This window comes from Stenotrophomonas sp. YJH_SMC_40 (assembly GCF_059368615.1).
Window position 1 is genome coordinate 1 of the sequence record NZ_JCAFRX010000004.1, and the last position, 57,671, is coordinate 57,671.

General features: G+C 67.4%; 48 protein-coding genes and 1 tRNA gene (1 of these 49 running past the window's edge). 23 read left to right on the forward strand and 26 right to left on the reverse strand.

The genetic code is table 11. The features are described 5' to 3' along the window. Nucleotides 1-368 precede the first annotated feature (368 nt). The 5 genes from gloA2 to AC5P6X_RS08375 all read right to left on the reverse strand — a co-directional run bounded on the left by gloA2 (nt 369) and on the right by AC5P6X_RS08375 (nt 5,370). Nucleotides 369-773, reverse strand: coding sequence for an SMU1112c/YaeR family gloxylase I-like metalloprotein (gloA2, locus tag AC5P6X_RS08355; protein WP_108270644.1), 405 nt, complete (start codon nt 771-773; stop codon nt 369-371). Continuing rightward, nucleotides 770-1,840: a serine hydrolase domain-containing protein gene (locus AC5P6X_RS08360; RefSeq protein WP_088436153.1), complete on the reverse strand. Its 1,071-nt coding sequence runs from the start codon at nt 1,838-1,840 to the stop codon at nt 770-772. The genes gloA2 and AC5P6X_RS08360 overlap by 4 nt, the downstream gene beginning before the upstream one ends. Before the next feature lie 16 nt (nt 1,841-1,856). Further along, the gene (locus AC5P6X_RS08365; protein ID WP_099605238.1) at nt 1,857-3,797 is read right to left on the reverse strand and encodes a DUF885 domain-containing protein; all 1,941 of its coding nucleotides are present in this window, start codon (nt 3,795-3,797) and stop codon (nt 1,857-1,859) included. Between the two features lie 95 nt (nt 3,798-3,892). Beyond that, the gene (locus AC5P6X_RS08370; protein WP_012480937.1) at nt 3,893-4,678 is read right to left on the reverse strand and encodes a queuosine precursor transporter; all 786 of its coding nucleotides are present in this window, start codon (nt 4,676-4,678) and stop codon (nt 3,893-3,895) included. Then, nucleotides 4,675-5,370 carry a DUF502 domain-containing protein gene (locus tag AC5P6X_RS08375; protein ID WP_005414135.1) on the reverse strand — a complete coding sequence of 232 codons (696 nt, stop codon included), beginning with the start codon at nt 5,368-5,370 and terminating at the stop codon, nt 4,675-4,677. Before AC5P6X_RS08375 ends, AC5P6X_RS08370 begins: the two co-directional genes overlap by 4 nt. A gap of 76 nt (nt 5,371-5,446) precedes the next feature. Between AC5P6X_RS08375 and AC5P6X_RS08380 the strand changes: the two genes are divergently transcribed. Beyond that, complete coding sequence (locus tag AC5P6X_RS08380; protein ID WP_108270645.1) at nt 5,447-6,763, forward strand: hypothetical protein; 1,317 nt, start codon at nt 5,447-5,449, stop codon at nt 6,761-6,763. 7 nt (nt 6,764-6,770) lie between these two features. Here the strand turns inward: AC5P6X_RS08380 and AC5P6X_RS08385 are convergent, their stop codons facing one another. The 4 genes from AC5P6X_RS08385 to trxA all read right to left on the reverse strand — a co-directional run bounded on the left by AC5P6X_RS08385 (nt 6,771) and on the right by trxA (nt 11,585). Then, on the reverse strand, nt 6,771-7,223 hold the full coding sequence (locus tag AC5P6X_RS08385; protein WP_010482929.1) for a DUF4442 domain-containing protein: 453 nt from the start codon (nt 7,221-7,223) through the stop codon (nt 6,771-6,773). Between the two features lie 73 nt (nt 7,224-7,296). Further along, nucleotides 7,297-8,922: a CHASE2 domain-containing protein gene (locus AC5P6X_RS08390; protein WP_108270646.1), complete on the reverse strand. Its 1,626-nt coding sequence runs from the start codon at nt 8,920-8,922 to the stop codon at nt 7,297-7,299. Then, complete coding sequence (locus AC5P6X_RS08395; RefSeq protein ID WP_108270647.1) at nt 8,919-10,574, reverse strand: FecR family protein; 1,656 nt, start codon at nt 10,572-10,574, stop codon at nt 8,919-8,921. Before AC5P6X_RS08395 ends, AC5P6X_RS08390 begins: the two co-directional genes overlap by 4 nt. 153 nt (nt 10,575-10,727) lie before the next feature. Then, nucleotides 10,728-11,585, reverse strand: a complete 858-nt coding sequence (gene trxA / locus AC5P6X_RS08400; protein WP_005410542.1) for a thioredoxin — start codon at nt 11,583-11,585, stop codon at nt 10,728-10,730. Nucleotides 11,586-11,709: 124 nt separating this feature from the next. Here trxA and AC5P6X_RS08405 point away from each other — a divergent pair, with 124 nt between their 5' ends. The 8 genes from AC5P6X_RS08405 to AC5P6X_RS08440 all read left to right on the forward strand — a co-directional run bounded on the left by AC5P6X_RS08405 (nt 11,710) and on the right by AC5P6X_RS08440 (nt 18,600). Continuing rightward, nucleotides 11,710-12,312 carry a DUF998 domain-containing protein gene (locus AC5P6X_RS08405; RefSeq protein WP_049451959.1) on the forward strand — a complete coding sequence of 201 codons (603 nt, stop codon included), beginning with the start codon at nt 11,710-11,712 and terminating at the stop codon, nt 12,310-12,312. Nucleotides 12,313-12,417: 105 nt separating this feature from the next. Then, nucleotides 12,418-15,060 (forward strand): leucine--tRNA ligase, encoded by a 2,643-nt coding sequence (gene leuS, locus AC5P6X_RS08410; RefSeq protein WP_005410540.1) that lies wholly within the window; start codon nt 12,418-12,420, stop codon nt 15,058-15,060. Nucleotides 15,061-15,196: 136 nt separating this feature from the next. Then, nucleotides 15,197-15,781 (forward strand): LPS-assembly lipoprotein LptE, encoded by a 585-nt coding sequence (locus AC5P6X_RS08415; protein ID WP_005410539.1) that lies wholly within the window; start codon nt 15,197-15,199, stop codon nt 15,779-15,781. Nucleotides 15,782-15,790: 9 nt separating this feature from the next. Then, entirely contained in the window at nt 15,791-16,828 is a 1,038-nt protein-coding gene (gene holA, locus AC5P6X_RS08420) for a DNA polymerase III subunit delta (RefSeq protein ID WP_005410538.1), read from the forward strand. Then, nucleotides 16,829-17,497 carry a nicotinate-nucleotide adenylyltransferase gene (gene nadD, locus AC5P6X_RS08425; protein WP_169448285.1) on the forward strand — a complete coding sequence of 223 codons (669 nt, stop codon included), beginning with the start codon at nt 16,829-16,831 and terminating at the stop codon, nt 17,495-17,497. It begins immediately after the preceding gene. 58 nt (nt 17,498-17,555) lie between these two features. Beyond that, nucleotides 17,556-17,966 carry a ribosome silencing factor gene (rsfS, locus tag AC5P6X_RS08430; RefSeq protein WP_005410536.1) on the forward strand — a complete coding sequence of 137 codons (411 nt, stop codon included), beginning with the start codon at nt 17,556-17,558 and terminating at the stop codon, nt 17,964-17,966. A gap of 64 nt (nt 17,967-18,030) precedes the next feature. Then, entirely contained in the window at nt 18,031-18,501 is a 471-nt protein-coding gene (rlmH, locus tag AC5P6X_RS08435; RefSeq protein WP_049451961.1) for a 23S rRNA (pseudouridine(1915)-N(3))-methyltransferase RlmH, read from the forward strand. A 22-nt stretch (nt 18,502-18,523) separates the two neighbouring features. After that, nucleotides 18,524-18,600, forward strand: a tRNA-Asn gene (locus AC5P6X_RS08440). A gap of 73 nt (nt 18,601-18,673) precedes the next feature. Here the strand turns inward: AC5P6X_RS08440 and AC5P6X_RS08445 are convergent. The 4 genes from AC5P6X_RS08445 to AC5P6X_RS08460 all read right to left on the reverse strand — a co-directional run bounded on the left by AC5P6X_RS08445 (nt 18,674) and on the right by AC5P6X_RS08460 (nt 24,859). Next, nucleotides 18,674-20,095, reverse strand: a complete 1,422-nt coding sequence (locus tag AC5P6X_RS08445; RefSeq protein ID WP_049452000.1) for a basic amino acid/polyamine antiporter — start codon at nt 20,093-20,095, stop codon at nt 18,674-18,676. Nucleotides 20,096-20,224: 129 nt separating this feature from the next. Continuing rightward, complete coding sequence (locus AC5P6X_RS08450; protein WP_005410533.1) at nt 20,225-23,062, reverse strand: TonB-dependent receptor; 2,838 nt, start codon at nt 23,060-23,062, stop codon at nt 20,225-20,227. Nucleotides 23,063-23,258: 196 nt separating this feature from the next. After that, nucleotides 23,259-23,909 carry an energy transducer TonB gene (locus AC5P6X_RS08455; protein WP_049451962.1) on the reverse strand — a complete coding sequence of 217 codons (651 nt, stop codon included), beginning with the start codon at nt 23,907-23,909 and terminating at the stop codon, nt 23,259-23,261. Nucleotides 23,910-24,121: 212 nt separating this feature from the next. After that, the gene (locus AC5P6X_RS08460; RefSeq protein WP_049451963.1) at nt 24,122-24,859 is read right to left on the reverse strand and encodes an SIMPL domain-containing protein; all 738 of its coding nucleotides are present in this window, start codon (nt 24,857-24,859) and stop codon (nt 24,122-24,124) included. A gap of 131 nt (nt 24,860-24,990) precedes the next feature. Between AC5P6X_RS08460 and AC5P6X_RS08465 the strand changes: the two genes are divergently transcribed. From AC5P6X_RS08465 to tldD, 4 genes are read left to right on the forward strand one after another with little or no spacing between them, the layout of a single operon-like run. Further along, a complete protein-coding gene (locus tag AC5P6X_RS08465) occupies nt 24,991-25,599 on the forward strand; it encodes a Maf family nucleotide pyrophosphatase (RefSeq protein WP_049451964.1) in 609 nt (202 codons plus the stop codon). Continuing rightward, nucleotides 25,592-27,079 (forward strand): ribonuclease G, encoded by a 1,488-nt coding sequence (rng, locus tag AC5P6X_RS08470; RefSeq protein WP_005410529.1) that lies wholly within the window; start codon nt 25,592-25,594, stop codon nt 27,077-27,079. Before AC5P6X_RS08465 ends, rng begins: the two co-directional genes overlap by 8 nt. Nucleotides 27,080-27,109: 30 nt before the next feature. After that, on the forward strand, nt 27,110-30,964 hold the full coding sequence (locus tag AC5P6X_RS08475; protein WP_169448286.1) for a YhdP family protein: 3,855 nt from the start codon (nt 27,110-27,112) through the stop codon (nt 30,962-30,964). A gap of 60 nt (nt 30,965-31,024) precedes the next feature. Continuing rightward, nucleotides 31,025-32,470, forward strand: coding sequence for a metalloprotease TldD (gene tldD, locus AC5P6X_RS08480; RefSeq protein WP_005410527.1), 1,446 nt, complete (start codon nt 31,025-31,027; stop codon nt 32,468-32,470). 41 nt (nt 32,471-32,511) lie between these two features. Here tldD and yjgA read toward each other — a convergent pair whose 3' ends face one another. Beyond that, nucleotides 32,512-33,099, reverse strand: a complete 588-nt coding sequence (gene yjgA / locus AC5P6X_RS08485) for a ribosome biogenesis factor YjgA (protein ID WP_005414121.1) — start codon at nt 33,097-33,099, stop codon at nt 32,512-32,514. A 68-nt stretch (nt 33,100-33,167) separates the two neighbouring features. Here yjgA and pmbA point away from each other — a divergent pair, with 68 nt between their 5' ends. Beyond that, nucleotides 33,168-34,535, forward strand: coding sequence for a metalloprotease PmbA (pmbA, locus tag AC5P6X_RS08490; protein WP_049451966.1), 1,368 nt, complete (start codon nt 33,168-33,170; stop codon nt 34,533-34,535). An 86-nt stretch (nt 34,536-34,621) separates the two neighbouring features. Further along, nucleotides 34,622-34,996, forward strand: coding sequence for a DUF4870 domain-containing protein (locus AC5P6X_RS08495; RefSeq protein WP_005410524.1), 375 nt, complete (start codon nt 34,622-34,624; stop codon nt 34,994-34,996). A gap of 81 nt (nt 34,997-35,077) precedes the next feature. Here AC5P6X_RS08495 and AC5P6X_RS08500 read toward each other — a convergent pair whose 3' ends face one another. The 5 genes from AC5P6X_RS08500 to AC5P6X_RS08520 form a co-directional block, all read right to left on the reverse strand. Next, the gene (locus tag AC5P6X_RS08500; protein WP_049451967.1) at nt 35,078-35,956 is read right to left on the reverse strand and encodes a polyprenyl synthetase family protein; all 879 of its coding nucleotides are present in this window, start codon (nt 35,954-35,956) and stop codon (nt 35,078-35,080) included. Continuing rightward, nucleotides 35,946-36,206: an exodeoxyribonuclease VII small subunit gene (locus tag AC5P6X_RS08505; RefSeq protein ID WP_005410522.1), complete on the reverse strand. Its 261-nt coding sequence runs from the start codon at nt 36,204-36,206 to the stop codon at nt 35,946-35,948. Before AC5P6X_RS08505 ends, AC5P6X_RS08500 begins: the two co-directional genes overlap by 11 nt. A 36-nt stretch (nt 36,207-36,242) precedes the next feature. Next, nucleotides 36,243-37,529, reverse strand: a complete 1,287-nt coding sequence (tilS, locus tag AC5P6X_RS08510; RefSeq protein ID WP_193391326.1) for a tRNA lysidine(34) synthetase TilS — start codon at nt 37,527-37,529, stop codon at nt 36,243-36,245. 538 nt (nt 37,530-38,067) lie between these two features. Continuing rightward, a complete protein-coding gene (locus AC5P6X_RS08515) occupies nt 38,068-38,613 on the reverse strand; it encodes a WG repeat-containing protein (protein WP_049433610.1) in 546 nt (181 codons plus the stop codon). Then, complete coding sequence (locus AC5P6X_RS08520) at nt 38,610-40,316, reverse strand: alkaline phosphatase (RefSeq protein WP_329753702.1); 1,707 nt, start codon at nt 40,314-40,316, stop codon at nt 38,610-38,612. Before AC5P6X_RS08520 ends, AC5P6X_RS08515 begins: the two co-directional genes overlap by 4 nt. Nucleotides 40,317-40,469: 153 nt before the next feature. On the opposite strand from AC5P6X_RS08520, the gene AC5P6X_RS08525 reads away from it, so the two are divergent. After that, complete coding sequence (locus tag AC5P6X_RS08525; protein ID WP_005410518.1) at nt 40,470-41,804, forward strand: dicarboxylate/amino acid:cation symporter; 1,335 nt, start codon at nt 40,470-40,472, stop codon at nt 41,802-41,804. A gap of 324 nt (nt 41,805-42,128) precedes the next feature. On the opposite strand, the gene AC5P6X_RS08530 is transcribed toward AC5P6X_RS08525, so the two are convergent. Together AC5P6X_RS08530 and AC5P6X_RS08535 are read right to left on the reverse strand one after the other, a co-directional pair. After that, nucleotides 42,129-42,902 carry a C40 family peptidase gene (locus AC5P6X_RS08530; RefSeq protein ID WP_005410517.1) on the reverse strand — a complete coding sequence of 258 codons (774 nt, stop codon included), beginning with the start codon at nt 42,900-42,902 and terminating at the stop codon, nt 42,129-42,131. Nucleotides 42,903-43,033: 131 nt separating this feature from the next. Beyond that, entirely contained in the window at nt 43,034-43,612 is a 579-nt protein-coding gene (locus AC5P6X_RS08535; protein ID WP_005410516.1) for a C40 family peptidase, read from the reverse strand. 73 nt (nt 43,613-43,685) lie between these two features. Here AC5P6X_RS08535 and AC5P6X_RS08540 point away from each other — a divergent pair, with 73 nt between their 5' ends. The 7 genes from AC5P6X_RS08540 to AC5P6X_RS08570 all read left to right on the forward strand — a co-directional run bounded on the left by AC5P6X_RS08540 (nt 43,686) and on the right by AC5P6X_RS08570 (nt 50,263). Continuing rightward, nucleotides 43,686-44,168, forward strand: coding sequence for an FKBP-type peptidyl-prolyl cis-trans isomerase (locus AC5P6X_RS08540; protein WP_012480915.1), 483 nt, complete (start codon nt 43,686-43,688; stop codon nt 44,166-44,168). 99 nt (nt 44,169-44,267) lie between these two features. After that, on the forward strand, nt 44,268-45,512 hold the full coding sequence (locus tag AC5P6X_RS08545) for a DUF418 domain-containing protein (protein WP_049451971.1): 1,245 nt from the start codon (nt 44,268-44,270) through the stop codon (nt 45,510-45,512). Nucleotides 45,513-45,515: 3 nt separating this feature from the next. Beyond that, the gene (locus AC5P6X_RS08550; RefSeq protein WP_049451972.1) at nt 45,516-46,766 is read left to right on the forward strand and encodes an NAD(P)/FAD-dependent oxidoreductase; all 1,251 of its coding nucleotides are present in this window, start codon (nt 45,516-45,518) and stop codon (nt 46,764-46,766) included. After that, nucleotides 46,763-48,121, forward strand: a complete 1,359-nt coding sequence (gorA, locus tag AC5P6X_RS08555; protein ID WP_049451973.1) for a glutathione-disulfide reductase — start codon at nt 46,763-46,765, stop codon at nt 48,119-48,121. The genes AC5P6X_RS08550 and gorA overlap by 4 nt, the downstream gene beginning before the upstream one ends. Nucleotides 48,122-48,239: 118 nt before the next feature. Beyond that, nucleotides 48,240-49,160: a DMT family transporter gene (locus AC5P6X_RS08560; protein ID WP_329756993.1), complete on the forward strand. Its 921-nt coding sequence runs from the start codon at nt 48,240-48,242 to the stop codon at nt 49,158-49,160. After that, nucleotides 49,067-49,495 carry an MGMT family protein gene (locus AC5P6X_RS08565; RefSeq protein ID WP_407073026.1) on the forward strand — a complete coding sequence of 143 codons (429 nt, stop codon included), beginning with the start codon at nt 49,067-49,069 and terminating at the stop codon, nt 49,493-49,495. Before AC5P6X_RS08560 ends, AC5P6X_RS08565 begins: the two co-directional genes overlap by 94 nt. 93 nt (nt 49,496-49,588) lie before the next feature. Next, on the forward strand, nt 49,589-50,263 hold the full coding sequence (locus AC5P6X_RS08570; RefSeq protein WP_005410509.1) for a rhomboid family intramembrane serine protease: 675 nt from the start codon (nt 49,589-49,591) through the stop codon (nt 50,261-50,263). 50 nt (nt 50,264-50,313) lie between these two features. Here AC5P6X_RS08570 and AC5P6X_RS08575 read toward each other — a convergent pair whose 3' ends face one another. The 5 genes from AC5P6X_RS08575 to AC5P6X_RS08595 form a co-directional block, all read right to left on the reverse strand. Next, nucleotides 50,314-51,897: a phytoene desaturase family protein gene (locus tag AC5P6X_RS08575; protein WP_088435890.1), complete on the reverse strand. Its 1,584-nt coding sequence runs from the start codon at nt 51,895-51,897 to the stop codon at nt 50,314-50,316. 76 nt (nt 51,898-51,973) lie between these two features. Further along, a complete protein-coding gene (locus tag AC5P6X_RS08580) occupies nt 51,974-52,468 on the reverse strand; it encodes a VOC family protein (RefSeq protein ID WP_049451976.1) in 495 nt (164 codons plus the stop codon). Between the two features lie 126 nt (nt 52,469-52,594). Next, nucleotides 52,595-54,604 (reverse strand): M13 family metallopeptidase, encoded by a 2,010-nt coding sequence (locus AC5P6X_RS08585; RefSeq protein WP_049451977.1) that lies wholly within the window; start codon nt 54,602-54,604, stop codon nt 52,595-52,597. A 222-nt stretch (nt 54,605-54,826) separates the two neighbouring features. Next, on the reverse strand, nt 54,827-56,929 hold the full coding sequence (locus AC5P6X_RS08590; protein ID WP_049452002.1) for a M13 family metallopeptidase: 2,103 nt from the start codon (nt 56,927-56,929) through the stop codon (nt 54,827-54,829). A 170-nt stretch (nt 56,930-57,099) separates the two neighbouring features. After that, on the reverse strand, nt 57,100-57,671 hold the final stretch of the coding sequence (locus AC5P6X_RS08595; RefSeq protein WP_049451978.1) for an alpha/beta hydrolase family protein. The gene runs 1,456 nt beyond the window's last position; 572 of the gene's 2,028 nt are visible here — the last part of the coding sequence; its start codon lies beyond the right edge, outside the window; it ends in the stop codon at nt 57,100-57,102.

Sequence of the window (57,671 nt, forward strand, 5' to 3'; positions counted from 1 at the left end):
GGCGGGGTGGGTCCGGTTGCGGGGGGCGCTGCAAGTCCCCCTCCGGGGCCCGGCCCAGCCGCTGGCGGCTGTGCGTTCGGGCGCTTGCGAAGCAGTGCTTCGCAAGCAAAGCGCCCTCACCCATGTAAGCTCGGTCGCCGCTTGCTCGTGGGCGCAGTTCTGCGCACACGGCAAGACCGGGGTTGGGCGTCCTGCCCAACCCGCCCGAGGCATGCCTCGGGCCCATGCGGCTCACGCCCCCGCAACCGGACCCACCCCGCCTTCGACAGTTTCCGGAGATCTGTCGGTATCGGGTTGTGGGTAGGTGTCGACCTTGGTCGACACAGTAGATCCATGCCATGCATGGATGAATCACGATTGAAAAACGCTCAACCGACTTCGTACAGCTCCAGCGGCAGGTCGTCGGGGTCGGCGAAGAAGGTGAAGCGTCGGCCGGTGTATTCGTCCACGCGGATTGGTTCGCAGGCGACACCATGCGCGGCCAGGTGCTGGATGAAGGGTTCCAGTGCAGCGACCCGGAACGCGAGGTGGCGCAGACCCTGGGCCTCTGGGCGGCTGGGACGGGACGGCGGCGAGGGGAAGGAGAACAGTTCCAGCTGGCCGCCGTCGGGCAGGGCCAGATCGAGCTTCCAGGAATCGCGTGCGGCGCGGTGGTTCTCGGCCAGCACGCGCAGGCCGAGGATGCGCACGTAGAAGTCCTTCGAGCGTGCGTAGTCGCTGCAGATCAGTGCGGCGTGGTGGATGCCCAGCAGGGCGTCGGAACCGGGGGTCATTGCAGGGTGTCCAGCCAGCGCTGGGCGATCTTCTGCGCCAGCGGATAGGGTTCGGGGGCGTTGCGGTTGGTCAGCACGATCACGGTCAGGTGCTTCTCCGGGTGGCGCACGATCACGTTGCGGAAGCCGATGCTCTCGCCGCTGTGCCATTGCACCGGACCATTCAGCCGCCAGCCGAAGCCGTAGTGCGGCACATCCGGTTCGGGCGTCGATGTCGCGGGGCTGAACATCGCCCAGCGCGAGGCCTTCGACAGCAGGCGGTCGTCGTACAGCGCGGCATCCCAGCGGGCGAGATCGTCCAGCGAGGAGTAGATCCCGCCGTCTCCCAGTACGGCGCTGGTAGTGCTCTGGTCGGTGCGCTGCCAGCGGCCATCGATCCGGCTGTAGCCATAGGCGCGTGCGGCGACCGTGTCCACGCCGTCCTGGTGGGCCACGGTATGCGTCATGCCCAGCGGGCGGAAGATGCGTTGTTGCAGGAAGGCGGCGAAATCCTGGCCGGATGCGCGGCCCACGATCAGTGCCAGCAGTGCATAGCCGCTGTTGCTGTAGCGGTACTGCGTGCCCGGCGCGAAGTTCAGCCGGTCCTGGCGCGACAGCAGGGCCAGCACATCGGCATCGTGTACCTGCCGCGTGTCTGCCGGGTCCATCAGGTCTTCGTAGTCGAGCAGGCCGCTGGTATGCGAGAGCAGGTGGCGGAGGGTGATGCCCGCTGCAGCCGGTGGCAGCTCGGGCAGCCACTGCCGCGCCGGCTGGTCCAGCCCGAGCCGGCCGTCTTCCACCAGCAGCAGCACCGTCGCAGCGGTGAACTGCTTGCTGACCGAGGCCAGCCGGAAGTTGCTGGCGGCTGTGACCGGGGTGCCGTCTTCGACCACCGCAAGGCCGTAGCCACGGCGGAACACCGGCTGCCCGTCATGCAGCACCAGCACTGCGGCGCCGGGCACCTGGCCATCGTAGGCCTGCATCAGGCCGTCGATACCGGCATCCGGTGGGGTCAGCACCGGTGCGGCGGCGCCCGCCAGAGGCAGCAGGCCCAGCACGGCGGCGAACAGGGCGACGGCAGGGCGCATGGTGGCTCCGGAAGCGTCAGGGCGAAGGTGTGGGCGCAGCGCTGGCCGGCTGTGCCATCCAGCGCTCCATCTTGCGGTCCAGCACGTCCAGAGGCATCGAGCCGTCTTTCAGCAGTTCTGCATGGAAGCGGCGCAGATCGAAGGCTGCGCCCTGGCGTGCCTTGGCCTTGTCGCGCAGGGCGACGATGGTGGTCAGGCCGGCGACGTTCGACAGTGCCTGGCCGGGCTGGGCCATGATCCGCTCGACTTCGGCGTTGGCGTCATCGCTGCTCATGTCCACCGTCTTCTGCAGGTAGGCCACGGCCTGCTGCTTGCTCCAGCCCTGTGCATTGACGCCGGTGTCGGCGACGACGCGCGCGGCGCGCAGCAGGCGTGAGTACAGGTAGCCGATACGGTCGTAGGGATCGGTGTAGACGCCGAGGTCTTCACCCAGCGTTTCGGCGTACAGGCCCCAGCCTTCGACGAACGCAAGATCGCCACCGAGGCGACGGAAGCGCGGCAGCTTGGCCAGCTCCTGCTGCAGGCCCAGTTGCACGTGATGGCCGGGAATCGCTTCATGCAGGTACTGCACCGGCACGCTCCAGCGCTTGCGGCTGGGCAGGTCGCGGGTGTTGATGTACAGCACGCCGGGCTGCCCGGGCGGCGACGGCTGGTAGGCGGCAGCGGCGGCGGTCAGCGCCCGTTCCGGTTCCACCGCGCGTACTTCCAGCGCGGACTTCGGCAGCGTATCGAGCACCTGCGGCAGGCGCGCGTTGACCTGCTGCTGCACCTGGCGGTAGCGGCTGATCAGTGCATTGGCATCGCTGTACTGGAACTGGCGATCGTTGCGCATGCTGCGCAGCAGCTTTGCCGGCGTGCCACGCAGCTTGGCGTCCTTCATCACCGTGGCGATCTGTGCCTGCAGTTCCTGCACGCGTTGCTCGCCCAGCGCGTGCAGCTGCGCGGCGGTCTGGTCGCTGGCGGTGGTCTGCACGATCAGGTTGGCGTACCAGGCCTGGCCGTCGGGCAGCGCGCCCATGCCGCTGCTGGCGCGTGTGGCCGGCAGGTACTCGGTGGCGATGAAGCCGCGCAGGGCGCGGTAGGCGGGCATGATGCGCAGTTCGATCATGCGCTTGTACTCGGCACTGATGCGCGCCTTGTCTTCGGCCGCAATCGTGTTCGGCATGGTGCGGATCGGCGACCAGAAGATGCTCTCTTCAGCGGTCGGCTTGATCACCGCATCCAGCTGCGGCAGCACCTTCTCCATCAGGTCGCGCGGCTGCACCACGCCGGCCTTCATGCCCTGGCGCATGTTGTCGATGGCCTGGTCGAACAGTTCGGGAATGCCGAGCGAGCGGCGCGACCAGGTGTCGTAGTCCTGCACGGTGTTGAACGGCTGCGCGCCGGCGCCGGAGCCGAGGATCGCCATGATGCTGCCAATGTTGTAGTACTGGCTGATCGGCATCATCCAGCTCGGGTAGCGCTCGGCAGCCAGCGAGGCGCGCGCGTCACGTACGAAGATCTCGTAACTGAGCAGGTCCTGGCCCTGCAGGCCATCGCTGCCGAGTTTTTCGACCTTGCCCAGCCACTGCGTGGTGAAGTCGTGCGACTGCTGGCGCCAGGCGGCGGACAGGATGTTGGGCAGCTGGTCGTTGTAGCGCGGTTCGCCCTGGAACGTGGCCTGCAGCGGGTTCAACCGCATCGAGGCATCCCAGTACTCGTCGTACAGCCGTTCCAGCTGCACCTGCTTGGGCACGGCACGGGCCGGTGCGACCGGACGCGGCGCAGCGCGGCGCGCCGAACTGCCACGGGCCGGTGCGGTGGCACGGGCGGGCCTGGCCTTGGGCTTGGCGGCCTGGCGGGTCTGCGCAGCGGCAGGGCGGCTGGCCTTCTTCTTCGCTGCTTCGGCCGACGGCATGGCACTGAACAGGAACAGCGCGGCAATGGCAGCGGCCAGGACGCGGGGGGAATACGGCATCAAGAAGCTTCCGTGGAACACAGATCGTGGAGCTTGCACGATCCTCGCGCGTACGGCCAGCGTGAAGACGCAGTCAGCTTGGCGGCGCTGGGGCTTCAGTCAGCCGCAGCGGCGGCACGCAGTGCCGCCGCGCGATCGGCGCCCAGATAGCGGGTGATGGCACGCCGCATCAGGTACAGCAACGGAATCAGGGCGACCGCAAAGCCCATCTTGTACACGTAGTTGACGCTGGCGACCGCAAGGAACAGCGAGGTCGGCCAGTGTTGCGGGCCCAGCACGAAGGCGATCCAGATCACCACGAAGCTGTCCACCACCTGCGAGATCGCGGTCGATCCGGTCGCACGCAGCCACACGTGGCGTTCGCCGGTGGCCTGGCGGATGCGGTGGAACACCGCCACGTCGATCAGCTGGCCGAGCAGGAAGGCCACCAGCGAACCGGCGATGGTCCACATGCCCTGGCCGAACACGGCTGCGAACGCGGCCTGGTAGTCGGGCACACCGTGGCCATCCATCGACGTGACCCACCAGCTGGCCGGCGCCAGCGAAATGGCCGCGAAGGCGAACAGGAAGCCGTAGCCGATCAGCACCACCGCCAGCCACGAGATGAAGCGCACGCCGCGCTTGCCGAAAAACTCGTTGATGGTGTCGGTCATGATGAACACCACCGGCCACAGCAGGGTACCGGCGGTGAAGCTGAGCGAGCCGGTCTGGCCGAACAGGTTCCAGTTCAGCGGGGCGATGCCCAGGGTGTCTTCCAGCGCGAAGATCTTCACCCCGATCAGCTCGGCCAGCACCGCATTGCCGCAGAAGAACGCGGCCAGCACGATGAACAGCAGGACCGCGCGGTCCTGCAGCGGGCGCTCGATCGGCGCCGGGGTCATTCGGTGCGTTCGCCGGTGCGTTCGCCGGCGCGGGTGAACGGCACGCTGGACGGTGCGACGGCGCCGCCGGAAATGATGAAGCTCATGGCCTGGTCGACGGTCCAGTCAGTCGGGGTCAGCAGTTCCACCGGCACGATTTCCAGGTAGCCCGAGGTCGGGTTCGGCGTGGTCGGTACATACACCGCGGCCAGCTCACGGTCGGTGCCGTGTTCCTTGATCACGCGGGTGACCAGTCCGACCGATTTCATGTCGCGGTGCGGGAAGTCGATCAGCACCACGCGCTGGGTGCTACCCGGTTCGGTCTGCAGCATGTCCAGCAGCTTCTTTGCGCTGTCGTAGATGATGCTGGCCAGCGGAATGCGCTTGATGACCGCGCCCACCCAGCGCAGCAGGCGCTGGCCGAGCACGCGGCGGCTGGCCACGCCCACCGCCAGGATCACCAGCAGGGTGGCCAGCAGGGCGATGGTGTCCTGGATCCATTCGGCGCGGACCCAGCCGAGGTAGTGCGGGAAGCTTGTCGCGATCTGCTCGGACAGCGGTACCACCAGCGGGCTGGAAATGCCCGACAGCAACACGAACACGAACTTGACCACGACCCAGGTCAGCCAGATCGGCAGCAGGGTCAGCAGGCCGGTCAGGAACAGGCGCTGCAGGGAGGGGCGGGGGACCAGGGCGGGGGCTTCGAGCGACATGTGCGCATTGTAGCGGTCACTGCCGGTCGATTACGCTGGTGGATCGACTGCGGCAACGAGCCATGGAAGGGAAGCTGTGTTGAAGATTCTGCGCGGACTGGGCTGGACCCTGGCGGGCCTGCTGCTGTTGACCATCGTGGTGTGGTGCGCCTCACGCATGTGGCCGGTGCCGGAATCGCGGTTGCAGGCGCAGCAACGGCTGGAAGCGCGGCTGCCGGCGAGCGGGCGCAACGGTTATGCCCTGTTGTGGACGCTGCCGTTCGACGATCTGGATGCCCGCCAGCGCGAGCAGGCGTTGGCCGAGGACGTGCGCCGTTGGGAGGCCGACCTGCGGGGCAGCAGCGGCGGCCAGACACACCTGGTGGCCAACCATGCCGAGCTGCGCTCGCGGCCCGGTGCCAGTTGTGGGCCGGCCGCCAGCGGCTGCCTCGCCCAGGTCCGCGCGGACCCGCAACGCTTCGTGGAGGCCCATGCCGGGCACCAGCAGTTGCACGCGCGGCTGGATCAGCTCGCCGAAGCAGACTACTTCGTATCGCCGTTCCAGCCGAAGGGCGAGGGCATCCTGGTGCCGATGCCGACCTACGGGCTGGTGGTCGATGCCACCAGCGCACGCGCGCTGGCGTTCGTACAGGGTGACATCGACGGTGCCCTGCGCGGCAGCTGCCGGGGAGTGCAGCTGGGCCGGCGGCTGGTGCCCGGTGGCAGCTATCTGGTCGAAAGCATCATCGGCGCCAGCCTGGTACAGGCCAACGCGCAGCTGCTGGCCGACATGCTGGTCGAACTGCCTGCCGATCACCCGCTGCCGGCCGAATGCGAACAGGCCATGCAGCCGATGCGGGCCGACGAGCAGAGCCTGTGCCGTGCGATGCAGGGCGAGTATGCGATGAACCGGGTGGCGATCGAGACCTCGGCGCGGGAATTCGGCGGCGCGCTGGTACTGGACCGCAGCAGCACCCTGGCCCGTGCGGCCGGCAATCTCGGTTGGGCCTGTGGCGCGACGGCGACCGCTGCGCTGGAGGCGGACCGTCCGTTGCCGGCACCGGCGCCGCCGCAGCGTGACTTTGGTTGCCTGTCGAACGTCATGGGCTGCCTGTTGACCGACATTGCGGGTCCGGTCTATCCGGCCTATTCGTCGCGCACCCAGGACGCCGCGGCGATGCTGCGCCTGCTGGGTGCACAGCGCTGGCTGCGGCAGCAGCCGGGGGATCCGGTGGATGCCCTGCAGCGGTTGCCGGCGCAGTTCGCCTCGCCGGTGCGGGTGCCGCGCTTGTCGGCGGATGGCCGCCATCTGCAGGTGCCGCGCCGCTCGCCGTCCCGCAGCAACGACGAAAGCCCGTGGCTGTCGGTGCCGCTGCAGGCGGAGCCAGCTTCGACTGCGTTGGCGCGCGATTGAGGCGCGCTCAGCGTGCGTGTGGCTTCAACCGCAGGTACACCTGCTTGCGGACTTGGGCGACCACTTCGCCGCTTTCATCGATCACGTCGTTGCTGAACCAGCGCAGCACCTTCTCGCCACTGGCCGCTTCGGCGCGCAGTTCGTCCAGCAGCGCGTCGTCGATGCGGAACGACGTCCGCACGATGCCACGGCCCGGCTTGAGGAAGTCGATGGCGCCGGCGCGGTCCCACACGTAGTAGTCGCGGCCGAGGATGTGCAGCAGGCCGAGCATCCAGAACGGATCGGTCATCGCGAACAGGCTGCCGCCGAAGTGGGTGCCGACGTAGTTGCGGTTCCATGGCCGCAGGCGCAGCTCGACATCAATCTGCCGGTAGTCGGGGGTGATGCGGGTGACGTGGATGCCGGTGAACAGGAAGGGCGGCCAGAGGTTGATGCCGAAGCGGAACAGACGGGCGTTCATGCGGATCCGGGGGCGCTGGGCGAGGTGTCCAGTCTAACCATTCGCATGCGTATGTTGCACCCGGTGGCACCGGTCACGCGCCGCCGTCGATCACATACCCGTCGCGCCCGTTGGCTTTGGCCTGGTACAGCGCGGTGTCGGCCCCTTCGACGAAATGATGCGGATGCAGCCCGCCTTCCGGTACCCGGGTGAACACGCCGATGGTGAGCGTCACCCGGTCGTCGCTGCCGTCACCGTGTACCGGCAATGCACGTACGCAGTCGATCAGGTCCTGGATGACAAGCCGCGCGCCTTCGGCCGGGGTATCGGGCAATACCAGCGCGAATTCATCGCCACCGTAACGCGCGGCCATGTCGCGCGGACGCCGCGCATGCGCGCCGATCAACCGGGCGACGTCCCGCAGCACGCGGTCGCCGACCTGGTGGCCATGGCGGTCGTTGTGGCGCTTGAAGTGGTCGACATCAATCAGCGCCAGGCTCAGTGGCTTGCCGTTGCGTCGTGCGGCGTCGCATTCCTGCTGCAGCGCCTGTTCGAAACGCAGGCGATTGCCAAGGCCGGTCAGTGCGTCGCGGTTGGCCTGCCGGTGCCAGGCCGAAATCCGCCAGATCGCCCAGGCCAGCAGTACCAGCAGGACGCCCAGCAGGGCGGTGGCTGGCGCCCACCAGAGGTTGCTGGTGCGCAACAGCAACCAGCTCAGCAGAGGGGCAAGCGGCAGCGAACTCAGCGCCGCCAGCCACGGCAGGCGCAGGCCGAGCAGGATCACGCACAGCGCCACCAGCACAGCGCTGATGGTGTGCTGCCAGAAGCGGGGCAGCACCTCGATCTGCTTGTGCTGCAGCAGCATCGAGGCGATGTTGGCCTGGTACTCGCTGCCGCTCATCCAGAACTCGCGGGTGGTCGGGGTCAGCAGGCGCGGCGCGATGCCGCTGGCGGTCATGCCGACGATGATGCGGCGGCCATGCAGCATCGCCATGTCCACGTGGCCATCGAGCACGTCTGCGTAGGAAACCTGCGGCAACTGCTCGGGAGGTCCGGCATAGCGCACCCGCACGTAGTCGTTGCGCCGCCATTGATAGGGCGAGCCCACCTCGGGATCAGGGTCGGGCAGTCCGCGCACCGCGCCCGCGGGCAGGCCGGTCAGGGCCAGCCCGAGCGCCGGCCAATGCGCCTTGCCGATGCCCGCATGCAGGTAGATGCCGCGGGCGACGCCGTCGCTGTCCACCTCAACGTCGGTGTGGCCGATGGCGGCGGCACTGGCCGCGATCTGCGGAACCGGCAGCATTTCCTCGGCCATGCGATCACCGGCTGCCGGTGCGGCCAGCACCGGCAGCACCACCCGGCCATTGCGACGGATGGCCGCGGCCAGCGCGTCGTCCTGGCGGCTGTCGCGGCGGTCCGGCTCGGACAGCATCAGATCCAGCGCGACCCGTTCGGCACCGGCATCGGTCAGGCGATCCAGCAACCGGGCGTGGACCGAGCGTGGCCACGGCCATTGGCCGATGCGTTGCAGGCTGCCTTCGTCGATGGCCACGATCAGCACGCTCGGGTCGGGTCGATAGTCCCAGTTGCCGACCATCGCGTCGTAGGTGGCCTCGTCCTGCCGCCACAGCCATTGGCCCTGGCTGGCGACGAGGGTCAGTATCCCGGCCAGCATGGCCAGCAGGACCCGCTTCGACCACGGCAGCGGCGAGCGCCTCACAACAGCAGCCACAGCAGCAGGGCACCGCCGCCGGTGCCATAGCAGAGGCGACACGGCAGGGCGATCTGCTGGGCAGGCGAGAACTCGCCGGCATGGCCGTCATCGTCGATGTACTGCACGCGCACGTGCAGGGTGCCGCGCCACGGGCGCTTGAAGCTGACCTGCGGTTCGGCCACGGTTTCGTCGACCAGGGGTGCCTTGAAGTCGCCGCGGCGGTCGACCTGCACGCGATAGCGCTGGCCGTCGCTGCCGGCCTGCCAACGCAGGGTCAGTTCACCGTGCGCGGCCTCGGGCGGTTGCAGCGCAGGATCGACCGGCTCGTTGCTCAGCTGCAGTGGCAGGGCCTGGCCATAGCGCCCCTGGTGCCCATCGGCACCGCGGGAGGCGATCCGCCAGAAGTAGTGACCCGGCGGCAATGGCTGCGCCAGGCGCAGGTCGGTGCCAGTGCTGGTCTGTTCCTGCAGTGGCTGTACGAAGGTGGAATCAGCCGCGATCTGCAGCACGCTGCTGCGCGCACCGGGGGCCTGGCTCCAGCGGAAACGCGGGCGGTCGCTGTTGATTGTCTGTCCATGCAGCGGGGCCAGGGTCAGCGGCGGTGGAGGCTGGTCGCTGAGTTCGAAGTCGGCACTGGCGTCGATGCCTTCCACACCCTGCGCATCGACCGCGCGCAGCAGGATGCGCAGCTGGCCCGGCGGCAGATTGCCGATGGCCAGGCGGGTATCGGGGGTGGTGGCAGCGAACAGCAGGATCTCCGGCGTGGCTGCCTCTACCACTTCAACGCGGTAATGCGCGGCGCCGGTGACCGGAGTCCATGCCAGCAGCGTCGGCAACGGGGCCAAGCGCAGTTCATCGTTGCGCAGCTGCGGTGCCGGCAGCAGTACGGAGACTGCGTCCGGAGCGGCGTCTGCGCTGGCGCTGCGGGTGGCCTGTCCGGGCTGGACCATGCGCTGGCCATGGGCGTTGCCGACCTGCACCTTGCCCTGCAGGACCTCGGTGGCCGCGACATCACGACCGTCGCCGGCACTGACCCGGAAGACGGTGCCGCGCACGCTGCTGGTGGCGGTGGGCGCGTCGATGATGTAGCGCGATGCCGGGCCGCGCGCGGGCGTCACCCGATTGCTGGCGCGGCCCTGCTGCAGGCGCAGGCGGGTGTCGACCATGCCGGTGTGGCCATAGCGGCTGAGCTGGTCCAGGCGCAGGCGCGAGTACTCACGCAGCTGCAGGCGCGACGCATCGGCAAATTCCAGCGTGACGCTGGATTCGCCCTCGGTCTGTACGGTGTCTCCGATATGCAGCTGCTCGCCGGCCTGGATGGCGCGGCTGGCGCTGCCGTCCCCACTGGACAGTTCGACCTTGCCGCGGACCGAGAGCACCCGCGCCGGTGCCGGTTCGATGCGCAGCCAGCTGATGGGGAAACGCAGCAGCTGGCCGGGCGGCAGCCGGTAGGGATTGTCGATTCGGTTGTGCTGCTGGAGCTGTTGCCAGCGCACCGAGGGTTTCAGATACACGCCACCCAGATCCCACAGGGTGTCGCCGGGGCGGACCCGGTAGTTCCAGTCCTGCGCGGCGGCGATGGCCGGCAGCAGAAGGAGGGCACAGAGCAGGGCGCCCTGGAAGCGCATGGCAAACAACAGCGAGCGGACGAAGGTCACAGTTTTGCAATCCCGGCAATGCGGGGGTGCAGCTGCAAGACCCCATGGCCCCGACCTCATCCCCCCGAACGGATCGTGGCGGCCCTACGGCCGCCATCGTGCGCATTATTGCCCGCGTCCAGTGCAGGGATTCTGAACGAACCCGGCTTCCGTTCAGAACAGCAGGGAGGCCATCCTGCGGCGGTACTGGCCGACCAGGTCCTCGTCCGAGATCACATTGAAGGCATCGATCAGCGCTTTGCGCGGCAGGCCTTCCTCGAAACTCCGGTCGATCCGCAGCATTTCCAGGAACTGCGCCAGCGCGGCTTCGTCATGGCCGCCGAGCAGCAGCTGCACGCCGCGCAGGTGGCGAGCCTTGAGGTCATTGCCGTTGGCGGCGATGCGCGCGTCCAGCACCTCGGCGGCCGGGGCGTCCTTCAGGGCGGCGGCAAAGGACAGCCGGGCGCGGGCGCGCACGGCGCGGTCGTCGGTGGCCAGGTTGGCGGGCAGGCCGTCGATCAGCGTACCGGCTTCGTCCACGCCGCCGATCTGCAGCAGGGCCAGGGCCAGGTCGAGCTTCAGCTCGTCCTTGTCCGGCTCGGCGGCGATCTGCGCACGCAGTACGTCCACCTGTGCCTGCGGATCCAACGGCGCTTCGTCCTCGGCGGCAGTGTCGCCGACGTCGGCCGGCACGATGCCGTGCTGGGCCAGGAACTCACGCAGCTGGCCTTCCGGGATGGCGCCGGGGAAGCCGTCCACCAGCTGGCCGCCCTTGACCAGGAACACGGTCGGCACCGAGCGGATCTGGAAGGCGGCGGCGATCTGCTGTTCCTTGTCGACATCGACCTTGGCCAGCTCGAAGGCACCGTTGTATTCGGCGGCCAGTTTTTCCAGCATCGGGCCCAGGGTCTTGCAGGGGCCGCACCACGTGGCCCAGAAGTCGACCAGCACCGGCGTCTGCAGCGACTTCTGCAGGACTTCGGCCTCGAAGGTCGCAGTGGTGGCGTCGAATACGTAGGTCGTCTCGGTCATGGGGGAGGCATCGATTGGCGTCTGGAGACCGATTCTATGGTGACGATCGATGCCAGTCTCAACCCGGACTGCGGCAAATGCCCGACAATGCGTCGTTCCCGCCGCCGTTGCTCCTGGAGCCTGCATGACCTCCCCGTCTTCCCTGTTGCGTCTGTCCGGCCCCGCCGCCGCACTGCTGTTCGTGCTGGCGGTGCTGGGCTTCGGCACCGGCCTGGAAGGTTATGCACAGGCGCGGCACCCGGTGGCCCTGCTGGGCGCACACGGCGTGCCGCACGCGTTGGCCTTCAATCTGCTTGGCTTCGTACTGCCGGGCCTGTTGGCGGTGGTAGTGGCCGAGTGCCTGCGCCGACAGCTGCCGGCCAGTGCTGGCTGGGCGCCGCGGGTGGGCAGCCAGATGCTGTTGCTGGGCGGACTGGCCTTCACCGCGATGGGCTTGATGCCGCTGGATGTGGACGATCTGCACGGGCCGGCCAGCCAGCTGCACGCCAGTGCCTGGATGATCTGGGTGCTGGGCTTCGTCGCCGGCACCCTGTTGCTGGGCATCTCGCAGCTGCGCCAGACGCACGGCCGCGCCCTGGGCGGGGTGGCGCTCGCCTGTGGCGTGCTGGCGGCGCTGGCTGCCTTTGCGCTGCAGGGCGTGCTGCCGGCGCCGCTGGCACAACGGCTTGCATTCGCCTGCTGGGCGGTCTGGCTGGCGCTGGCCCTGCCTCTGTCGCGACCGCGCTGAGATCGGCTCCGGGCGCTGGCGACGCCGGCGGTCGGCGGGCAGGATTGGAGACGTTTGCCGCACTGCGGTACGCTGTACCGCTTTGCCGCCGCATCCGCGTGTTCCATGACCAGCGCTGAAACCAACGCCTACGACCCGCAGCAGGTTGAATCCGCCGCCCAGAAGTACTGGGACGCCACCCGTGCCTTCGAAGTCGACGAGACTTCGGACAAGCCGAAGTACTACTGCCTGTCGATGCTTCCGTACCCGTCCGGTGCGCTGCACATGGGCCACGTGCGCAATTACACCATCGGCGACGTGATCAGCCGCTACAAGCGCATGACCGGCCACAACGTACTGCAGCCGATGGGCTGGGACGCGTTCGGCCTGCCTGCGGAGAACGCGGCAATCAAGAACAAGACCGCACCGGCGGCCTGGACCTACAAGAACATCGAGCACATGCGTGGCCAGTTCAAGGCCATGGGCTATGCGGTGGACTGGTCGCGCGAATTCGCCACCTGCCGCCCGGACTACTATGTCCACGAACAGCGCATGTTCACGCGCCTGATGCGCAAGGGCTTGGCCTACCGCCGCAATGCGGTGGTGAACTGGGATCCGGTCGACCAGACCGTGCTGGCCAACGAGCAGGTCATCGATGGCCGTGGTTGGCGTTCCGGCGCGCTGGTCGAGAAGCGCGAGATCCCGCAGTGGTTCCTGCGCATCACCGATTACGCCCAGGAACTGCTGGACGGCCTGGATGAACTGGACGGCTGGCCGGATTCGGTCAAGACCATGCAGCGCAACTGGATCGGCCGCTCCGAGGGCCTGGAAATCCAGTTCGACGTGCGTGATGTCGACGGCAGTGCGCTGGATCCGCTGCGCGTGTTCACCACCCGTCCGGATACCGTGATGGGCGTGACCTTCGTGTCGATCGCCGCCGAACATCCGCTGGCCCTGCATGCGGCGAAGAACAACCCGGAACTGGCTGCGCTGCTGTCGGAAATGAAGCAGGGTGGCGTGTCCGAGGCCGAGCTGGAAACCCAGGAAAAGCGCGGCATGGACACCGGCCTGCGTGCCATCCATCCGGTCACCGGCGAAAAGGTGCCGGTGTGGGTCGCCAACTTCGTGCTGATGGGCTACGGCACCGGTGCGGTGATGGCTGTTCCGGGCCACGACCAGCGCGACAATGAAGTGGCAAACAAGTACGGCCTGCCGATCAAGCAGGTGATCGCGCTGAAGGATCCGCGCAACGACGACGAGCGCACCTGGGATGGTGCCCGCTGGCAGGACTGGTACAGCGACAAGAACCGTGCCTTCGAGCTGGTCAACTCGGCCGAATTCGATGGGCTGGATTTCCAGGGCGCCTTCGAAGCCCTGGCCGAACGCTTCGAGCGCAAGGCCCAGGGCCAGCGCCGCGTCAACTATCGCCTGCGCGACTGGGGCGTGAGCCGCCAGCGCTACTGGGGTTGCCCGATTCCGGTGATCTACTGCGACAAGTGCGGTGCGGTGCCGGTGCCGGAAGAGCAGTTGCCGGTGGTGCTGCCGGAGGACGTGGCGTTCTCGGGGACTGGTTCGCCGATCAAGACCGATCCGGAATGGCGCAAGACCACCTGCCCGGAATGCGGCGGCGCGGCCGAGCGCGAGACCGACACCTTCGACACCTTCATGGAGTCGAGCTGGTACTACGCCCGCTACACCTCGCCGGGTGCCCGTGATGCGGTCGACAAGCGCGGCAATTACTGGTTGCCGGTCGACCAGTACATCGGCGGCATCGAGCACGCGATCCTGCACCTGATGTATTTCCGCTTCTACCACAAGCTGCTGCGCGACGCGCGGATGGTGGACAGCAACGAACCGGCACGCAACCTGCTGTGCCAGGGCATGGTGATCGCCGAGACCTACTACCGCCCGAACCCGGACGGCTCGAAGGACTGGATCAATCCGGCCGATGTGGAAGTGCAGCGCGACGAGCGCGGCCGCATCACTGGCGCCACGCTGATCGCCGACGGCCAGCCGGTGGTGGTCGGTGGCACTGAAAAGATGTCCAAGTCGAAGAACAACGGCGTGGACCCGCAGGCGATGGTCGACAAGTACGGTGCCGACACCGTGCGCCTGTTCTCGATGTTCGCCGCCCCGCCGGAACAGTCGCTGGAGTGGAACGAAGCCGGCGTGGACGGCATGGCGCGCTTCCTGCGCCGCCTGTGGGCCCAGGTGCAGAAGCACGCCGCCGACGGTGCCGCCCCGGCGCTGGACGTGGCCGCGCTGGACGCCAACCAGAAGGCACTGCGTCGCAAGACCCACGAGACCATCGGCAAGGTCGGTGACGACTATGGCCGTCGCCACAGCTTCAACACCGCCATCGCGGCGGTGATGGAACTGATGAACGCGCTGGCCAAGTTCGAGGACGGCAGCGAGCAGGGCCGTGCGGTGCGCCAGGAAGCGCTGCAGGCCATCGTGCTGCTGCTGAACCCGATCACCCCGCATGCCAGCCACGCCCTGTGGCAGGTGCTGGGCCATGGCGAGACGCTGCTGGAAGACCAGCCGTTCCCGCAGGCCGACGCCGGTGCGCTGGTGCGCGACGCGCTGACCCTGGCCGTGCAGGTCAACGGCAAGCTGCGTGGCACCATCGAGGTGGCCGCCGATGCTGCACGCGAGCAGGTCGAAGCACTGGCTCTGGCCGAGCCGAATGCGGCCAAGTTCATGGAAGGCCTGACCGTGCGCAAGATCATCATCGTGCCGGGCAAGATCGTGAACATCGTCGCTGCCTGATGCATCCTGGGCCGGTCACCCACGCGGTGGCCGGTACCTTCCCGGTGCGGGGCCATGCACTTGATGGCCCTGCATTCACGCGGCTTCGGGCAGGCTGTGTGTTGCCGTGATCGCCCGGCTCCGCCAGACTGTCTCCATGACCCGAATCCTGCTTGCCCTCGTTCTTGTCCTCGGCCTTGCCGGCTGCGGTTTCCATCTGCGCAACAAGCTGATGCTGCCGACCGACACGGCGCCGGTGAAGGTGGTCTCCACCGCGCCTTACAGCGAACTGGTCAAGCTGCTCAATCGCAGCCTGCTGGCATCCGGTGCCAAGCTGGCCGACGAGGACAGCAAGGGGCCCAGTACCCAGCTCCAGGTGCTGTCCGAACGCTGGGGCGACCTGCCGATCGCCATCGACTCGCAGGGCCGTGCGCAGGAGTACAGCCTGCGCTATGCGGTGATCTTCATCTTCCGTCGCGAGGATGGCAGCGAGCTGGTGCCGCAGCAGGTGATCGAACTGTCGCGTGACTACGTGTCGCCGCCGACCGACGCCACCGGTACCACCACCGAACGCGAAATCCTGGCCGATGAGCTGCGACGGGAAATGTCCGCGTCGATCATCCGCCGCATCGACAGCGTAGTGCGCGCCGAGATCGAGAAGGGCGGCAGCCTGACGGCGCCGAAGGCCAAGCCGATCGAAGGGGCGGAGCCGGCCGAGCCGGTTCCCGCAGCCAAGCACTGAGTCGCGACGATGGAACTGCGTCCGGAGCAGCTGGCCAGCCAGGGCGCTGACACCCCGCTGGCGCCGGTCTACCTGATTGCCGGCCCGGAAACCCTGCGCGTGCTTGAGGCGGCCGACGCCATCCGTGCACGCGCACGCGCCGCCGGCATCGCCGAGCGGGAAGTGTTCGACGCCGATGGGCGTGATTTCGACTGGAACCAGCTCGACGCCAGCTTCAACGCGCCCAGCCTGTTCAGTGCCCGCCGCCTGGTCGAGGTGCGCCTGCCCAGCGGCAAGCCGGGCAAGGACGGGGCCGAGGTGATCAGCCAGTTCTGCGCCAACCCGGCGCCGGACGTGGTGCTGATGATTACCGCCAACGAATGGAGCAAGGCCCACCAGGGCAAGTGGGCCGAGGCAGTCAATCGCATCGGCGTGCTGTCGGTGGCGTGGGCGATCAAGCCGCACGAACTGCCGGACTGGATCGAGCGCCGCCTGCGTGGCAAGGGCCTGCGTGCCGATCCGGCCGCCGTGCAGCGCCTGGCCGAGCGGGTCGAGGGCAACCTGCTGGCCGCTGCGCAGGAAATCGACAAGCTGGCGTTGCTGGCCGACGGCCAGCCGCTGGACGTGGAACGGATGGAATCGCTGGTGGCCGACGCCGCCCGCTATGACGTTTTCCGGCTGCTGGAAGCCACGTTCTCCGGCCAGCCGCCGGCGGTGCTGCGCATGCTGGCGGGCCTGCGTGGCGAAGGCGAGGCGGTGGCCGCACTGATGCCAATGGTGATCCGCGAGCTGCTGGCTGGTGCCGGCCTGGCCCGGGTACAGGCGCGTGGCGGCAATCTGGCCGCCGAAATGAAATCGCGCGGCATCTGGGAATCGCGGCAAGCGCCCTACAAGCGTGCGCTGCAGCGGCACCCCGAGGGCAAGCGCTGGGAGCGTTTCGTGGCCGAGGCCGGACTGGTCGACCGCATCGCCAAGGGGCGCGCCGACGGTGATGCCTGGCTGGCGCTGGAGCGCCTGCTGGTGGCCGTGGCCGAACCGCGTGCCGTGCGCCTGCTGGCGCGGGCCTGAGTGATGAGCCTGCGGATCTATTACGGGGGCACCTTCGATCCGGTGCACCTCGGGCACCTCGCCATCGCGCGTGCTGCCCGTGACGAACTGCAGGTCGCTGTACGCATGCTGCCGGCGGCTGATCCGCCGCATCGCGCGGTGCCGGGCGCAACCGCTGACCAGCGCTTCACCATGCTCTCGCTGGCCATCGGCGATGAGCCTGGCCTGCTGCTGGACCATCGTGAACTGGACCGCGCCATACGCTTTCCCGGCCGCCCGTCCTACACCGTCGACACCCTGCGCGAACTGCGCGGCGAGCTGGGCCCCAGCCGGCCATTGGCCTGGCTGGTCGGGGCCGACAGCCTGCTGGGCCTGACCCATTGGCATGAATGGGAGGCACTGTTCGGGCTGGCCCATTTCGTGGTGGCCGAGCGCCCGGGCAGTCCCCTTCAGGCCTCGGTGGATGGCGAACTTGGCCGCGCCCTGGAAGGGCGCTGGGCCGACAACGAGCAGGCCCTGTTCGCCAGTCCGGCCGGGCGCATCCTGCGCCTGCATCATCCGCTGCGCGAGGAATCGGCCAGTGCCGTGCGTGCGCAGATCGCCGCCGGCGGCCCCTGGCGGGCGTTGCTGCCGCCGGCCGTGGCCGACTATGTGGCCGCCCATGGCCTGTACCGCTCCCCTACGTCGTGAATGCCGCCGCCCCGGCTTGCCCGTATAATCGCCCCCACGTTTATCGAGTCGATCCACTTTGAGCAACCAGACCCAGCCCCAGACCATCAAGGTCGATCTGCCCAGCCCGCCGCCGTCCGTGCCGGAACTGCTGGCCAGCGTCCGCCAAGCCACCGAAGACCTGAAGGCCAAGGACCTGGTCGAGATCGATGTGCGCGGCCGGTCCAGCGTTGCCGACTACATGATCGTCGTTTCGGGCACCTCGACCCGCCACGTCAAGTCGATCGCCGATGAAGTCGTGCGCTTTGCCAAGAATCTCGACGTGATGCCGCTGGGTGTTGAAGGCGAGCGCGAAGCCGAGTGGGTACTGGTCGACCTGGGCGACGTGATCGTGCATGTGATGCTGCCGCGCGTGCGTGAGTTCTATGCCCTGGAGCGCCTGTGGACCGTTGGCGACCAGCCGCCGTCCAGCGACGACGAAGTGGCCTGAGCCGCACGTTGATGCATCCCTTCGACGGCGCCGATGGCGCCGTCGACGTTTTGGAGGACCGTTGATGAAAGCCCGCCTGATTGCTACCGGCGAACGCGCACCCAGCTGGGTGGCGCAGGGCTTCGCCGAGTACCAGAAGCGGCTGTCGCACTGGCTGCCGTTTGATCTCGTGGAAATCGAGCCCGGCCTGCGCGGCAAGGGCCGCGATGCGCGCCGCGCCATCGAAGACGAAGGCAGGCGCGTGATCGCCGCACTGCCGAAGAATGCCTATGTGGTGGCGCTGGATGTGCCGGGCCGCCAGCTCAGTTCCGAACAGCTGGCGCAGCGGCTGGAGCATTGGCGTGGGCAGGGCAGGGACCTTGCCTTCCTGATCGGTGGCCCGGAAGGGCATTCGCCGGAAGTTTCCGCGCTGGCCGACGAAAAGTGGTCGATTGGACCATTGACGCTGCCGCACATGCTGGTGCGCCTGGTGGTGGCCGAGCAGTTGTACCGGGCCGCCGCAATGATTGCGAATCACCCCTACCATCGCGCGTGAAGAGTGGTTATACTAGTCGTCTGCCCGAATAGCTCAGCCGGTTAGAGCACTTGACTGTTAATCAGGGGGTCGTTGGTTCGAGTCCAACTTCGGGCGCCACCTTGAAGAGACCTGCATCGCAAGATGCAGGTCTTTTTTTTGCGTTGTTGTAGAGCCGAGCCCGCACTCGACTCTACAGTGCCAGCTCACCTCTGGAGAACGCTACCAGCGTAGCGATGGCCACCACCAGAATGGCGCCGAACAACACCCATTCCCAACGCGTGAATACCTGCTCACCGCGTTGCAGCCGGGTCAGTGCGAACACCACCACGCCGGGCACATACAGCAGCACCGACAGCAGCAGGTTGTCGAGGCCTCCTGCATACACCAGCCACAACGCGTAGGCACTGGCCAGCAGCGCCACAGCGAAGTCACGCCAGCGCACGCCCGGTTCACCCGCATAGGCGTCCCCGCGCCACGCCAGCTGCACGCCGAACGCGGTGGACAGGAAGTAGGGCACCAGGCTCATCGAGGCCGCCAGCAGCACCAGGCCCGTATAGCTGCCGGAGTTGACCAGCACCAGCAGCAGGAACAGCTGGATCAAGCCATTGCTCAGCCACAGCGCGTTGGCGGGCACGCCGCGCGCATTCTCGCGTCCCAGGACGGCCGGCATGGTGCCGTCGCCTGCAGCGGCGTACAGCACTTCGGCACACAGCAGCACCCAGGCCAGCAGCGCGCCGAGTACCGAAATGATCGAGCCGACGATGATCACCGTCGCGCCCCACTCGCCAACGATGGCGCGCAGCACGTAAGCCATCGACGGATTGGGCAACCCCGCCAGTTCGGCCTGCGACAGCACGCCCATCGACAGCAGGCTGACCAGCACCAGCAGCAGCCAGACGCCGAGGAAGCCGATCACCGTGGCGCGGCCGACATCGGCGCGACGGGCCGCACGCCGCGAGTAGATGCTGGCGCCTTCGATGCCGATGAATACCCACACGGTCACAAGCATCATGCCGCGCAGCTGCTGGCCGAGATCGCCGAGTGCGGGCGCGCCAAGGAAATCGGCACGGAACACATCCATGCGGAAGGCGCCGGCGGCCAGGATCAGGAACAACGTGATAGGCAGCAGCTTGGCCACCGTCACCAGGCCGTTGACGATGGCGGCGGTGCGCAGGCCGCGCAGCACCAGCAGGTGCACGGTCCAGAGAAGTAGCGACGAAGCGGCCACGGCGGCCGGGGTATTGCCTTCACCGAAGACCGGCATGAAGTGGCCGAGGCCACTGAAGATCAGCACGAAGAAGCTGGCGTTGCCGAGCACCGAGGCAACCCAGTAGCCCCACGCGGCGGAGAAGCCGATGTAGTTGCCGAAGCCTTCGCGCGCGTATGCGTAGATGCCGGTATCGAGATCCGGCCGGCGGTTGGCCAGGGCCTGGAACACGAAGGCCAGCATCAGCATGCCGGCGCCGCTGACCGCCCAGCCGAGCAGCGCCGCCGCCGGACCGGCGCTGCGCGCTACGTTCTGCGGCAATGAAAAGATGCCGGCACCGACCATCGAGCCGACCACCAGTGCGGTCAACGCGGGCAGCCCGAGGCGTTGTGATGTCACGGCCATGATGTCCCCTGCGGCGCTGATGCCGCTGACCCACGGTAGCGGTGTGCCCGTGAACATGCACGCAAGGGGCCGCAACGACGAAGGCCCGGGCAGATGCCCGGGCCTTCGAAGGTGGTGCGTTGAACGGTATTACTTGAAGGTGTACTTGGCGCCGACAGTGAAGTAACGGCCGATGGCGCCGCTGAAGTGCATCGGGTTGTAGTTCACGCCGCCATAGGTCAGCGGATCCAGCGGAGCGATGCGATCGAACACGTTTTCGACCGAAGCGCTCAGCTCGAACTCGTCGGTAACAGCCCAACGGCCGGACAGATCGAAGGTGGTGAACGAGGAGATCTTCTTCACCGGCGTGCCGTCGAAGTAGAAGAACTGGTACTTGCCGCCACGCTTGTCGGTGTTGTCCATGCTGGAGATGTAATTGGCAACGCCGCTCACGCTCCAAGGACCCTGTTTCCAGGTGGTACCGAAGTTGATGCGATCCTTCGGCGTACCGATGCAGTTGGTCACGTCGCAGTTGCCGTGCGTGCCCAGGAAGTCATCGGTGCTGCCACCGCTGGTGCGCTCGAATTTCAGCAGGTGGCTCCACTGCAGATCCATCTCCAGCTGGCCCGGGCCGATGTCGAAGGTCTGGCGGATGTCGGTGTCGATGCCGCGAACGCGCGAGGAGCTGGCGTTGATGTAGGCGGTATTGACGGCCAGGATGCTGCCGGTGCCTGCGACGCCGTTGAGCAGGTTGTTGTCGCGCAGGACATTGCCGGCACGGATCGCGTCATCGGTATCGCCCTGGGCGATCTCGTTGGTGCGCTTGATTTCCCAGGCATCGACGGTCAGCGAGGTGGAGCTGGTGGGCTGCAATACGATGCCCACCGAGTAGCTCTTCGACTCTTCCGGCTTCAGGTCCTTGTTCGGACGGGTGATGATCGCAACCGACTGCGAGCCGCAGTCGTCCGGCGAAGCACCCGGGGCCGGGTTTTCACCGTCCGGGCAACGGATCGGATCCGAGGCCGTGGAGAAGGCGGCCAGGCCACCGTCTCCGTTCTCGGCCGGGTTCGGTGCACGGAAGCCTTCGGCGTAGCTGGCGCGCAAGGCGATCCAGTCGGCCGGCGTCCACTTCACGCCCAGCTTCGGCGTGGCCTTGCCTTCACCGCTTTCATACTTGTCGTAGCGCAGTGCAGCGGACAGTTCCAACTGCTCCAGCACCGGTGCCGACAGTTCGACGTAACCGGCGTACACGTTCTGCGTGCCGTCATAGGCCGAGTAGCCCAGGCCGATGATGTCACCCGTGTCGGTGTAGGTCTGCGGGGTCAGGCTGTTGCTGGTCTTGCGCCATTCGGTACCGATCGCCAGGCCCAGCGGCCCCCCCTTCAGATCCATCAGGCTGCGCGACACGGTGAAGTCGAACATGTCCAGGCTGGACTTGGCGCGTGCGCTGATCTTCGGCGAGATGTAGTCGTACAGTGCCTTGGAGTTCAGGTTGGCATTGTCACCGATGCGCCACACGCCACCGGCACAGTTCGCGTCGCCCAGCGCGCACTTCACGGCGCTGTAGCGCAGGAAGCCGGTGCGCTCGTTGACCAGGTCGGTGCCCGAATGCAGGTAGGCGGTGTCATAACTCCAGTCGCCCCAGTTGCCCTTGACGCCGACCAGGAAGCGGTTGAACTCGTTGGTGTTGTCGGTCACGCGCGGGCCGACATCCCAGGCGCTGTAGCGCAGGCGCAACGGGCCGTTGCCCAGGCCGGCAGGCCGGTCAGGATGATTCGGGCCGAGCACCACGGCACCGTCGCCGCTGTTGGCGTTGACCGGGCCACCCGGGTAGCCCCAGCCGCCGGAAACACCGGACGGCGTGTTGCTGAAGGTGGTTTCCTTCTTCGAGTAGCCGATTTCGGTGTAGATCTCGCCGCCCTCGCCGAAGGCGAAGCTGGCACGTCCGAACACGTTGACGTACTTCTCTTCCGGCGAAATGTCGCGGTACAGCTGCGCCGGATCCCACAGGCAGCCCTGCGCGGCCACCGAAGCATCGGTCTGGCCACCAATGGTGGTCAGGCCCTGGCAGCCCGGCAGCGGTACCAGCGTCGCCGGATTGGTCTCGGTGACATTGCGGTCGTCATACACCGAACCGTTCGGTCCGACACCGCCACGGGTCCTGCCGCTGAGGAAGGCGCCGCCCAGGAACTGTGCATTGTTGCCGTAGCCCCACTGGCGGGTGTCGCCGGTGCCGATCCACTTGCGGTTCTTGCGGTCGCTGATCTTGATCGCGTCGCTCTTGCCGACGTCCAGGCTGAAGAAGGCGTTCCAGCCGTCGGTGGCCATGTCGCCGGTACCGGCGGTCAGGGTCGCCTTGCGGGTATCGCCGTCGCCGTCGCCGGAGACGCCATAGGAGCCACGCAGGATGGCGCCCTGGAAATCACTGCGCAGGATGATGTTGACCACGCCGGCGATGGCATCGGAGCCATAGATCGCCGAGGCGCCGTCCTTCAGCACTTCCACGCGTTCAACGGCGTCGAGCGGGATGGTGCTCAGGTCGGTGAAGACCTTCTGTCCATCATCGGCCAGGCCATAGGTCGCCATGCGGCGGCCGTTCAACAGGACCAGGGTCGAGCCCGCGCCCAGGCCGCGCAGGGAGATGCCGGCGCCACCGCCGGCGAAGCCGTTGCCGAATGATTTGGGAATCGAGCCGGCGCCGTTGGCGGTGATGGTCTGCAGGTATTCGGCAACCGTGGTCTTGCCGGTGCGGTCGATTTCCTGGCGGGTCACCACCTGCACCGGGGACGGTGTTTCGGTGTTGGTGCGCGGAATGTTCGAACCGGTAACCGTGATGCGGTCCAGGTTGGTGGCCTTCTCCTGCGCGAAGGCGGAGGTGGAAGCCACGGCGCCAACCAGCAGCAATGTGCCGCCGGTAAGGATGTGGGTGATGGACGATGCCAGGGTGCAGCGGCGGCGGCTGGCGGGCCGTTGGATCAGGTGTTTCACAGCTTCTCTCCTAACTGGAAAACCGTAGCGTTGAGGGCTGTCTCCGGAGTGTCCGGGACGGGCCAATCTAGGTTTCCGACGGGTGACGAAGTCGTGAAATTTTGCTTAATCCGTAACGTTTGAACTGGAACTTTGCCGAGTTTGGCAGTTCGGTCCCGAAGGCCGGTCCGACAGGCGGTCGGACCGGCCCGGGTCGTCAGTCCGGCAACGAGAACTGCACCGGCACCAAACCGATGGCCGGTACCGCTACACCATCACGCTGGGCCGGTTCAAAGCGCCAGCGCTTGAGCACCTGCTGGCGTGCAGCCTGGTCCAGGTGGCGCGAGCCACTGCTGCGCTCGATGCTGACCGCGACCGGCTGGCCGCTGCTGTCGACCTCCACCCGCAGCAGCACCGTGCCCTGCTCATGGTTGCGCAGTGCGGCGACCGGATAGGCCGGTGGCGGGGCACTGCGGTATTGCAGCTGGGCGCCGGCCAGCGGTGCATGGGTGTCGATGCTCGGCGCGAGTTGCGGCGGGGCCTGTTCGGCGGCCGGCAGCATGATGCCCTGCGTTTCCTCCACGGTCGCGGTTGGGGCCGGCAGTGGCGGTGTCGCCGGCTGTGCCTGCGGTTTCGGCACGACCCGGGCGATTTCCTTCGGTTCCTGCAGCACCGGTGGGGGCGGCGTTGGCGGGATCTTCTCGATCAGCCTGACCGTGGTCTTGTCACGCGGGACCTGCACGCCCTGGTAGGTCGCCGGGATCAGCAGCAACAGGAACGCGAGCAGGTGCAGGGCGATGGCCGCGCTCCAGGCGGTAACGCGGGCGGGGTCGAAGTGTGGGGATGCAACGGGATACGTACGAACCATGGTCCACCTCCATGCCAGTGACGAAGTCCTCAACGCACCAGGGCCCGTGGCGGGGTTGCCGCACGCGGCTGGCAGCCAATCATTAACGCCAGGCCCCGGCCACTGCCTAGAGGCAGGGGCAGGATCGTTGGGCTGGCCTTCAGCCAGGCGCCCTGGCCCATGAAAAAGGCGGGCCCCGCGGGACCCGCCTCTGTCTACCGGAACGGATGGGATCAGCGACCCAGCTCGAACACCACGTCCAGGTTGACCGAGACAGTGGATTCGCCCGGGGCGACCGGCGTGGCCTTGTCCATCGCCGCGCCGGCGGCCATGGTCCGCATCATCGGCATCGGGCGGTAACCACCGCCGGCATTCTCGGAGATGCTGACGATGCGGCGCACCTGAAGGCCGAGCGACTTGGCATAGGTCTGGGCGCGGGCCTGGGCCTTCTTCAGCGCGGCCAGGCGCGCTTCGTCATAGACCGGTTCCGGCTGGTCGATCTCGAAGCTGGGGCCGTTGATCTGGTTGGCGCCCTGCGCAGCCAGCGCGTCCAGCACCTTGCCGAGCTTGGCGATGTCACGGACCTTCAGGCTGACCGTGTTGCTGGCCTGGTAGCCGGTGATCTTCGGCGCTTCGTTGTCGGCATAGCGGTACTGCGGATTGAGGCTGACGCCGCTGGTCTGCACGTCGCGCTCGGCGATGCCGGCGGCCTTGATCGCGGCCAGTACCTTGTCCATCTGCTGGGCGTTCTGGCGCATGGCGCTGTTGCCATCGGCGGCCTGGGTGACCACACCGGCCGACAGGGTGGCCACGTCCGGCACGCGGGTGGCTTCGGCATTGGCCGAAATGTTCAGCAGCGTGCCTTCGGCCGCGGCGGCGATCGACGGCGACGACGGGTCGGCATGGGCAGTCATCGAGGTTCCAAGGGCGAGGGACAGGGCAAGCAGCAGCGGGGTGGCGGTCAGGCGCATGGAGAACTCCTTGTTGTGCCGTTGAGGGTGGTGTCGTAGCGATGAACGCGCTGTGAGCCCGTTCGGGGTTGAACGCGTTCCGGGACGGGTTGCCGACGATTCAGGTGGCGGCCTCAGGTTATGCTGTGCCGATGCTCTATCTTGCTTCCCGCTCCCCCCGACGCAACCAGTTGCTGGCCCGACTCGGACGCCCCTTCCAGGCCCTGGACCTGGAGGTCGTCGAGCAGCGCGCGCCCGCTGAAAGCGCCGAACAGTATGTGTGCCGGGTCGCCGCCGACAAGGCGCGCGCCGGCCTGGCCCGGGTGCTGGCCAATGATCCGCAGGCGCGGGTGCTTGGCTCGGACACCGAAGTGGTGCTGGACGGCGAGGTCTTCGGCAAGCCGGCCGACGCCGCCGGCGCACGCGCGATGCTGGCGCGCCTGGCCGGGCGCACCCACCAGGTGATGACTGCGGTGGTGGTGGTCGGCGCCGACGGGCTGGACAGCGAACTGGTCATTTCCGAAGTGACCTTCGCCCCGATCGCCGCCGCCGACATCGCCGCCTATGTCGCCACCGGCGAGCCGTTGGACAAGGCCGGGGCCTACGCCATCCAGGGCGGGGCCGAGCGCTGGATCGAACATCTTTCCGGCAGCTACTCCGGCGTCATGGGGCTGCCATTGCTGCATACCGATCGTCTGCTGGCGCGCTGTGGCGTGCCGGTCCCCACTGCCGATGCCGCCAGGGAGGCTGCCGATGTCTGAGGAAATCCTGGTCAATGTGACCCCGCGCGAGACCCGGGTCGCGGTGATCGAGAACGGCATGCTGCAGGAACTGCACATCGAGCGCGGTTGGCGCCGGGGTGTGGTCGGCAACATCTACAAGGGCAAGGTGCAGCGGGTCATGCCCGGCATGCAGGCCGCGTTCGTCGAGGTAGGCCTGGAGCGCGCCGCGTTCCTGCACGCCAACGACGTGGTGCGCCCGGCCCCGGTGGCCAGTGCAGACACCGAGAACACGACCCTGCCGCCGCCGGCCAGCGTGCCCATCGTCGAGCTGCTGCGTGACGGCCAGGACATCGTGGTGCAGGTGGTGAAGGACCCGATCGGCACCAAGGGTGCACGCCTGACCACCCAGATCAGCATTCCGTCGCGCTACATGGTGCTGCTGCCGCAATCCAAGGTGGTGGGGGTGTCCGCGCGCATCGAGGATGAAGCCGAGCGCGCCCGCCTGAAGGCCCTGGTGACCGAGCTGTCTGCGCAGCATGGCGGCTACGGCTACATCGTGCGTACCAATGCCGAGGGCCAGCCGGCCGAGGCCATCGCCGAGGACATCGCTTACCTGTCGCGGGTCTGGAACGTGGTCGAGCGCCGCGGCCGCGAAGCGGCCTCGTGCAGCAACATCTATGAAGACCTGAGCCTGCCGCTGCGTTCGGTGCGCGACCTGATCCGCAAGGACGTGGACAAGGTGAAGGTGGACTCGAAGGAAACCTTCGCGCAGCTGCAGGCGTTCGTGGCCAAGTACATGCCGGTGCTGGCCGAGAAGCTGGAACTGTATTCAGGCGATCGCCCGATCTTCGACATGTTCGGGGTGGAGGACGAGATCGGCCGTGCGCTGGACAAGCAGGTGCCGCTGAAATCCGGTGGTTACCTGGTGATCGACCAGACCGAGGCGATGACCACCATCGACGTCAATACCGGTTCGTTCCTCGGCCAGCGCAACCTGGAAGAGACGGTGTTCCGCACCAACCTGGAAGCGGCACAGGCGGTGGCCCGCCAGCTGCGCCTGCGCAACCTGGGCGGCATCATCATCATCGACTTCATCGACATGGACGATGCCGAGCATCGCCGCCAGGTGCTGCGCACCCTGGAAAAGGCGCTGGCCCGCGACCATGCCAAGACCACGGTGTACGACTTCTCGCCGCTGGGGCTGGTGGAGATGACGCGCAAGCGCACGGTGGAAAGCCTGGAGCGCCAGCTGTCGGAAACGTGCCCGCAGTGCAGTGGCCGTGGCAGCATCAAGACCACCGAAACGGTGACCTACGAGATCTTCCGCGAGATCACCCGTGCCGTGCGCCAGTTCGATGCCGCACGCCTGCTGGTGATCGCCTCGACCAAGGTGGTCGCGCGCATCACCGACGAGGAATCCTCGGCGGTGGCCGAGCTGGAGGAATTCCTCGGCAAGAGCATCCGCTTCCAGGCGGACGAGCAGTACCTGCAGGAGCAATTCGATGTCGTTCTGCTCTGATCCTCGCCGGCCGCAGGCCGGCGGTGGCCGATGAGCGCGCCGCCGCGCCTGCGACTGCGAAGGATCCGCCGTCATTTCATTGCCGCCTGCGCGGTAGGCCTGGTCGGGCTGGCACTGCTGGTGGGTACCCTCAGCCAGCTGCTGCCGCTGGCCGAGCGTCACCCCGACAGGATTGCCGCCTGGCTGAGTGAGCGTGCCGGCCAGCCGGTGCATTTCGACCAGCTGCAGACGGCCTGGACCCGGCGTGGTCCGCTGCTGCAGCTGAAGGGCCTGCGCATCGGCGCCGGTCAGGGCCTGGCCATCGGCGAGGCCGAAGTGCTGGTGTCAATGTACAGCGGGATGCTGCCTGGTCGCTCGCTGACCGAGCTGCGCCTGCGTGGCCTGGCGCTGGACCTGCAGCAGGGCGAGGACGGCCGCTGGTCGGTGCGCGGCCTGCCACAGTCCAACACCAGCGGTGACCCGCTGGACGCGCTGCGCCGGCTGGGCGAGCTGCAGGTGATCGATGGCCGCCTGGGTGTGCATGCACCGGGACTGGGTATCGATACCACCCTGCCGCGTATCGATCTGCGCCTGCGCGTCAATGGCGACCGCCTGCGTGTGGGCGTGCGTGCCTGGGCGCAGACCGATGCCCTGCCGCTGACCGCAGTGCTGGACGTGGACCGCGCGCGCGGCAACGGGCAGGCCTGGCTGGGTGCCGATCCTGTTGATTTCCATGCCTGGTCGCCGTTGCTGGCAGCTGGTGGCGTGCGCCTGCGCGAAGGCAAGGGTGAGCTGAACCTGTGGCTGACCCTGCGCGACTTCGCGCCGGTGGCGCTGACCACCGATTCGGACCTGCGTGACGTGCGCGTCGACGGTGCACCGATGCCCGACGTGGCAACGCCGCGGTTGCAGCTGCAGCGCTTGCAGGCGCGCCTGCGCTGGCAGCGCCAGGCCGACGGTTGGGCGCTGCAGGTACCGCGCCTTCGTTTGAAGACCGAAGACGGCGAACAACAGCTCGATGGCCTGCAGTTGCAGGTTGGCAGGCAGCTGCGGGTGAGTTCCGGCGAAGTACAGGCCGGTACGGCGCTGCGTGCGCTGGCGCTGAGTGATCGCCTCGAGCCAGGCCTGCGCTATTGGTTGTTCCTGTCCAAACCGCAGCTGGATGTGCGAGAGCTGCAACTGGCCGGCGAACGTGATGGCCCGTTGCGGGCACAGGGCGAGCTGCAGTCGCTGGGCTTTGCCAGCGTTGGCAATTCTCCGGGTCTGCGCGGCCTGGGGGGACATTTCGAGGGCGACGCCGATGGCTTCAGCCTGCAGCTGCATCCGCAACGGCAGCTGCAGTTCGATTGGCCCACCGGCTTCGGCGTGCGGCACGACCTGCACCTGGCGGGCCAGATCGTGGGCTGGCGTGACGAGGCCGGTGGCTGGCGTATCGGCACTGCGGCGATGCGCGTGGAAGGCACCGACTACGCGGCCGATGTGCGCGGTGGTGTCTGGTTCCAGGGCGACGGCACGCGGCCCTGGCTGCAGTTGGCGGCCAAGCTGGACAATGTGCCGATGACGGCGGCCAAGCGCTTCTGGATCCACTCCAAGATGAGCAAGGGCGCCACCGACTGGCTGGACATGGCGCTGGCCGGCGGCCAGGTGCGCAATGGCGTCGGCCTGGTCAGCGGTGACCTGGACGACTGGCCGTTCGACAACAACGATGGCCGCTTCGAGGCCACCGGCCATATCACCAACGGCGACATCCGCTTCCAGCACGACTGGCCGCTGATGCGCCAGGTCGACGCCGATATCGCTTTCATCGGCCCCGGCTTCGACATGCATGGGCGCGGGGACCTGGCCGGTGTAGCGGTGCAGAGATTCGAGGCGGGCATCCAGGACTTCGGGCAGCAGCCGCTGTACGTGCGTGCCGATGCGCAGAGCGAGGCCGGCAGACTGCTGGCAATGCTGCGGCAGAGCCCATTGCACAAGGACTATGGCGACACCCTGGACAACCTCACGGCTGCGGGCCCGGCGCATGTGACCTTCGACCTGCTGCAGCCGCTGCACCACGATGAAGGCGGCGGTCACCTGCAGGGCACGGTCGACCTCAATGGTGTGAAACTGGTGGACAAGCGCTTCCAGCTGGCCTTCGACAACATGCATGGGCAGGCGCGCTACAGCAATGGTGGCTTCGGTGCCGAGGAACTGGCGGTGCGCCACCTCGGTCAGGACGGCCGCTTGAGCCTGCGTGCCGGCGGCTACGTGCACGACAGCAGGCTGGCGTTCGAGTCGCAGCTGACGGCCAACCTCGACGCCGGTGTGCTGATTGACCGCGCCCCGGAAATGGCGTGGCTCAAGCCCTATATCGCGGGTAACTCGCCCTGGACCATCGCGGTCAACCTGCCCAAAGTCGCACCGGGAGCGCCCGCACCGCCCAGCGAACTGCGCCTGAGTTCGGATCTGGTGGGAACCCGCCTGGACTTGCCGGCACCGCTGGACAAGCCGGCCACCGAGCCGCTGGCGACCACGGTGGCCGCGCAGCTGCCGATGGGCGCTGGTCGCATCGATGTGGCCTTTGGCCAGCGTCTGGCCCTGGCCGCGCGCAGCCACAACAACCGCACCGGTGTGCAGGTCACCCTGGGCAGCGACCATGCCGATCGCGAGCCGCCGCCTAGCGGACTGTCCGTCAATGGCCGCAGCCCGACTCTGGATGCGCTGGAGTGGATCAGTCTGGCCCGTGGTGGCAACGACGATGACGGCATGCCGCTGCGTGCAGTGGACGTGCAGGTCGGCAAGCTGATGCTGATCGGCGGCGTCTTCGAGCAGACCCGGTTGCAGCTGCAGCCGGGACCGCAGGCGCTGGACGTGCGCCTGGATGGACCTTCGCTGGCCGGTCGCCTGACCGTACCCAACGCCGAAGGAGGCACCATCAGTGGCCGACTCGACCGTGTGCACTGGCAGTCGCTGCCGCCGGCGCCGGGCGCGGCCGCGCCAGCCCGGGTGCAGGCCGGCGCCAACGACATGGACCCGGCCAAGCTGCCGCCGTTCGCGCTGGACATCGCCGACCTGAAGTTCGGCAAGGTGGTGCTGGGCCAGGCGGTGCTGCGTACGCGGCCGCTGGCCAATGGCCTGAACGTGGACGAGCTGCGCTTCCGCGCGCCCGACCAGGAAATCGACATCAGCGGTCGCTGGCTGGGTCGCACCGGTGGTGCCCGCACCGAGCTGACCGCGCAGGTGCGCAGCGAGGACCTGGGCGGCCTGATGCAGAACCTCGACTACGGCGGCCAGCTGCGTGGCGGCTCTGGCCAGGCGCAGCTGCTCGCCTCCTGGAGCGGGGGGCCGTCGGACTTCCAGCTGGCCAATCTGCAGGGCAGCCTTGATCTGCACGCGCGTAATGGCCAGCTGCTGGAGCTGGAGCCTGGCGCTGGCCGTGTGCTGGGCCTGCTCAGCGTGACCCAGCTGCCGCGGCGCCTGATGTTCGACTTCCGCGACTTCTTCTCCAAGGGCTTCGCGTTCAACCAGGTCGACGGCAGCGTGCAGTTCGGGCAGGGCATGGCCCGCACCGACAAGGTACTGATCGAAGGCCCGGCGGCGAACATCACCATCCGCGGCCAGGCCGACCTGCGCAACCAGCGGTTCGACCAGACCATCGATGTCAACCCGCGCGCCGGCAACCTGCTGACGGTGGTCGGCGCGGTGGCCGGTGGCCCGGTGGGCGCGGCGCTCGGCGCGGCCACCAATGCGGTACTGTCCAAACCGCTCGGCGAGATCGGCGCCCGCACCTACAAGGTGACCGGTCCATGGAAGGAGCCGAAGGTGGAAGTGATCGAACGCAGCCGCGACAAGACCCCGCCAGCGCCCGCGCCGCGCCCGGCCCCGGCCGTTCCGCCGCCCGTTACCGACCTGCCACGCTCACGCTGAGCGTGGACCTCCTGTTCACGGGGCTTGCCTGAGCGCCCCAGCACCCCCAGATCGAGAACCATGACTGATATCGCCCTGACGCTTGCCCAAGATCGCCTGCTGCGCCCCGGCGGGCTGGATACCGATGGCCTGGAGCGCACCTTCGGCCAGCTGCTCGGCCCCGGTGTGGACTTCGGCGACCTCTATTTCCAGCACGCCCGCCGCGAGAGCTGGAGCGTGGAAGACGGCATCGTCAAGGACGGTGCCCATTCCATCGAGCAAGGTGTGGGCGTACGGGCGATGTCCGGCGAGAAGACCGGATTCGCCTACTCCGACGACATCCATGCCGACGCGCTGCTGGCCGCGGCACAGTCGGCGCGTGCGATTTCGCGCGAGGGTGGCGCGCAGTCCGGGCGCTCGCTGCTGCGCGGCAATTCACGCGCGCTGTATCCGGCGCTGGATCCCATCGATGGCGTCGGCAACGAGGCAAAGGTCGAGGTGCTGAAGCGCCTGGACGGCTACCTGCGTGCCGCCGACCCGCGCGTGAAGCAGGTGATGGTGAGCCTGTCCGGCGGCGTGGACACGGTGCTCATCGCGCGCAGCGACGGCGTGCTGGGCGCTGACGTGCGCCCGCTGGTGCGCCTGAACGTGCAGGTGATCGTCGAGCACAACGGCCGCCGCGAGTCCGGCTATGCCGGTGGCGGTGGCCGCTATGGCTACGGGGAACTGTTCGCTGATGGCCGCCCGGAAGCGTTTGCGCGCGAGGCCCTGCGCCAGGCGCTGGTGAACCTGGACGCCGTGCCGGCGCCGGCCGGCGTGATGCCGGTGGTACTGGGACCTGGCTGGCCCGGCGTGCTGCTGCATGAAGCGGTCGGCCACGGCCTGGAAGGCGACTTCAACCGCAAAGGCACCAGCGTGTACGCCGGCCGCATCGGCGAACGCGTGGCGGCACCGGGCGTGACCATCGTCGACGATGGAACCCTGGACGGGCGTCGCGGTTCGCTCAACATCGACGACGAAGGCCACCCGAGCCAGTGCACCACGCTGATCGAAGACGGCATCCTGGTCGGCTACATGCAGGACAGCCTCAATGCACGCCTGATGGGCATGGCACCGACCGGCAACGGGCGTCGCGAATCGTTCGCGCACCTGACCATGCCGCGCATGACCAATACCTACATGCGCGCCGGCCAGCACGACCCGCAGGAAATGATCCGCTCGGTGAAGAAGGGCCTGTATGCAGTGAACTTCGGCGGCGGCCAGGTCGACATCACCAGCGGCAAGTACGTGTTCTCGGCCACCGAGGCCTACCTGATCGAGGATGGCCGCATCACCGCGCCGGTGAAGGGGGCGACCCTGATCGGCAACGGTCCGGAAACCATGCAGAAGGTGCGCATGGTCGGCAACGACCTGGCCCTGGACGAGGGCGTGGGTATCTGTGGCAAGGACGGGCAGAGCGTGCCGGTGGGTGTCGGCCAGCCGTCGCTGTTGATCGAGGGCATCACCGTCGGCGGTACCCAGGCCTGAGCCGGGCGATGGCCAGCGCCACCGCCCGCTCCAGCGCGGACTCAGTCCTCGTCGGCCTCGTCGGCTTCGACGTGGCCAGCGTCTTCGGCGCTGGCCTTCAGGCCGAGCGCCGCCGGCAGCATCAGTGCGCGCAGCACCTGGTAGATCTCGCGATAGGCACGCGGCGGCTTGTTCTTCGCCTTCTCGGCCTGCGCATTGCGCACCAGCGTGCGCAGCTGCTGGCGGTCGGCCTGCGGATAATCGTCCAGCAGGGCGGCCAGCGCCTTGTCACCTTCGGCCAGCAGGCGCTCGCGCCAGTCTTCCACGCGGTGCATCATCGCCACTTCGCGGCGGCCGGTTTCGCTGTTGGCATCCAGCGCATCGCGGATCGCATCCAGCGTGGCTTCTTCTTCGCGGCGCATGTGCTTGGCCAGGAACGCCAGCTGGCGCTTGTGGGCGATGTGCGCGGTGATGCGCTTGCACTCGGCGATGTGCGGCAGCAGGTCTTCCGGGATCGGCAGGCGCGCCAGCTGGGCCGGTGTCAGCGACACCAGTTTTTCGCCCAGGGCCAGGACGTCGAGCGCGTCGCGCCGGTTCTGGCTGCGGCTCTTGTCGTGGAATTCACCGGTTTCTTCGTCGCGTCCGCGCATCGTCCATACCTGATTTCAAAAAAAGTCGCCCGGCGTGATGCCGGGCCCAACCCGTACAGGATAAAGCATTGAACGTGATCGCCCCTGAAGCCGCCGTCGGCGACGACAGCCCGGCCCGGCTGGAACGGCTGGCCGACCTCTCCCAGCAGCTGCTCGACCGCGCCCGCGCGCTGGGCGCCAGCCAGGCTGAAGTCAGCTGCAGCGAAGACCGTGGGCTGGAGGTGAATGTCCGCCTCGGCGAGGTCGAAACCGTGCAGTCCACCCGCGACCGCGGCATCGCCGTCACTGTGTATTTCGGCCAACGCAAGGGCAGCGCCAGCACCGGCGACCTGAACGAGGCCAGCCTGGCGGCCACGGTCGAGCAGGCCTGCGCCATCGCCCGGCATACCGAAGATGACGCGGCCGCCGGCCTGGCCGAGGCGGCGCTGATGGCCACCCACTTCCCGGACCTGGACGGCTGGCACCCGTGGGCGCTGCAGGCCGACGAGGCGGTGGACCTGGCCCTGGCTTGCGAAGCCGCAGGCCGTGAGGCCGATGCGCAGATCCGCAATTCCGACGGCGCCTCGGTGTCGAGCATGCAGAGCCTGTCGGTCTATGCCAATTCGCATGGTTTCATCGGCCGTGAGCGCGGCACCCACCATTCGGTCGGTTGTGCGCTGATCGCCGGACAGGGCGATGGCATGCAGCGTGACGGCTGGTACACCAGTGCGCTGGCTCGCGAGGACCTGGAGGACGTCGGCCTGGTCGGACGTCGTGCCGCCGAGCGTACTGTCGCCCGCCTGCAGCCACGATCGCTGGCCACCGGCAGCATGCCGGTGCTGTTCGCCCCGGAAGTGGCGCGCAGCCTGGTCGGGCACCTGCTGTCGGCGGTGTCCGGCGGTGCTCTGTATCGCCAGGCCAGCTTCCTGCTGGACAGCGTTGGCCAGCAGCTGTTCCCGGACTGGATGCAGATCGAGGAACTGCCCCACCTGCGTCGTGGCCTGCGCTCGGCCGCCTTCGACGGCGACGGCGTGGCCACCCGGGCCTCGGCTCTGGTCCGCGACGGCGTGCTGCAGCGCTATGTGCTGGGCAGCTACTCGGCACGCAAGCTGGGCCTTCAGACCACCGCCAACGCCGGTGGCGTGCACAACCTGCAGTTGGCGGCCAATGCCGGCCCGCTGCAGGACATCGCGCGGCAGATGGGCGATGGCCTGCTGGTGACCGAGCTGATGGGGCAGGGCGTGAACGGCGTGACCGGCGACTATTCGCGTGGCGCGGGTGGCTTCCGGGTCGAGAACGGCGAGATCCAGTACCCGGTGGACGGCATCACCATCGCCGGCAACCTGCGCGAGATGTTCAGCAGCATCGAGGCGGTCGGCAGCGACGTTGATCCCCGCTCGCACATCCGGACTGGTTCGATCCTGTTGGGGCGGATGACCATCGCAGGTAATGATTGATGCCGTCGATGGCGTAAGCTATGCCCGCCTGACGCAATCAGCTGGTGCTGGTTGGTCAAGACCACCCAATGAAAAGGAGTTTTGTCGTGAGTGAATTCGATAACGTCCCGCCGCCGCCACCGGCCACCGCCGACGTTCCGGCCGACCAGCGCACCATGGCCCTGGCCGCGCACCTGCTGGGCATCTTCACCGGCTTCATCGGCGCGCTGATCATCTGGCTGATCAACAAGGACGATGCTGGCAAGGCCTTCGTGACCGACCAGGCCAAGGAAGCCCTGAACTTCCAGATCACCGTGACCATCGCCATGGTCATCAGCATGATCCTCACCATCGTGATCATCGGCGTGTTCCTGGCCCCGATCGTCGGCATCATCAGCCTGGTGTTCAGCATCATCGCTGCGGTCAAGGCCAACAACGGCGAAGCCTATCGCTACCCGTTCGCGCTGCGCCTGATCAAGTAGGATCGTCCGCACGCGGAACTGAAAACGCCCGGCACTGCCGGGCGTTTTCGTGTGCGGGGAATGCCGGGCCGCGTGCAGCGATCAGTGATCGCGTTCCACCGCCAGCGTCGCCAGCGCGCGCAGCGCGTCGGCTTCCTCGCCATACCCGGCCAGGATCGACTGCATGCGCGCTGCGAGCTCGTGCAGCTGGGCCTTTGCGCCGTCCATGCCAAGCAGGGCGGGGAAGGTGCTCTTGTCCTGCGCCTGGTCCTTGCCGGCAGTCTTGCCCAGCTGTTCGGAACTGGCTTCGACATCGAGGATGTCATCGCGGACCTGGAAGGCCAGGCCGAGTGCATCGGCGAAACTGTCGAGCTGGGCCAGCTGCGGTTCGTGGGCCTGGCCGCACAGCGCGCCCATGCGCACTGCCGCGCGGATCAGCGCGCCGGTCTTCAGCGAGTGCATGCGGGTCAGCGCCGCCAGCGTCTGCTGCTGGCCGGTGGCATCGATGTCCAGCGCCTGGCCGCCACACATGCCGGACGCGCCGGAGGCGTGGGCCAGGGTCTGCAGACAGGCGACGCGCAGGGTAGCCGGCAGCGGCGCATCGGCCAGCAGGCCGAAGGCGCGGGTCTGCAGGGCGTCGCCAGCAAGGATCGCGGTGGCTTCGTCGAAGGCGATGTGGGTGGTGGGCTTGCCGCGACGCAGGGCGTCGTCATCCATCGCCGGAAGGTCGTCATGCACCAGCGAATAGGCATGGATCAGCTCGACGGACATGGCCGCCGCATCCAGGCTTTCCGGCTGCGCACCGAACAGGTGACCACTGGCGTAGACCAGCAGGGGCCGCATGCGCTTGCCGCCACCAAGCACCGAATAGCGCATGGCCTGATGCAGGCGCTGCGGCGCCTCGGCAGGCGAGGGCAGGGCGGCATCGAGCTGGCTTTCGATACGGTCGCGCCAGCGCGCGAACAGAACCTCAGCCGTCATGGCTGGGCGGGTCGAAGGGCTCGGAGGCTTCCGGCTGCGCCGGATCACTGAGCAGGCGCACGCGCAGTTCGGCCTGCTCCAGCGCCTGCTGGCACTGGCGGTACAGACCGACACCACGCTCGTAAGCACTGAGCGAAGCTTCCAGGCTCAGCTCGCCGGTTTCCATCTGCTCCACCAGCTGCTCCAGCGATTCGAGCGACTGCTCGAACTGGGCGACGGGGGAGGCGTTTTCGGGGGACTTCTTGGCCATGCGGCAAGTGTGGACGGGCCGCGCGCGGGGGTCAATTCACCAGCCGCCCGGGCGCCACTGCAACTGCGCGTCATGCGCCTGCAACCAGGCCTGCAGCGGTGCGGCGATGACCAGGTCGGCGGCGGCCAGCAACTGCGGGCCATCAAAGATCAGCGGCAGCTGCGCGCGTCGCCAGGGGGCGAGGTGCTCGCGTTGCAGGCAGTCCTTCAGCGCGTGCGAATGCTGGCGACCCGGCAGCAGGATGCGCTCGCCGCCCACGCGTGCACGGACCTGCAGTGGCTGTTCGAAAGCGCCGGCGCCCAGCAGGCTCAGCTGGCCGCCGTCGGGCAATGGCAGCGGTGCACGGCCATCCCACACGGCCTGCCAGTCGAGGGGCAGCGAGGGCAGCCGGGCCGGCAGCAGATAGGCGTGGTCGCGCCATTGCTGGATCACGTGCTGCTGCCAGCGCACACGCGCCTGGCGGTCGGTGTCGGCCGGCAACAGCTCTTCCAGCGCCTGCTGCAACACCGAGGCCGGCAACGGTGCCGCATCATGGCCCAGCACCCACGCGCGCAGCACGCGTGCCGCGCGGCGCGGCGACATCTGGCGCAGCAGTTCCAGTGACAGCACGCGCGGTGCCACTTCCAGATGCGCGATCAGCTCAGCGTCTTCCTCGTCCAGCAGTTCGCGGGTCTGCCGGCAATGCGTCGCGCTGCCCGCCAATGCTGCAGCCGCATGCGGCCAGCGCTGGCGCAGCAACGGCAACACCTGCAGGCGCAGGAAGTTGCGATCGGCGTGGTCTTCCGCGTTGCTGGGGTCTTCGATCCAGCGCAGCGCGTGCTGGCGCGCGTAGTCGAGCAGTGCACTGCGTGGTACCGCCAGCAGCGGGCGCCACAAGGGATGTTCGCCAAGGCGGCTGTGCGTGGACATCCCCGCCAGGCCATCGACGCCGGAAGCGCGCAGGGCGCGCAACAGGAGGGTCTCGGCCTGGTCGTCCTGGTGCTGCGCCAGTGCCAGCGTTTCGCCGTCGCGCAGCTCAGCCGCGAACGCGGCACGTCGTGCCTGTCGCGCGGCACCTTCGGTGCCCAGGCCTGTGCCGTTCTCGACCTGCACGCGGTGCACGGCCAGCTCAATGCCCCAGGCGTCGCATTGCTGCTGGCAGTGCAGCACCCAGTCATCCGCATCGGGCTGCAGCCCGTGATGCACGTGCACCGCGCGCAGGGCGGTGCCGGAAGTCTGCGCGCAGCGCCACAGCCAGTGCAGCAGCACGGTGGAGTCGACGCCACCGCTGTAGCCCACCAGCAGCGGCGCATCCAGCGGAACGAGGGCAGGGAAGGCAGTCACGCTGGCAAGTATAGGGTGGGGTTTACTTGGCAGGGCTGCGCCCTGCACCCGCTACGAGCCAGAGCAACAGCAACAGCAACGGCAGAAGCTGGTTTCCTGAAGGTTGGCCGGGTGGGTCCGGTTGCGGGAGACGCCGTAAACCCGTCCTTGGGGGCTTGGCCGCGGCATCCATGCCGCGGACACTCCCGCAACCGGACCCACCCCGCCTTCGACAGTTTCCTGCGAACTGTCGGGTTGCTCATGGGGTCAGATCCGTTTTCCTGCGGAAAACGGATCTGACCCCGATTTATTTCGATATTTGACAGATTTCATCCACGCAGGGCGTGGATGGTCCAACCGTCATCGGAAATCTGTCGGGGGTGGGGCGGTGTGGGTGGGCAGGACCGTTGGCGCCATGGATGGCGCCATCGAGCCCCCAGGGATGGGTTTACGGCGTGTCCTGCCCACCCACATCGCCCCACCCAACTCACAGAAAACCAGAGCCGCTTTTGATCTTGCTTTGGCGTCTGCAGGTGCAGGGCGCAGCCCTGCCGAAACTTTACTTCACCCGACGACCCGAACGGTCGATGCGGAACCACTCTCCGCCTTCCATCGGCGTGTGGCCATCGGCATCCGGCGTACCACGACGGCAACCATTGCAGACCTCGGCCACGCCGTCCTGGAACGGCCATGCGAAATCGAAGGTGCCGGGCACCACCTGGCGGAACGTCAGGTCGAAGTAACCCACGCGGTTGCCTACGCGGGCGCGCAGCAGGCCTTCCTGCGGCGTTTCCGGGCCGTTGTCCCAGGTCAGCACCGGCAGGCTGCGGCCCTTGCGGTCGACGTAGTGGAAACCCTGGTCGGCGTACACCACTGCCAGGCCGTGGTCGTCGTAATTCAGGTCCTTCAGCGTGTCGGCGCTGATCTTCGGCCGGTGATCGATCACCTCGCAGTTGGGCAGCGGCCACAACCCGTGCTCGTCGGTCAGCAGCTTGCATGCCGGTGCCTGTGCCGCTGCAGTGGCGCTGACCAGCATGCCAAGCAGGGCCAGCGACCGCGCGAAGCGGCCGCTGGCAGCGTCAGGGCGGGCCTGCCGTGCGATCACTTGGCCTCGGCCTTGCGCTCGAACGCGGTCGGTGCCGGGAGCTGCACCGGCACGCCCTTGTCATCGCAGGTGCCGGCCTGGCACAGGCGCTCGCGCAGGGCTGGGGTGGCCTGCACGATCATGTGGTAGATCGCGTTCTGTTCCAGCGTGCCGCGGATCGCCTTGCTGCCCGGGCCGCGTGCCCAGATACCGACGTCTTCGCCGCCGTGCGATTCGGACTTCATCGGCACCAGTGCTTCCTGCATGTAGTCCGGATGCTCGGTGTCGACCTCGCGCAGGTTCGGGCGGCCGTTGGCCGGTTCGAAGCTGCTCGGGTTGTGCGGGTAACGCTTCGGGCCGGCCGGCTGCTGGTTGCTGCTGCCGGTGTGGCCCGGGCCGTTGGCGTAGCTCAGCGTGGTGTACGGCTGGCCGGTGCCGTCCAGCGCGTAGTCCAGCTTGCCGGCGCCATCTTCGCCGCCCTTGTCCTTGACCTTGCCCAGGATCGGGTTGCCGCGCGCCGGGTAGCCGACGAAGTTCAGCGTGTGCGAGTGGTCGGCGGTGACGATGATCAGGGTGTCGTCGGCGGAGGTCAGTTCGTTGGCCACGCGCACTGCGTCGGACAGGGCCACGGTCTCGGTCAGTGCACGGTAGGCATTGCCGCTGTGGTTGGCGTGGTCGATGCGCGCGCCTTCGATCATCAGCACGTAGCCTTCCTGGTGCTTTGACAGATTCTTGATCGCTGCGGCCGTCAGTTCGGCCAGGCTCGGCTCGCCGCCCGGATCCTGCGGGCGCTCGTACTCGTAGCGCATGTGGTCCGGCTCGAACAGGCCAAGGATGGCCGGTGCGTTGGCGGCGGCGGCCAGCTGCTTGCTGTTCCACACGTAGGCACCCTGCGGGTGCGCCTGCTGCCATTCCCGCACCAGGCTGCGGCCATCCAGGCGCTGGCCGACCTTGTCGTCGTATTCCGGATCGCGCTCTTCCACGGTGGTGAATTCACCGCGGCCGCCACCGAGGGCGACCAGGGGGCCGCGACCATAGCGTGAGGTCGACAGCAGCTGCTGGGCGATGTCCTTGCAGCCGGCCGCCTTGGCCGCTTCGGTCAGGTCGGTGTCGTTTTCCCAGTTGCGCTCGGGCGAGTGCGCGTAGGTGGCGGCCGGGGTGGCATGGGTCAGGCGCGCGGTGGAGACCACGCCGGTAGCCAGACCGGCGCTGTCGGCCAGCTGCAGCCAGGTCAGCAGGCCCTTGGACAGGCTGTCGGCACAGTCGGTCCGGCTGCCGGCGCTGACGCCGATCGCACCCATGTGGGTCTTCACGCCGGTGGTGATGGCGGTCATGGTGCCGGCCGAATCGGGCGTCTGCGAATCGGTGTTGTAGGTCTTGCTGAATGCCGTGGCCGGGAAGCGCTCCCAGGACAGCAGGTTCTCTTCACCGGAGCCACCTTTGCGCTGGCCCTCGTAGATGCGCGAGGCGGCCACGGTGGTCAGGCTCATGCCGTCGCCGAGGAACAGGATGACGTTCTTGGCCTTGCCGGACATCGCACCGTTGGCGGCGGCCTGGGCGGCGCCACTGCGGTACCACCACTGCGGGGTCTCGCCGGCCGGGTGGGCGACGGGGTCGACGGCGACCTTGAGGCCGGCCGGGGCAGTGGCGGGGATGGTGCTGGCGCAGGCGCCCAGCAGCAGGGTGGTGGCGCAGGCGGCCAACAGGGAGACGGAACGGCGCATGGACGCTGGGATCTCACAAACTGTAACGGGACGTTCATTATGCCCGCCCTCGCAAGGCACGCCGATGACACACTGATTTGCCGGTCGGGCGGTCGTTCCCCAGCCGTTGATGGGCTATCGTGCCAGCATCCCTTCCTTCCCTCTGGATTGCCTATGAAGCTGGTCTCTGCCTGGCTGCGGATTCCATTCTGGCAGCGCGTGGTCGGTGGCTTCGTGCTCGGCGCGCTGGCCGGCTGGGCGCTCGGCCCGGCCGCGGAAACGTGGTTCGGCCCGCTTGGCGAGCTGTACGTCACCCTGATCAAGATGATCGCGGTGCCGCTGGTGTTCTTCGCGGTCATCAATGCGATCTCGTCGCTGCACGGCCAGAAGTCGGTTGCCGCGCTCAGTGGCCGCACCTTCCTCTGGTTCGTGATCACCGCTGCGTTGGCGGTGTGCGTCGGCCTGGGCGTGGGCACCGTGCTGCAGCCCGGCGCCGGTGGCCTGCAGCTGACGATGGCCAGCAATTACGTGCCGCGCGAAGTGCCCAGCGTGGTGCAGGTGCTGCTGGACGTGGTACCGGCCAATGTCTTCTATGCGCTGTCCGGTATCGGCACCAAGGTCAACGCGGCCGGCGAAACTGTGCTGGCCGCCGGCCGTGGCTCGATCCTGCCGGTCATCTTCTTCGCTGGCCTGGTCGGCTTCGCCATCGTCAAGCTCGGCGAGAAGGTGACCGAGGCGCGCAAGCTGGTCGGCCAGATGAGCGACATCATGATCCAGGTGACCCGCTTCGTGCTGGAAGTCACCCCTATCGGCACCTTTGGCCTGATCGCCGGCCTGGTCGGCAGCTACGGGTTCGAGAAGCTGCTGCCGCTGGGGCATTTCGTGCTGGCCCTGTACGTGGCCTGCGCCCTGCACATCGTGGTGGTGTACAGCGCACTGCTGCTGGCGCACGGACTGAACCCGCTGAAGTTCTTCCGTGGTGCGGCGCCGGGCATGCAGGTTGCGTTCGTCAGCTCTTCCAGCTTCGCGGCGATGCCGGTGGCACTGCGTTCGATCACCCACAACCTGGGCGTGAACAAGGATTACGGTTCGTTTGCGGTGCCGCTGGGCGCCAGCATCAAGATGGACGGCTGCGGTGCCATCTACCCGGCGCTGTGCGCGGTGTTCATCGCGCAGTACAGCGGTGTGCCGCTGACCCCTGAACAGTACGTGGTGGTGCTGATTGCTTCGGTGCTGGGCAGCTTCGGTACGGCCGGTGTTCCGGGTACCGCGGTGATCATGGCTACGGTGGTGCTGAGCGCGGCCAACCTGCCGTTGGAGACGATCGGCTACCTGTATGCCATCGACCGCATCCTCGACATGATGCGCACGATGACGAACGTGACCGGCCAGATGCTGGTGCCGGTGATCGTGGCCAAGGAAACCGGGCTGCTCGACCAGGCGGTGTATGACAATCCGTCCAGCAATGTGGGTGTGGACGACCCCGATCCGACGCCGCCACGCGGCTGAGGTTGCGTGGAGATGAAAGGCCCGCCCTGAACGGCGGGCTTTTTGTCTGGGAGCTGGCTGGCCCGGTGGCGGTCATGCCGGGTCTGGTAGATCCACGCCATGCGTGGATGGAGGCGGTGCCGACCAACGGTCGGCCCCCACCAAAGGTCAGTACCCACCAGAGGTCGGTACCCACCAGAGGTCGGTAGATCCAAGCCCTGCGTGGATGAAGGCGGTGCCGACCAAGATCGGCAGCTACCCACCATTGCGCGGGCTTAACAAAAAAGCCGCTGCAGGGCAGCGGCTTTCTCGTGTCAGGCGGCGTGGTAGCGCCAACCGGCCAGATCAGAGATCGACCCGGCGGGCCTGCATGAACTTGTTGCCCCAGTAGCCGCTGAGCAGGGTGTCCACGCGCACGTCCTTGCCCGAGCTCGGTGCGTGCAGGAAGCGGCCATCACCCACATAGATGCCGACGTGATCGACGCGGCCCTTGCGGCCGAAGAACACCAGGTCACCGGCGGCCAGCGCGGTGCGGTCGTTGATCAGTTCGGCGTTGTCGTCGTGTGCCATTTCGCGCGAGACGCGCGGCAGCTCAATGCCCAGGGCCGAGCGGAACACGTAGCCGACCAGACCACTGCAGTCGAAGCCGCTGTCCGGGTTGCTGCCGCCCCAACGGTATGGGGTGCCCAGCAGGGTCATCGCGCGACGCAGCAGCGACTGCACCTTGCCATTGTCGGCCGCGGTGCCGACAACGCTGCCATTGGCAGCGCTGCTGGTGTCGTAGTTGGCGAGGAGGCGGCTGAGGTCACCGGCCACCACGGCCGAGCGGTCCATCAGCGGAATGGTGTCGTTGGCGGCCAGGTGAGGCAGCAGGGCGGCCAGGGTAGCGCTGGCGGCGGCGTCGACGCGGCTGCGTTGCGGAGCGGCAGCCTCGGCCTTGGCGGCCGGTCGGGCGGTGCTCTCGGCCACCGGGGCCGGGCTCACATCGGAACGGTTCGGAGCAGTCTGCGACCAGGCCGGAAGGCTGGTCAGACACAGTGCCAGGCCAAGCAACAGCGGGCGGGCACTACGTGAAGATACGGAAGTCTGGCCTTCGCTTTTCAGGTCGTCAGTCGTCACGCGTCGGTCACAGGAAAAAAACGATGGGGCATCATGCCCTGTAAAAGCGCGGATAAGTTAAAAATTCCGTTAGTAATTCGTTAGTTGCACGGTGATGTTCGTCACAGTTTTGAACATATCGCCTGTTCATTTTAGCGAAGGACGCGTTTCGCCCCTGTGTAGTGGTCCTTCCAGTAGGGACCGCTGAGCGAGTCGAGGCGCACGGTGCCGCCGGTGCTCGGCGCATGCACGAAACGCCCTTCACCGACATAGATACCGACATGGGTGACGCTGCCGCGGCTGCCGAAGAACACCAGGTCGCCGGTGGCCAGGCGCTGCGGATCGATCTTCGGACCCTGTACCGCCGCCAGGTCGCGCGAGGTGCGCGGCAGTTTCAGGTCCAGCATCTCGCGATAGACATAGGCCACCAGGCCGCTGCAGTCGAAGCCGGAATCCGGGGTGTTGCCGCCATAGCGGTAGGGGGTGCCGACCAGGCTGATGGCACGCATCAGCACCGAGTTGGCCGCCTCGGGGTTGTCCGGCACGGTCTTCGGCCAGTTCGCGGTCGGCGGGGGCGGAGCGGGGCGGGTGGCCTTGCCGCCGCCGCAGGCGGTCATCAGCACGGGCAGGGCCAGCAGCAGGGCCGGGGCGAGGAGCCGGCGCAGGCCGGACGAAACTGGCGTGATGTGCATGTTCTCCGGATAATGCGCCACCTTGGGATTGGCCGTCATGATGGCGGCGTCCCCGCCGGGCGACAACCCGCCCCAACCCGCCTGCCTCCGGCAGATCCAGACAGAGTTGCGCATGAAGATCGAAAAAGACCGCGTTGTCCGCTTCCACTACACCGTTTCCGAAGTCGGCCAGGAGCCGATCGAATCGTCCAAGGACCGCGGCGAGCCGCTGGCGATCCTGATCGGCCACGGCAACATCATCCCGGGCCTGGAAAACGCCATGATGGACAAGGAAGCCGGCGCGACCTTCAGCGTTGACGTCAACGCAGCCGATGCCTACGGCGAGCGCCGCGAGGGCCTGTCCCAGCGCGTGCCGAAGAAGCATTTCGGCAACACCAAGCTGGCTCCGGGCCAGCAGGTCGTGCTGCAGACCAACTTCGGCCCGCGTGCGGTGACCGTGCAGAAGGTCGGCATGAGCGTCGTCGACGTCGACCTGAACCATCCGATGGCCGGCAAGGACCTGCACTTCGACGTGGAAATCGTCGATGTGCGCGAAGCCGGCAAGGAAGAGATCGACCACGGCCACGTCCACGGCGATGGCGGTCACCACCACTGATCGCAGCGCGATCATGATGGCAGCAACGGCCCGCTTCGGCGGGCCATTGCGTTTCTGGAACACGGCGCGGCCATCCATGGCACGCGGGCCGGCGGCATAATGGCGGACCTGCCCGACGGACGCCCCGTGAACGCCGCTTCTCCTTCCCTGCAGCCGGTGGCTTCCGGCGAACGCATCGCCGTGCTGGACGTGCTGCGCGGTGCTGCGCTGCTGGGCATCCTGCTGATGAACATCGAGGCCTTCAGCGGACCGCTGGACCTGGCCTTCACCGGCATCGACGTGCATTGGCAGGGTATCGACTACTGGGCCGATGCCTTTGTCTACGTGTTCGTGCAGGGCAAGTTCTTCACCCTGTTCTCGTTGCTGTTCGGCGCCGGCTTCGCGGTGATGGCGCAGCGCGCCGAGGCTGCCGGGCGTGACTTCACCCCGTTCTACCTGCGCCGCAGCGCTGGCTTGCTGCTGATCGGTCTGTGCCACGCGCTGCTGTTCTGGTCCGGCGACATCCTGGTGATGTACGCGTTGGTCTCGTTGCCGTTGCTGGCCTGCCGCGAGGCGCCGCGCAGCTGGCTGCCGTGGATGGGTGTAACGGTCTATCTCGGCGGTGTGGCGATGATGCTGCTGGTCGGCGCGATGGTGTCGATGGCTTCGGCGGAGGACGTGCGGAAGATGCTCGCCGACGCGCAGCAGAGCATCGATCTGCAGCGCCTGGTGTACGGGCAGGGCAGCTGGATGCAGGCCAATGCGCAGCGGCTGAGCGAGTTCGGCACGTCGATGGGGGCGATGCTGATCACCGGCCCGGAAGTGCTGGGCATGTTCCTGATCGGCAGCTGGTTTGCCGGCAGCGGCGCGCTGGCCACGCCGGATCGCTTCCCGCGGCTGTATGCGGTGTTGCGTTGGGGGGCGCTGCCCTTCGGCCTGCTGGTCACGCTGCTGGGTGTTGCCTGGAAGCCGTATCTGGCGCCGGGCGCTTACGATCTGCCGGTTACGGCGGCGATGGCGCTGGTGACGATCGGCGGCCTGCCGATGTGCCTGGGTTACCTGGCCTGGATCGTACACTGGCGCGCGCGGCTGGGCTGGCTGGCGCCGGTCGGGCGCATGGCGTTGACCCATTACCTCGGCCAGTCGCTGCTGTGCACCTGGCTGTTCTACCACTACGGCCTGGGCGCGTTCGAAACGATGCCACGCAGCGTGCAGTTGATGTTCGCGCTGCTGTTGTTCACCGTGCAGGTGGGCATCTCGCACGTATGGCTGCGCCGCTTCCGCTTTGGGCCGATGGAATGGCTGTGGCGCGCGATGACCTATCGGCAGTGGCCGCCGATGCGGCGCGAGGCCGGCCAGGGCTGATCGATGCAGGGCGCGCGCGAGGATGTGATCGTGGTCGGCGCCGGTGCCATTGGACTGGCTGCCGCACTCGCGCTGCGTGCACAGGGCCGGCAGGTACGCGTGATCGACCGTGGGCGTGTCGGCGGCGCGACCTCGCATGGCAACTGCGGCACCATCACCCCCAGCCACGCGCCACCGCTGGCAGCGCCCGGCGTGCCGTTGCGCGCGCTGCGCTGGATGCTCGATCCGCGTGCGCCGCTGTACGTGCGTACACGCCTGGACCCAGCATTGTGGCGCTGGCTGCTGCAGTTCGGGGCGCGCTGCAACGCACGCGACTGGCTGCACGCCACGCGGGCACGCGGCGCATTGTTGAATGATTCACGGCTGCGCCTGGCGCAGTGGGTGCAGACGCATGCGCTGGACTGCGAGTTCGAGGCGCGCGGTCTGGACTATGTGTTCGGTGACGCCCGCAATTTCGATCACCACGCTGCCGAGTGTGAGGCGCTGAACGCACAGGGCATTGCCTCGGCGCGCATCGATGGCACCGACTACGCGCGCGACAATCCGGCGTTCCATGATCGCCTTGCCGGTGCGATCCACTTCCCCGGCGATGCCCAGCTGCGTCCGGACCGCTACACCGCCGAACTGGCGCGCGTGCTGCGCGCACAGGGCGTGGTGATCGAAGAGCAGTCGGACGTGGAGGATTTCAGCGCCGATGCGCAGGGTGTGCGCGTGCGTGTCGGTGAACGCATGCTGCTGGCGCGCGAGCTGGTGCTGGCGACCGGGCCGTGGTCACCGCGCTGGGCGCGGCAACTGGATCTGCGCGTGCCGATCCAACCTGGCAAGGGCTACTCGCTGACCTGGTCACGACCGGCGCAGGTGCCGCAGCGTCCAGTCGTGCTGAAGGACCATTCCGTGTTCGTGATCGCCTGGCGCGAAGCGCTGCGGCTGGGCGGCACCATGGAATTCGCCGGTGCCGATCCGCAGCTGCGCACGACCCGCCTGCAGGCCTTGCAGCAGGCCGCCGACCAATACCTGCGCGCGCCACGTGGTGCGCGGCTGCAGGAGCAGTGGTGCGGGTGGCGCCCCATGAGCGTGGACGACGTGCCGTTGATCGGCCGCGCGCCCGCGCATCCTCACGTCTGGCTTGCAGCGGGGCATGGCATGCTCGGCATCAGCATGAGCGCCGGCACCGGCCAGCTGATCGCTGATCTCGTCTGCGGCCGCACGCCGGCGATCGATCCTGCCCCTTACCGACCCGAGCGATTCCGATGAGCACTGCACCCTATGATTACGACCTGATCGTCCTTGGCGGTGGTTCCGCCGGCCTGGCTGGCGCGATCCGCGCCGCGCAGCACGGCAAGCGCGTGGCGCTGCTGGAGCCTGGTGAACTGGGCGGGACCTGCGTCAACGTCGGCTGCGTGCCGAAGAAGGCCATGTGGCTGGCGGCCGACCTGCACGAGCGCATCGGCCTGGCCAGTGCGATGGGTTTCGATGTCAAGGCACGCCCGGCATTGTCGTGGAAGGAGCTGGTGATCCATCGCCAGGCCTACATCAGCAACATCCACACCAGCTACCACAAGCGCCTGGACGAAACCGGCGTGGTGCGCATTCCGGCGCGCGGTCATCTGCTCGATGCGCATACCGTGGCCTGCAGCGATGGCGTGCGTTACAGCGCTGAACACATCCTGATCGCCACCGGCGCGCACCCGCTGCGGCCTGACATCCCCGGTGCCGAACTGGGCCTGGTCTCCGATGATTTCTTCGATCTGCGCGCGGCACCGGCCGAGGTGGCGATCATCGGTGGCGGTTACATCGCGGTGGAGCTGGCCGGCCTGCTGCAGGCACTGGGCAGCAAGGTGAGCCTGCTGGTGCGTGGCCAGCGGCTGCTGGATCGCTTCGATTACGAGCTGACCGATCAGCTGGCCGAGAACCTGAAGCAGCAGGGCGTGCGCATCCATTTCGGCTATCGCCTGCGCGAACTGCAGCGCGATGGCGAACGCGTACGTGCATTCGGCCATGACGGCCCGCTCGACAGCGTGTTCGACGCGGTGTTCTTTGCCACCGGCCGCCGTGGCAACAGCCGCGATCTGGGCCTGGAAGCGCTCGGCATCGGTATCGGCGAACACCAGCAGGTGCAGGTGGACGAATGGCAGACCACGTGTGTGCCGAGCGTGCACGCGGTGGGCGACATCGCTGGCAAGGTCGGCCTGACCCCGGTGGCGGTGGCCGCTTCGCGGCGGCTGATGGACCGCCTGTTCGGTGGCCGCCCGCAGTCGAAGATGGATTACGAGAACGTGGCCAGCGTGGTGTTCTCGCATCCACCGCTGGGCGCGGTGGGCATGAGCGAAGAAGAGGCGCGCGCGCGGTTCGATCAGGTGACCGTCTACCACAGCCGTTTCCGTCCGATGCTGCAGGGGCTGGCCAATGGCACCCAGCGCAGCCTGTTCAAGATGGTCTGTGCCGGTCCGGAAGAACGGGTGGTGGGCATCCACCTGCTGGGCGAAGCGGCCGACGAGATCCTGCAGGGCTTTGCGGTGGCGGTGAAGATGGGCGCGACCAAGGCCCAGTTCGACGACACCGTGGCGATCCACCCGACCTCGGCCGAGGAAGTGGTGCTGATGCGCTGAGCTGGACGGTTTTAGAGCCGAGCCTATGCTCGGCTCTCCAGGTCATCAGGCGCACCCATGCGACAATGGACGCCCTTGCGCCTTCCCTGGCCGCCCCGTGCGGCCCGCCGTCGTCCTGATGTCCAGCCCCGCTTCCCGTATCGCCACCGCTTCCCCACGCATCGCGCTGGGAGGCATCGGCCTGGCCGCGATCGGCGCCATCGCCGCCTCCGGCAAGGCCATCATCGTCAAGCTCGGCCTGCGTCACGGCGTGGATGCCACCACGCTGCTCGCCCTGCGCATGCTGATGGCGCTACCGCTGTTCGTGCTGATGGCACTGTGGGCCGCGCGCCGGGCCGAGCCGCTGTCCTGGGCCGACCGTGCCCGCGTGTTGTGGCTGGGCTTCACCGGCTACTACCTGTCCAGTCTGCTCGACTTCCAGGGGCTGCAGTACATCAGCGTGACCCTTGAGCGCCTGATTCTTTACTTGAACCCGACCCTGGTGCTGCTGATCAACGTGCTGCTGGCGCGCCAGCGGCCGGGTCGGTGGCAGATCGGCGCGCTGGTGCTGAGCTATCTGGGCGTGCTGCTCGCCTTCGGCCACGATCTGCAGCGCGAGGGCGGGCAGATCATCGTCGGCAGCCTGCTGGTACTGGGCAGTGCGCTCAGCTACGCGCTGTACCTGTTCGGCAGTGGGCAGGTGGTCGCACGCATCGGCGCGGTGCGGTTGACCGCCTATACCAGCTGCGTGGCCAGCGTGCTGGTGCTGCTGCATTTCGCGGTGACCCATCCGCTGCCGTTCCTGTGGCAGGCACCGGCGCCAGTGCAATGGCTGTCGCTGGTCAATGCCACCGTGTGCACGGTGCTGCCGGTGCTGGCGATCATGCTGGCGGTGCAGCGCGTGGGTTCGTCGCTGGCCGCGCAGGTCGGTATGCTGGGCCCTGTTTCCACCATCGTGATGAGCCTATGGCTGCTCGACGAACCGATGGGGCCGGCGCAGATCGCCGGCACCGTGCTGGTACTGATCGGCGTACTGCTGGTGACCCGCCTGCGGCGCTGACACCGGAGCAGGCGCGTGCGCGCATCCTGGCGGTGATCCGCGCGATCCCCGTAGGGCAGGTGATGGGTTATGGGCAGGTAGCGATGCGCGCGGGCCTGCCCGGGCGTGCACGCCTGACCGCGCGCATCCTGGGCCAGAACGACGACCCGGACCTGCCCTGGCACCGCGTGCTGCGCTCGGATGGGCGCATCGCCATGGAAGAAGGGTCGGCCGGATGGCGCGAGCAGTCACAGCGGTTGCGCGCGGAGGGCGTGGTGGTGGAGAACGGCCGGGTGCGGATGCCGGCGGCTGATCCGGCAGCGGCACTGGATGCCGCTGTGTGGGGCCCGGGATGAGCACCGCTGGCGACTGAACAGGCCGGACCTGAGGGCCGCCAACAAGACACGGTGCTGCGGCTATGATGGAGGCCGTTCCATGCCGGTACTCCCATGTTCCCGCGACTGCCAACCGTCACCAAGGCCCTGCTGATCGCCAATGCGATCCTGTTCCTGCTGCAGCAGCCGTTCCTGCTCGGCATGCAGACCTTCGAGCCGTTCATGCTGCAACCGCTGCAGCAGGGCTTCGATGCGTTCTCGCCGGGCGGCAACTTCCAGCCGTGGCAGCTGCTGACCTATGGCTTCCTGCATGGCAGCTTCGGCCACCTGTTCTTCAACATGCTGGCGGTCTTCATGTTCGGCGCGCCACTGGAGCAGACCTGGGGCGAGAAGCGCTTCCTGCTCTATTACCTGGTGTGCGTGGCCGGAGCCGGCGTGTGCCAGCTGCTGGTGGGCACGCTGCTGGAAAACCCGGCGACGGTGCTGGGCGCCTCCGGTGGCGTGTTTGGCCTGCTGCTGGCCTACGGCATGCTGTTCCCCAACCAGCGGGTGATGCTGCTGTTCCCGCCGATCCCGATGAAGGCGCGTACCTTCGTGATCCTGTTCGGCGTGGGTGAGCTGGTGCTGGGCATGACCGGCTGGCAGCCGGGCGTGGCCCATTTCGCGCATCTGGGCGGCATGCTGTTCGGCTGGTTGCTGATCCGTTACTGGCGCGGGCAGCCGCCGTTCAACAAGCGTCGCCCGCCCGGTCCCCCGAAGCGCCCGAACCATCTGCGCAGCGTCAAATGATCCGAAGGATCATTTGACGCCGTAGGTGCCGACCGTTGGTCGCCACACCGCTACAGGTCCCGCAGCACCACCTGCGCCGCATTGTGCCCCGGCGCACCGGTAACACCACCGCCGGGATGGGTACCCGAACCACACAGGTACAGGCCGGGCAGGGCACCGCGATAGCCGGCCTGTCCAACCATCGGCCGCGCCGAGAACAACTGGTTGGCGCTCAGTGCGCCGTGGAAGATGTCGCCGCCGACCAGGCCGAAGGTGCGTTCCAGATCGAGCGGGGACAGCACCTGCCGACCGAGCACGCTGGCGGTGAAGCCGGGCGCATACCGCTCGACAGTGGCAATCATCAGGTCGGCTACCGTCTCGCGGTGGTCATCCCAGTGACGCCCATCAGGAAGTACCGGCGCCACATGCTGGCAGAACAGGCTGGCCACATGCTGCCCGGGCGGTGCCAGTGAATCGTCCAGCGTACTGGGTATCAGCATTTCCACGATCGGTTCGCGCGACCAACCGTCGCGGCGCGCATCCAGCCAGGCGCGATCCATGTAGTCCAGGCTGGGTGCCATGATGATGCCGGCACTGAGGTGATCGCCCGGACCGGGCAGGGCGCGGAACTCCGGCAGCCGCGACAGCGCCACGTTCATCCGGAAGGTGCCGGAACCGCAGCGCCAGTTCGTCATGCGTTCGCGTGTGGCAGCCGGTACCTGCGCCGGCTCCAGCAGCTGTTCGTACAGCAGCTTCGGATTGACGTTGGCGACCACCGCGCGTGCACGCAGGGTTTCGCCGTTGGCCAGTTCCACCCCCACGGCGCGGCCCTGTTCGGTCAGTACCCGTCGCACGCCGGCATCCACGCGCAGCTCGGCCCCGGCCTCGCGCGCCGCGCTGGCGATGGCCTGGCTGATCGCGCCCATGCCACCCATCGCATGGCCCCATGCACCCTTCACGCCATTGCACTGGCCGAACACGTGATGCAGCAACACGTAGGCGCTGCCCGGTGTGTATGGACTGGCATAGTTACCGACGATGCCATCGAAGCCGAACAGCGCCTTGATCGGCTCGCTCTCGAACCAGCGGTCCAGGTATTCCGCCGCCGACAGCGTGAACAGGTCCAGCAGCTCCTGCCGCAGCGGTGCATCCAGCGCCGCCAGTTCGCGGCCGAGCTTCCCCATCTGCCAAAGTGCGGGCAGGCCGCGCCAGCCGCCGGCGACGCCGATGTCCGGTGGCGCGCGGAGAGCCCACGCGCGCAGTACATCGGCGAAGATCTCCAGGCGTGCTTCGTACGCTGGCAGGCGCTGTGCATCCCGAGCGGAGAATCCAGCGACTTCGGCCTGGGTGCGGCCAGGTGCCGACAACAGGTAGCGGTCGTCGGGCAATGGCAGGAAGTTGTTGGCCGGGCGCGTGACAATGCGCATCCCATGCGCATGCAGTTGCAGGTCTTCGATCACCTTCGGTTGCAACAGCGACACCGTGTACGACGCCACCGAGTTGCGGAAGCCGGGATGGAACTCCTCGGTGACCGCCGCTCCGCCGAGCACGCCGCGCCGTTCAAGGACCAGCACGTTCTTTCCGGCCTTCGCCAGATAGGCCGCACAGACCAGGCCGTTGTGGCCACCACCGATGATGATTGCATCCCAGGACATCAGCACCTCAAAAAAAGGGGACGGAGGGGATTAAGTCGCAATTCGCGCTGGGTCGGCAGCGGTGGGCAGAAACGACTTAATCCCCTCCGTCCCCTTTTTTTATCGCCGCTTCGATGGTGGCGATGTCGATCTTCTTCATCGGCATCATCGCGTTGAAGGCGCGCTTGGCCAATGCCTTGTCCTTGCTGGTCACTGCTTCGATCAACATGCGCGGGCTGATCTGCCAGGAGATGCCCCAGCGATCCTTGCACCAGCCGCATTGGCTCTCCTGGCCACCGTTGCCGACGATCGCATTCCACAGGCGGTCGGTCTCGGCCTGGTCCTCGGTCTGGATCTGGAAGGAGAACGCTTCGCTGTGCTTGAACGCGCTGCCGCCGTTGAGGCCGACGCAGGGAATGCCGCAGACGGTGAATTCGACGGTCAGCACGTTGCCTTCCTTGCCATCCGGGTAGTCGCCCGGCGCGTGATGCACGGCGGTGACCGCGCTGTCGGGCAGGAGGCTGGCATAGAAGATGGCGGCCTCGAGCGCGCCGTTGTCGTACCAGACACAGATGGTGTTCTTGTGTGCCATGTCGGGGCTCCGCGATGGACGAAGCCGCAGCGATAGCACGCCCGGTGTTAAGCCGGGATCGTGCTGCACCCGCAAAAAAAAGGGCGCCCGAAGGCGCCCTCTGCATTACCAGTTGCAGCAGTTAGCTCAGCGCCAGACCTTGATCTGCTCGGCTTCGCCGCGCTGCATCGGCTGGCCGGCCTTGCAGCTGAAGGTGGCACCGAACGCCGGCAGGTTGGCCAGCGTGCCGTTGCTGCGCCATAGGCCCGGTGCACGGATGTCGGCGGTCAGGCGACGCACGGCCTCGTTCGGCGACAGCTGCTGCGCCCACAATGCCGACCACGCGCGGAAGAAGCCCTGTTGCTGTGCCTGCTTGGCCTTCGGCTCCTGCGCGGTGTACGCGGCCCAGGCCAGTTCCAGGCCGGCGATGTCGGCCAGGTTCTCTTCCTGGGTGAGCGTGCCGTTGACTTTGGCACCCTTCACGCCCGGGAAATCGTAGGCGCCGTACTGCGCGGCGACGCGGTTGCCGAGCAGGGTCCAGGCGGTCTTATCGGCCGGCGTCCACCAGCTGCGCAGTTCGCCCTTGGCATCGACCAGTGCGCCCTTGGCATCGATCGCACGGGTCAGCTCGTGGCCGACCAGGCCACCGAAGCTGCCGAACTTGTCGGCAGCGTCGGCCTTGGCGTTGAACACCGGCCCCTGCAGGATCGCAGCGGTGACGATCAGGCGGTTCTGCGCCAGGTCATAGGCCAGCGACGGCTGCTGCGGCAGCACGTCCCAGCGGCGGTCGGCGTTGCCCTTGCCGATGCGCTTCATTTCCTCACGGTGGCGCCAGGTCGACGCGATCAGCATGTTGCCGCCAAACGAACCACGGCCCATCGGCTGCACGCTGTAGTCGAGGTCGCGCAGCGGGGTGCCGATCTCGATCTTCAGCGCGGCCAGCTTGGCCTGCGCTTCGGTCTTGGCCTCGGCACTCATCCAGCTGCTGTTCTTGACCGCTTCGATCTGCACTTCGCGCACCTTGTCGACGATCCACGCCGCCTGGCGACGGTCTTCGGCCGACAGGTAGCGGGCGGCGTACTCGCGGCCGAGCATCGGGCCAGCGGCCACGTTGATCGCATCGAGCACGTCTTCCCAACGCTGTGGCGGCAGGGTCTCGCCACGCAGCACGCGGCCACGGAATTCGAATTCGGCGTCGCGATAGGCCTTGGACAGGTACGGCGCCATCGAGTCGCCCACGCGCCAGCGCAGGTAGGCCTTCCACTGGTCCGGCTTGAGCTTGGTGACCATGCCGTCGAGCTGCTTGAACAGGCCCGGGTCGGCCAGCGAGACCAGGTCGTCGTCCACGCCCTGGGCCTTCAGGAAGGCATCCAGCTGCAGGTTGCGGTAGCGGCTGTTGAGCTCCTTGGTGGAGATCGGCGCGTAGTTGTTGAACGGGTTGTTGATGCCGGCCAGCGACTGCGCGTTGCGCGCCAGTTCGGTTTCCAGTGCGATCACCGATTGCGACTCGGCATCCAGCTTGGCGGCCGGAGTGCCGGTCAGTGCCAGGATCTGCTTGACGTAATTGCGGTAGCGGCCCATCAGCGCAACGGTGTCGGCGTCGGTGCGGGTATAGAACGCCGGGTCCGGCAGGCCCATGCCGCCCTGCATGAAGTAACCGATGTGGCGGTCCAGCGCCTTCAGGTCCACGTCCGGGCCGAAGTTGAAGGCCACCGGGATGCCGACCTGGTGCAGCGCGGCGATCGAGGCCGGCACATCCTTGGCCTTCTTGATCGCGTTGATGCGGGTCAGCAGCGGGGCGATCGGATTGGATCCGTCGGCTTCCACGGCGGCTTCGTCCAGGCCGCTGGCCCAGAAGTCGCCCAGCAGTTTCTGCACGTTGCCCTGCGGCGCCTTCATCGCTGCGTCGAGCAGTTCACGCTGCTGCTGACGGCTGCGGTCGACCAGCTGGCCCAGCGCGGTGGTGGCACCGGTCTGTGGCACCGGGTTGGCCTTCAGCCAGCCTGCGTTGGTGGCGTCATAGAAGTCGCTGCACTGGGCGCTGACGGCCGGGGCGCGCGCGGCCTTCTTCTTGGCGGCGGCGAACGCATCATGGGTCGGGACCAGGGTCGCCAGGCTGATGCCCAGGGCGATGGCAAGCGGACGGAAATTGGGCATGTGGAACGAATCCGTGATGGATTGAGGGCGCGCGCACTATAGCAAGCCGCGCATCGACGCGGCATGCACGCATCACGCTGCTTTCGCCGGCCAGGGTCGGCCGCTAGCGGGGAGCGCCGAGATCATTGGATCCACACCATGCGTGGACGAAAAACACCCCGGAAAAACAAAGGCCCGGGAATTCCCGGGCCTCTGCAGGTCTGCCGCGGCGTCAGCCGTGGCTTACCAGATCACCACCTGCTGGTCGCCGCTGCGGGCCATCGGCGAACCGGCCTTGCACTGGAACGCGGCCGCGAAGGTCGGCAGGTTCGACGGCGCACCCATGGCGCGGAACTGCGCCGGGGCGTGCGGGTCGGTCGCCAGGCGGACCTTGGCGTTCTCCGGGGTGTACTTGGTGCGCCACACGGTGGCCCAGTTGAAGAAGAAGCGCTGGTCGCGGGTGAAGCCGTCCACCTTCGGGTCTTCCTTGCCGGCGCTGGCCTTCTGCAGGGCATCGTAGGCGGTAGCCAGGCCGCCCAGGTCGGCGATGTTCTCACCCAGGGTCAGGTGGCCGTTCACCGCCTGGCCGTCGACCTTGTACTGGTCGAACTGCTTGACCAGCTTGCCGGTCAGGCCTTCGAAGTTCTTCTTGTCAGCGGCGGTCCACCAGTCTTCCATGTTGCCGGTCGGCCCGAAACGTGCGCCCTGGTCGTCGTAACCGTGGGTCATTTCGTGGCCGATCACCGCGCCGATGCCGCCGTAGTTCAGTGCGTCGTCGGCCTTCGGATCGAAGAACGGCGGCTGCAGGATGGCGGCCGGGAACACGATCTCGTTCTGCAGCGGGTTGTAGTAGGCGTTGACCGTCTGCGGGGTCATGCCCCACTCGGTCTTGTCCACCGGCTTGCCGATCTTGGACAGGTTGAACTTGTAGTTGAATTCGTTGGCCGCGCGCACGTTGCCCAGGAAGCTGTCGCGCTGGGTCTGCAGGCCCGACCAGTCACGCCACTTGTCCGGGTAGCCGATCTTCGGGGTGAAGGTTTCCCACTTGGCGATGGCCTTGGCCTTGGTTTCATCGCTCATCCAGCTCAGGCCCTGGATGCGGTCCTTCAGCGAGGCGGCCAGGTTCTTCACCAGTTCTTCCATCTTCGCCTTGGCTTCCGGCGAGAAGGCCACCTTCACGTACAGCTGGCCGAAGGCTTCACCGGCGTCATTCTCGATGGTGCCCAGCACACGCTTCCAGCGCGGCTTCTGCTCCTTCTGGCCGTTGAGGGTCTTGCCGTAGAACTCGTAGTTCTCCTGCACGAAGGCATCGGCGAGGTACGGCGAGGCGCTGTCCACGGTGTGGAAGCGCAGGTAGGCACGCCACACCGACGGATCGGTGTCGCCCAGCGCCTTGCTCACTTCCTCATGGAAGGCCGGCATGGCCAGCGAGAACTTCTCCGGTGCGGCAACGCCCTGAGACTTGAAGAACTCGGTCCAGCTGAAGTTCGGGGTCAGCTTGTCCGCGTCGGCCACGGTGACCGGGTTGTAGTACAGCTCGACGTTGCGCGACAGTTCGACGCGCGACTTGGAAGCCTTGGCCAGGCGGGTCTCGAACTTGACCACGTCCTCGGCCTGCTTGGCAGCGTCGGCAGCGGCGACGCCGGACAGCTCCAGCACCTTGGCGACGTGCGCCTGGTAGGCCTTCAGCTTGTCGGCGTTCTTGGCATCGGTGTAGTAGGTGCTGTCCGGCAGGCCCAGGCCGCCCTGGCTGGCGTAGGCCATGTTCACGGCCGAGTTCTTGAAGTCGGCTTCGGCGCCGAAGCCGAACAGGACGTTGTCACCCTTGGCGGCGCTGTTGCGCAGGTAGTTGGCGATGGCCGCCTTGTCCTGCAGGCCATCGATCGCGGTCAGGTCGGCCTTCAGCGGCTCGATGCCCTGGGCGTTGATCTTGGCCTCGTCCATGCCGGTGGCCCACAGGTCGCCGACGATCTTCTCGATGTGGTTCGGGGTCTTCACCTGCGCGACCTGTTCGGCCAGCTGGTGCTGCACGGCCACCGAACGCTCGTCGAGGATGGTGAACGCGCCCCAGCTGGTGCGGTCGCCCGGGATTTCATTGGCGGCCAGCCACTTGCTGTTCACGTAGTCGCCGAAGGCGCCGCAGGCGTCCTTGCTGGTATCGAGGTCGCTGGGCTGGAAGGCGTTGTAGGCCGGCAGCTTGCTCTCGTCCAGCGTGTAGTTTGTGGCTTCGGCCGCAGCCGGCGTGGAGGCGGTGGCGTCCTTGGCCGGGGTTTCGTTCTTGCCGCAGCCAACCAGCGCGGCCGAAACGGCCAGGGTCAGCAGCACGATCTTGGGAGTACGGGTCACTTTGATGGCCTCCAGGCCGAGTGAGTCAGGGAAGGGCCGCAGGGACGGCCGTGGGCCGAACGATACGCCGCCGGCCTGCCCAGCAAGGGTGTCGAAGGTCATGGCCGGGCGCAAGGACCAGAACGAGCAAGGGCGCCCGGTGGGGCGCCCTTGCTTGGGTAACGCATCGATTACAGGCCGTCGCCGCCGCAGCCCTTGCCGAGATAGTCGTCGATCAGGTGCAGCTGGTCGGCCATGATCTTCCGAGTCCAGGCCGGACCGTGCGCATAGTCGGCGATGGCATGGAACTCGACCGGCTGCCCCGAGCTCTTGGCCTTGTTCACGAACCACTCCGATTGCTCGATGGGCACGGTACGGTCGCGGTCACCGTGGTAGACCATCAACGGAATCTTCATCTCGCCCGCCTTGTCCAGCGGGTTAAGGCCTGCAACGGTCGGCGCCTGCGCCTGGCGGAAGAACGGATTGGTGTAGAAGCGCGACCAGATTTTCTTGATGTCCGAGACGCCGGCGCCGGCAATCGCGCACTTGTACAGGCCGTTCGGGCGAACCGAGGCGGCAAACGCCGAGTATCCACCATAGGAGAAGCCGAACATGGCGATGTGACCAGGCCGGGCGATCTTCTGGTCGACCATCCACTGCGCGCCATCATCCTTGTCGTCCTGCATCTTCTGGCCCCATTCGGCGTCACCCGCCATCCACAGCTTGCGGCCCCAGTCAGCCGAGCCGCGGAACTGCGGGCGCA

Coding starts and splice junctions, on each gene's coding strand:
- gloA2 (WP_108270644.1), bottom strand. CDS start 773: ATGACCCCCGGTTCCGACGCCCTGCTGGGCATCCACCACGCCGCACTG.
- AC5P6X_RS08360 (WP_088436153.1), bottom strand. CDS start 1,840: ATGCGCCCTGCCGTCGCCCTGTTCGCCGCCGTGCTGGGCCTGCTGCCT.
- AC5P6X_RS08365 (WP_099605238.1), bottom strand. CDS start 3,797: ATGCCGTATTCCCCCCGCGTCCTGGCCGCTGCCATTGCCGCGCTGTTC.
- AC5P6X_RS08370 (WP_012480937.1), bottom strand. CDS start 4,678: ATGACCCCGGCGCCGATCGAGCGCCCGCTGCAGGACCGCGCGGTCCTG.
- AC5P6X_RS08375 (WP_005414135.1), bottom strand. CDS start 5,370: ATGTCGCTCGAAGCCCCCGCCCTGGTCCCCCGCCCCTCCCTGCAGCGC.
- AC5P6X_RS08385 (WP_010482929.1), bottom strand. CDS start 7,223: ATGAACGCCCGTCTGTTCCGCTTCGGCATCAACCTCTGGCCGCCCTTC.
- trxA (WP_005410542.1), bottom strand. CDS start 11,585: ATGACCGAGACGACCTACGTATTCGACGCCACCACTGCGACCTTCGAG.
- AC5P6X_RS08405 (WP_049451959.1), top strand. CDS start 11,710: ATGACCTCCCCGTCTTCCCTGTTGCGTCTGTCCGGCCCCGCCGCCGCA.
- leuS (WP_005410540.1), top strand. CDS start 12,418: ATGACCAGCGCTGAAACCAACGCCTACGACCCGCAGCAGGTTGAATCC.
- AC5P6X_RS08415 (WP_005410539.1), top strand. CDS start 15,197: ATGACCCGAATCCTGCTTGCCCTCGTTCTTGTCCTCGGCCTTGCCGGC.
- holA (WP_005410538.1), top strand. CDS start 15,791: ATGGAACTGCGTCCGGAGCAGCTGGCCAGCCAGGGCGCTGACACCCCG.
- rlmH (WP_049451961.1), top strand. CDS start 18,031: ATGAAAGCCCGCCTGATTGCTACCGGCGAACGCGCACCCAGCTGGGTG.
- AC5P6X_RS08445 (WP_049452000.1), bottom strand. CDS start 20,095: ATGGCCGTGACATCACAACGCCTCGGGCTGCCCGCGTTGACCGCACTG.
- AC5P6X_RS08455 (WP_049451962.1), bottom strand. CDS start 23,909: ATGGTTCGTACGTATCCCGTTGCATCCCCACACTTCGACCCCGCCCGC.
- AC5P6X_RS08460 (WP_049451963.1), bottom strand. CDS start 24,859: ATGCGCCTGACCGCCACCCCGCTGCTGCTTGCCCTGTCCCTCGCCCTT.
- AC5P6X_RS08465 (WP_049451964.1), top strand. CDS start 24,991: ATGCTCTATCTTGCTTCCCGCTCCCCCCGACGCAACCAGTTGCTGGCC.
- rng (WP_005410529.1), top strand. CDS start 25,592: ATGTCTGAGGAAATCCTGGTCAATGTGACCCCGCGCGAGACCCGGGTC.
- AC5P6X_RS08475 (WP_169448286.1), top strand. CDS start 27,110: ATGAGCGCGCCGCCGCGCCTGCGACTGCGAAGGATCCGCCGTCATTTC.
- tldD (WP_005410527.1), top strand. CDS start 31,025: ATGACTGATATCGCCCTGACGCTTGCCCAAGATCGCCTGCTGCGCCCC.
- yjgA (WP_005414121.1), bottom strand. CDS start 33,099: ATGCGCGGACGCGACGAAGAAACCGGTGAATTCCACGACAAGAGCCGC.
- AC5P6X_RS08500 (WP_049451967.1), bottom strand. CDS start 35,956: ATGACGGCTGAGGTTCTGTTCGCGCGCTGGCGCGACCGTATCGAAAGC.
- AC5P6X_RS08505 (WP_005410522.1), bottom strand. CDS start 36,206: ATGGCCAAGAAGTCCCCCGAAAACGCCTCCCCCGTCGCCCAGTTCGAG.
- AC5P6X_RS08520 (WP_329753702.1), bottom strand. CDS start 40,316: ATGCGCCGTTCCGTCTCCCTGTTGGCCGCCTGCGCCACCACCCTGCTG.
- AC5P6X_RS08525 (WP_005410518.1), top strand. CDS start 40,470: ATGAAGCTGGTCTCTGCCTGGCTGCGGATTCCATTCTGGCAGCGCGTG.
- AC5P6X_RS08535 (WP_005410516.1), bottom strand. CDS start 43,612: ATGACGGCCAATCCCAAGGTGGCGCATTATCCGGAGAACATGCACATC.
- AC5P6X_RS08540 (WP_012480915.1), top strand. CDS start 43,686: ATGAAGATCGAAAAAGACCGCGTTGTCCGCTTCCACTACACCGTTTCC.
- AC5P6X_RS08545 (WP_049451971.1), top strand. CDS start 44,268: ATGGCGGACCTGCCCGACGGACGCCCCGTGAACGCCGCTTCTCCTTCC.
- AC5P6X_RS08550 (WP_049451972.1), top strand. CDS start 45,516: ATGCAGGGCGCGCGCGAGGATGTGATCGTGGTCGGCGCCGGTGCCATT.
- gorA (WP_049451973.1), top strand. CDS start 46,763: ATGAGCACTGCACCCTATGATTACGACCTGATCGTCCTTGGCGGTGGT.
- AC5P6X_RS08560 (WP_329756993.1), top strand. CDS start 48,240: ATGTCCAGCCCCGCTTCCCGTATCGCCACCGCTTCCCCACGCATCGCG.
- AC5P6X_RS08565 (WP_407073026.1), top strand. CDS start 49,067: ATGGCTGCTCGACGAACCGATGGGGCCGGCGCAGATCGCCGGCACCGT.
- AC5P6X_RS08570 (WP_005410509.1), top strand. CDS start 49,589: ATGTTCCCGCGACTGCCAACCGTCACCAAGGCCCTGCTGATCGCCAAT.
- AC5P6X_RS08575 (WP_088435890.1), bottom strand. CDS start 51,897: ATGTCCTGGGATGCAATCATCATCGGTGGTGGCCACAACGGCCTGGTC.
- AC5P6X_RS08580 (WP_049451976.1), bottom strand. CDS start 52,468: ATGGCACACAAGAACACCATCTGTGTCTGGTACGACAACGGCGCGCTC.
- AC5P6X_RS08585 (WP_049451977.1), bottom strand. CDS start 54,604: ATGCCCAATTTCCGTCCGCTTGCCATCGCCCTGGGCATCAGCCTGGCG.